We start from the raw sequence: 54856 nt of genomic DNA on the forward strand, positions 1-54856 counted from the left end.
GCGCCAAGGACGCCAAGGAGCAGACCCAGGCCGCCGCCGGTGCGGGGCCGGAGGCCGGCTGGGCCACCGCGCTGGTCCGGCGTACCGCGGATACGATGGCCGCCGCCACCTTCGCCGCGGTCGCCAACTCGAAGTGCCGGGTCTGCCCGGTCCGGTCGAGCTGCCCGGTCTCCGGGCAGGGACGCCAGGTGGTCGAGCCGCCGACCGTCCGTCGCCCGGAGCAGCCGTGACCCAGCCCACGCTCTTCACCAGCGCGACGCCGACGCCCCGGACGGCGGACGCCGGTCCCCGCTACACCCCGAAGGAGCTGGCGAAGCTGCTGGGGCTCCCGGTGATGCCCACCCGGGAGCAGGCGGCGATCATCGCCGCGCCGGTCGAGCCGCTGCTGGTGGTCGCCGGGGCCGGCTCCGGCAAGACCGAGACGATGGCCGCCCGGGTGGTCTGGCTGGTCGCCAACTCCTACGTGCGCCCCGAGCAGATCCTCGGCCTCACCTTCACCCGCAAGGCCGCCGGCGAGCTGGCGCACCGGGTGCGTACCCGGCTCGACCAGCTCATCCGCCGGCTCGGCCGCCCACGCCGGGACCCGCAGGACGACCCCCTGGCCGGCGAGCCGACCGTCTCCACCTACCACTCGTACGCCGGGCGGATCGTCACCGAGCACGGGCTGCGCGCCGGCTACGAGCCGACCACCCGGTTGCTCACCGAGGCCTCCCGCTGGCAGCTCGTCGACCTGCTCGTGCGCAACTACGACGGCGACATGTCCGAGGTGGACCGGATGCCCAGCACCGTCACCGACGCGGTGCTGGCGCTGGCCGGGGAGCTGGACGAGCACCTGGTCGAGCCGGACGAGCTGGCCGCCTGGACCGGCCGGTTCTTCGCCGACGTGCAGTCCCGCCCCGGCCGGGTCTACGCCGACGTCCGGAAGGCGTTGCAGCTCCAGCAGAAGCGGCTGAAGCTGCTGCCGCTGGTCCGGGCGTACGCCCGGCGCAAGGACGACTTCGAGGCGATGGACTTCGCCGACCAGCTCGCCCGCGCCGCCCGGGTGGCCCGGGACCACCCCGGCGTCGGGGTGATCGAGCGGGACCGGTTCCGGGTGGTGCTGCTCGACGAGTACCAGGACACCAGCCACGCCCAGGTGGTGCTGCTGAACGCGCTCTTCGGCGGTGGTCACCCGGTCACCGCGGTCGGCGACCCCTGCCAGTCGATCTACGGCTGGCGCGGTGCCAGCGCCGGCACGCTGGACCGGTTCCCCACCGATTTCGCCCGCGCCGACGGCACCCCGGCCCGGGCGCTCGGCCTCACCACGAGCTGGCGCAACCGGCCGGAGATCCTCGGCGTCGCCAACGCGCTCTCGGTGCCGCTGCGGGCGGCCGGTGCCCGGGTGCCGGAACTGCACGCGGCACTCAGCGTCAAGGACCCGATCCCACACCGCAGCCCCCGCGGGCAGGCCGCCGGCACCGTGCACTGCGCGCTCCTGGAGACGTACGCCGACGAGGCCGAGTGGATCGCCGACAGCGTGCTCGCCGCCTGGCGCGGGGCGGCCGGGCTGCCGGGCGCGCTGCCCGAGCACATCCCGGTGCCCCGGCGGCCCACCACCGCCGTGCTGGTCCGGCTGCGCAGCCAGATCCCCGCCATCGAGTCCGCGCTGCGCGCCCGGGGCCTGCCGGTCGAGGTGGTCGGGCTGGGCGGCCTGCTGGACACTCCCGAGGTCCGGGACGTGGTCTGCACCCTGCGGGTGCTCGCCGACCCCACCGACGGGGCGGCACTGCTGCGCCTGCTCACCGGGGCGCGCTGGCGGATCGGGCCGCGCGACCTGGTCGCCCTGCACCGGCGGGCGAAGGCCATCGCGCGGGCCCGTCGGGAGCTGGCCGGCGACGACGGGCCGGAGATCGCTGTGGACGCCCTCGACGAGGCCACCCTGGTCGAGGCGCTGGCCGACCTGGGGCCGGCGCAGGCGTACTCGGCGGAGGGGTACGCGCGGCTGCGGTCGTACGGGATGGAGCTGGCGCTGCTGCGCTACCGGCTGGACCAGTCCCTGCCGGAGCTGATCGCGGACATCGAGCGGACCATCGGCCTGGACGTGGAGGTGGCGGTCCGGGCCGGCCGGGACGGCACCGGCGACGCCGGTCTGGCCCGCGGGCACCTGGACGCGCTCGGCGACGTGGCGGCCCGGTTCAGCGGCGAGACGCCCGGCGCGACCCTGGCCGGTTTCCTCGCCTACCTGGCCGCCGCCGAGGACGAGGAGCGCGGCCTGACCCCCGGCGAGGTCGAGGTGGTGGAGGGCGCGGTGCAGATCCTCACCGCGCACGCCGCCAAGGGCCTGGAGTGGGACGTGGTGGCGGTGGCCGGGCTGACCCGAGGAGTCTGGCCGGGGCCGGTGCGTAACTCCGACCACTGGCTGGGCGGGTTGGGCGTGCTGCCGTTCCCGCTGCGCGGCGACGCCGACGGGCTGCCCGAGCTGGGCCTGGCCCGGGCGGAGGACCAGCGCGGGGTGGCTCGGGCGCTGGAGGACTTCACCGACGCCTGGCGAGCGCACGACGAGCGGGAGGAACGCCGGCTGGCGTACGTGGCGGTGACCCGGCCCCGGCGGCTGCTGCTCTGTTCCGGCTACTGGTGGGGGGAGGGCACGAAGAAGTTCCGCGGGCCCGCGGTGTTCCTGCGTGAGGTGCACGACGCCTGCCTGGCCGGCGCGGCCGGGCACCTGGTCGACGAGTGGGCGCCGGAGCCGGCCGGCGACGCGGCTAACCCGACCACCGAGGTGGTGCTCCGGGCGGAGTGGCCGGCCGACCCGCTCGGTGCCCGCCGGCCCGCGCTGGCCGAGGCCGGCGCGCTGGTCCGTCGCTACCTCGCCGAGCCAGAGGCAGCCCGCCGCGAGGCGACGGTCCCGACGACCGGCGGCGCGGCGGTGGGCGGCGAAGCGCCGCCGGCGGAGGACCCGGAGGTGGTCCGCTGGCGGCGGGAGGCCGATTTGCTGCTGGCCGAGCGGGCGGAGCTGGCCCACCGGGCGGAGGCGGTCGACGTCGAGCTGCCGGGGCACCTGTCCGTGACCCAGTTGGTGGCGCTGCGCCGCGACCCGGTGGCGCTGGCCCGGGCGCTGCGCCGACCGATGCCCGCCGAGCCCAACCCGTACGCCCGGCGCGGCACCGCCTTCCACGCCTGGCTGGAGCAGCGGTTCGGCGCCGACCGGCTGTTGGACGTGGACGAACTTCCCGGCGCGGCGGACGACGACGCGGCCCCGGACGAGGCGTTGACCGAGCTCCAGGAGCGTTTCCTGGCCAGCGAGTGGGCCGAGCGGATGCCGGTGGAGGTCGAGGTCCCGTTCGCCACCGTGATCGCCGGCGTGGTGGTCCGCGGCCGGATGGACGCCGTCTTCACCCGCCTCGGCGGCCGGTACGACGTGGTCGACTGGAAGACCGGCCGGCAACCCACCGGGCGGGAGGCCGAGGTGGCGGCGGTGCAGCTCGCGGTCTACCGGCTGGCCTGGGCCGAGCTGGCCGGCGTGCCGGTCGAGCGGGTGGGGGCCGCTTTCCACTACGTCCGGGACGGGGCCACCGTCCGTCCGGCTGACCTGCTCGACGCCGACGGGCTGACCGCGTTGATCGCCGGCTTGCCCGAGATTCCGAGCGGGGCGGACCCGGTCCGCCGGTCGTGATACCTTGGACGCGTTGCAGTTTTGGTTTCCAGAGACTCTGTGTGCGCCTGGCGGATTGTGGCCCCAGGCGCATTTTGTTGTGTCCGGAGTGCTCCGGGCGGGGCGACCAGCAGCGACAGGTGTGCCGGACGGCACACCACCCTCCGGCCCGCGACAGGCGTGGGCCGGACCGTTCCGCGAAGGAGACGCACCATGGCCATCGGCACTGTCAAGTGGTTCAACGCTGACAAGGGCTTCGGCTTCATCACCCCGGACGGCGGCGGCGCCGACGTCTTCGCCCACTTCTCGGCGATCCAGTCCTCCGGCTACCGGAGCCTGGACGAGAACCAGCGGGTCGAGTTCGACGTGACCCAGGGCCAGAAGGGCCCGCAGGCGGAGAACATCCGTCCGCTCTGACCCGACGCCCTTCCGGTGTCGTGATATCGGGGAAACCGCTGCCGAGGTTGAGCAGCGGTTTCCCCGAACTCGTTACGGCACCACGGTTTGAGTCGGGGATCTGCGCGGTCGCCGTCTGAAAGGTGACTGTTCCGCGCGTCCGTCCCGGGTGATGCTGACATCCGGGGGAAGAGGTCGGCCGTGCCGGCCGGGCGCGGGAGGGGTGACCATGGCAGGCGAGGCCCACTCGGGGGCGGCGCGCGAGCTGCTGCTGGTCCTCGCGGTCGCGGGACTGGGTCTGGCACTCGCCGTGGTGGCCGCGTTCGGGCCCTGGCAGCCGACCTCCGCCGGTTCCGCCCGGGCCGGGCTGGTCAAACTGCACAGCCCGGCCGGGCGGGCGGTCGACGCGGGCTGAGGCCCGCAGCCGTACCGCGTCAGTTGCCGGCCTGGTCCAGCACGCCCCACCGGCGGCGGATCGCCTTGTCGGCCGCGCCGAAGGCGACGTCCACGCCGAGCCCCACCACCAGAATGACAATCATGATCGCCATCAACCGGGGTGCCTCGTTGAGTTCCCGGGCGTAGGTGAGCTGCGCGCCGATCGACGTCCGGGTGGCGATGACCACCAGCAGTTCCCCGGCCATCAGGCTGCGCCAGGCGAACGCCCAGCCCTGCTTGAGCCCGGCCACGATCGCCGGCAGCGCGGCCGGTGCGATCACGTACCGGTAGAGGTTGAGGCCGCGGGCGCCGAGGTTGCGACCGGCCCGCACCAGCAGCGGCGGCACGTAGTCGACGCCGTGGATGACGCCGTTGGCGACCGACGGCGCCGCGCCGAGCACCACCACGAAGAAGATCGCCTGCTCGCTGAGCTGGAAGAGCAGGATGGCCAGCGGGAACCAGGCGATCGACGGCATGGTCTGCAGCGCGGTGATCATCGAGCCGAGCGCGGCGCGGAGCACCTTTACCCGGGCCACGGCCAGGCCGAGCACCAGCCCGACGGCGACCGCGACGGCGAAACCGACGACGGCCCGCCGGCCGGTGGTGGCCAGGCCGTCCCAGAGCGCCGAGCTGACCAGGTAGTCGCCGAGGTCCGCGAAGACCGTCGCCGGACCGGGCAGGACCCACGGGTCCTTCCAGCCGGTCCAAACCACCGCCTGCCAGCCGGCGATGGCCAGGGCCAGCGCGGCCAGCTTCGGCCACAGCGCCGACCAGGCCCGGCGCAGTCGGCTGGGGCCCTGCTCGCGGCCCGCGATCTCCAGAGCGTCCAGGCCGGTGATCTCCGCGTCGGTACGCGCGGACCCGGCGAACGTGTCACTGGCCATGACGGCTCACCTCCGTACGAAGCCGGGCGGTGACCTCGGCGGCGATGGTCGCGATCTCCGGGGAGTCGATCCGGCGGGGCCGGGGCACGTCGACCTGGGTGGACCAGATGATCCGGCCGGGCCGACTGGAGAGCAGGATGATCCGGTCGGCGAGTCGGGCCGCCTCGCGGACGTTGTGCGTCACGAAGAGCACGGTGAGCTTCCGCTCGGACCAGATCCGTTCCAGCTCGTCGTGGAGGATGTCCCGGGTCATCGCGTCGAGCGCGCCGAACGGCTCGTCCATCAGCAGCACCGGCGTGTCCAGCGCGAGGGTACGGGCCAGCGCGACGCGCTGCCGCATGCCGCCGGAGAGCTCGTGCGGGCGCTTGCGGCCGAAGTCGGCCAGGTGCACCGTGCGCAGCAGTTCGGCGACCCGCGCCCGGCGCTCGTCCCGGGGCAGCCCGCGCAGCTTGAGCGGCACCTCGACGTTCGCCTCGACGGTGAGCCACGGGAAGAGCGCCGGCTCCTGGAACATCAGGCCCGGCTTCGCATCTCCCAGCTCGACCTGCCCGCCGCTGGCCCGGTCCAGCCCGGCGACCAGGTTGAGCAGGGTGCTCTTGCCGCAGCCGGAGGCGCCGACCAGGCAGACGAACTCGCCGGGGGCGACGTCCAGCGACACCCCGTCCAGGGCCAGGACGGAGTGCTCGCCCTGGCCGTACACCTTGGTTACGCCGCGCAGCGCGACCGAGCCGGTCGCGCTGCGCGGGGTGGTCGTGGTCGCCGTCACGGCTGGGTTACCTCCGGTTTGCCCTGCGCCTTGAGCACGTCGTTGAGGTATTTCAGGTCATAGAGGCCGGTGAGGTCAACGGGCTGGGTCAACTCGACGGCGACCGCGTGGTCCAGGCCGGTCTTCAGCGAGGCCGGGATCGGGTCGTCGGTGAACTCCAGGCTGGGCCACGCCTGCTTGATCAGCTTGAGGTCCAGCGGCTTGCCGGTGATCTTGCCAATGTGGTCGGAGATGGCCTGCTGGGCCTCGTCCGGCTTGCTGTTGACGAACTCGTTCGCGGCGACCTGCCCCTCGACCAGCTTCTTGACCACGTCAGGGTGGGCCTTGAGGAACTTGGTGCTGACGATCAGGTTGGTGATGACGAACTTCCGGTCCGGCCACAGGTCGCGCTCGTCCACCAGCACCTTGCCGCCGGCGTTGACCAGCCGGGAGACGTACGGCTCGGGCACCCAGGCGCCGTCGATCGCGCCGCTGGCGAAGGTGTCCACCGTCTGCGCGTTCTCCTGCGGGACGACCTTGACGTCGCCGCCACCCTCCTTGGTGGTGGTCAGGCCCTTCTCCTTGAGCCAGTAACGCAGCGCCACGTCCTGGGTGTTGCCCAGCTGTGGCGTGGCGATCTTCTTGCCGCGTAGCTGTTCGACCGAGGTGATCTCGGGCTTGACCACCAGGGCGACGCCGCCGGAGGCGGCACCGGAGACGACCCGGACCGCCGCTCCCTTGGACTTGGAGAAGGCGTTCACGGTCGGGTTCGGACCGATGTACGTGGCGTCGATCGCGCCGGAGAAGAGCGCCTCGATGGCAGCCGGGCCGGCGTTGAAGGTGTTCGTCTCAAGCTTGACCCCGCTGCCGAGCTTCTCGGCGAAGATCCCCTTCTCCACTCCGACCACCGCTGGCGCGTGGGTGATGTTCGGAAAGTAGCCGAGGCGCAGGGTCACCGGACCGCTGGCGGCGTCGCTGTCGTCGCCGCAGGCCGCCGTGCTGCCCAGGGCGACCGTGCCGAGCACGGCGAGGGTGGCCAGCGAGGCCAGTCGACGCAAGGGGAGCCGTCTCATCGCGCGTCCAATCCGTATTCCTACTTAGTTGGTAGGAAGAGTGGGGCAAGCGTGGGGCGGCGTCAAGACCCATTCACGATCCGGGATGGGTGGACTCGTGATTCACGTCGATTCCCGCCTGTTCGGAGGAGTGAGCGGAGCCGGACGGCCCATCGCCGTGACCGCCGTCCGGAGCGCCGAGGCACAGTGCGGGTACGACCGGCGCGGACGGGTTAGGGTCATTCCGTGCCGCCGAGAGCGAAAATTCCAGCGACGAAGTACCCGGTCGAGCGGTTCAACCTCGACAACGGCCTGCGGGTGGTGCTCACCCCCGATCGCAGCGCCCCGGTGATCGGGGTGGCGGTGCTCTACGACGTCGGCATCCGGTCCGAGCCGGAAGGACGCACCGGCTTCGCCCACCTCTTCGAACACCTGATGTTCCAGGGCTCGGAGAACCTGGAGAAGCTGGCCCACTTCCGGCACGTCCAGGGCGCCGGCGGCACCTTCAACGGCTCCACCCACCTGGACTACACCGACTACTACGAGACCCTGCCGAGCAACGCGCTGGAACGGGCGCTCTTCCTGGAGGCCGACCGGATGCGCGGCCCCCGGCTGACCGAGGAGAACCTGCGCAATCAGGTCGACGTGGTCAAGGAGGAGATCCGGGTCAACGTGCTCAACCGGCCGTACGGCGGTTTTCCCTGGCTGACCCTGCCGCCGGTCATGTTCGACACCTTCCCCAACGCGCACGACGGCTACGGCTCCTTCGACGACCTGGAGTCCGCCACCGTCGCCGAGGCCGCCGACTTCTTCCAGCGCTACTACGCCAGTGGCAACGCGGTCCTCGCGGTGAGTGGCGACATCGACGTGGCCGAGGCGACCAAGCTGATCGAGCGGCACTTCGGCGACGTGCCGGCCCGGCCCGCCCCGGCGCGCCCCGACTTCGCCGAGCCCGACCTGACCGCCGAGCGGCGCACCTCGTACACCGACAAGCTGGCGCCGCTGCCGGCGGTGGCCGGGGCCTGGCGGGTGCCCGACCCGGTGACCGACTTCGCCGGCTACCTCCCGTACGTGGTGCTGGCCGAGGTGCTCACCGACGGGGAGGCGTCCCGGCTGGTCGAGCGGCTGGTCCAGCGGGACCGCACGGTCACCAGCGTCGGCGGCTACCTCGGCTTCATGGGCGACCCGTTCGACGTGCGCGACCCCACCGCGCTGCTGCTCCAGTCCCATCTGCCACCCGGCGGTGACGTCGACAAGGTGCTGCGCACCGTCGACGAGGAGTTGGACCGGCTCGCCACCGACGGGCTGACCGAGGGGGAGTTGGCGCGTACCCAGGCCCGGATGGCCACCCACCTGCTGCGGGACACCGACGCGGTGCTCGGCCGGGCGCTGCGGATGGCCGTGCTCGAACAGCAGCGCGGCGAGCCGGGCCTGCTCAACGAGCTGCCCCGGCTGGTCGGCGAGGTGACCGAGGAGCAGGTCCAGGCCGCCGCTGCCACCCTGCGGCCAGAACGCCGCGCGTCCATCGAGGTCATCGCCGGAGGTGCCCAATGACGGCAACCGTGGAGACCGGGATCCGGCTGTTGCCGCCGCTCGGCCCTACCCGCAAGCTCAAGCTGCCGACGCAGGGCGAACGCACGCTCGCCAACGGGCTCACCGTGATCGCCGTACGCCGCACGGCGGTCCCGCTGGTCGAGCTGCGGCTCTGGATGCCCGCCGGGCGCATCCACCTGGCGCGCGGCTCAGTCCTCGCGCAGACCATCCTCTCCGGCACGGCGACGCACAGCGCGACGCAGCTCGCGGCCGAGCTGCAGAAGGTCGGCGGCGCGCTCTCCGCCGGGATCGACCCGGACCGGCTCATGCTGTCCGGGGCCAGCCTGGTCACCGGCCTGAACCGGATGCTGGAGCTGCTCGCCGACGTGCTGACCGGGGCTGTCTATCCGGCCGACTGGGTGGAGATCGAGCGGGACCGGCTGGTCGACCGGATCCAGGTCGCCCGGAGCCAGCCCGCCCACCTGGCCCGGACCGCGCTGCTCAAGCGGATCTACGGCCGGCACCCGTACGCCGTGCAAACCCCCGAGCCGGACGAGGTGCGCACGGTCCGGCCGCCCGTCCTGCGCCGGCTGCACGCCGAGCGGGTGCACCCGGCCGGTGCGGTGCTGGTGCTGGTCGGCGACCTGCAGCCGGAACGGGCCCTGGACGCCGCCGAGCAGGCCCTCTCCGGCTGGAACGGGGTGGGGCACGTCGCCGAGCTGCCGCCCGGGCCGCCCCTGGAGCCCGGCCCGCTGCTGCTGGTCGACCGGCCCGGCTCGGTGCAGTCCTCGCTGCGGATCGCCCTGCCGGCGGTGCCCCGCACCCATCCCGACCACGCCGCGCTGCAACTGGCCAACCTGATCTTCGGTGGCTACTTCTCCTCCCGCTGGGTGGAGAACATCCGCGAGGACAAGGGCTACACGTACGGGCCGCACTCAGTGGTGGAGCATTCGGTGGCCGGCTCGGTGCTGGTCGCCGCCGCGGAGGTGGCCACCGAGGTCACCGCTCCCGCGCTGCTGGAGACCAGGTACGAGCTGGGTCGCCTCGCCGCGCTGCCGGCGAAGCCGGAGGAGCTGGAGCAGGCCCGCCAGTACGCTCTCGGCACGCTCCAGCTCGGGATGTCCACCCAGGCCGGGCTGGCCTCGCTGACCAGCGCGTACGCCGGCAACGGGCTGCGCCTGGACTTCCTCGCCGAGCACGCCGCCCGGCTGGCGAAGGCGACCGTGGACGACGTGGCGGAGGCGGCGGCCCGCTACCTCGCCCCGGCGAAGGCGGTCACCGTGGTCCTCGGCGACGCCGAGCGGATCGCCGGGCCACTGGCCGCGCTCACCGAGGTCCGGACGGAGCCGGCGTGAGCGAGCGGAGCGAGCGAACCATCAGGCTCAGTAGCGTGGCGACTCGCGTCGCCGGTGAGCGGAGCGAGGCGGCGGCGTGAGTGGCGAGGCCGCCCCGCCGCTGGCCCGGTCCACGCTGGACCGGGCGGCGCACCGGCGTACCGACCCGGACTGGCTCGCCGAGGCGTGGGAGCGGGCCCGGGTGCTGGTGCTGGACTCGACCGACGACGGCCGGGCCCTGGTGCGGGGCGAGACCGCCCCGCCGGAGCTGGTGCTGATCGGCCCGAACGAGTTGCCCGAGGTGCCCCGGTCGGTGCCGATGTTCCTCGGCGTCGAGTCGGACGGCGTACCGGTCTTCGCGGTGGACGCGCCGCTGCCGGCGCTGCCCGGCACCCGCCGGGCCGACCTGCGCGAGGTGGGCCACCTGCTGCTCGACCGGGACGCGGGGATCTTCACCGCCGGGCTCGCCCTGCTGAACTGGCACGTCCGACACGGCTACTCGTCGGTCACCGGATACTCCACCCAGGTCGACGAGGCCGGCTGGTCGCGGGTCGACGCGCTCGGCGAGCGGGTCTGGCCGCACACCGATCCGGCCATGATCGTGCTGGTCCACGACGCGGTGGACGGCCCGGAGGGGCGTTGCCTGCTCGGCAGCAACGCCGCGTGGACGCCCGCGCCGGGGGAGCGCCGCTACTCCTGCCTGGCCGGCTATGTCGAGCCGGGGGAGTCGGCCGAGGCCGCAGTGCTCCGCGAGGTCCGCGAGGAGGTCGGCGTCGAGGTTGGGGAGATCTCGTACGCGGGCAGCCAGTCCTGGCCGTTTCCCGGCTCGCTGATGCTCGGCTTCCTGGCCCGCGCCGACGTCGACGAGCCGATCCGGGTCGACCCCGCCGAGATCGTTGACGCCCGCTGGTTCACCCGGCGCGAGATCGGCGCCGCGCTGGGCGGCGAGCCGGTCGACGTCGACGGGGAGCGGCTGGTCCTTCCGCCGCCCACCTCGATCGCACTGTTTCTCGTTCACCGCTGGCTCGACGGGCACTGCTGACCGGCGGGCGCCGGATGCGGTCCCGGCCCGGAACCGTCGTTGCCGCGACGGTCCGGGCCGGGAACACGGGCCGTCGTGGCCGGGTAGGGCAGGAAACGCGGCGGGGGAGGCCGGTCCGGCAACGACGGACGTCGGACGGGATCAGCTGCCGCCCCAGCGGTAGGGGTCACCGGGGTCGTGGTTCTCGACCGGGAGCACCTTGACCCGCTGGCGGCCGGCGCGTACGGCCCCCACGCAGGACAGCGCCCGGGCCAGCAGCAGGGCGGCGTCCCGGTCCTCGGCGTGAACGACCTGGCGGCGCGGCTCCGGTGCGGTGGTCTCGTCGCGAAGCCGACCACCATCGGCCCACGCGGCAGCGATGTCGGTGTCGGCGGCGGTACGGATCTCGGTGCGGACGATCAGGAACCGCATGGTTGTCCCCCGGGTGCGGATGGACGGATACGCGCTGGAACTTCCACGTCACTCTTTCGACATGTTACGCCCGGCCGGCGTCCCAGCAAGTGAAACTCGACGATCGTTCTCGGGCGTCAACTGATCGGAGGAGCCCAGGTCAGCGTTGTTGTCGGTGGTGGACGCACGACGGGGCCGCCGGCGCGACGCCGACGGCCCCGAGGTGCTGGGTGGGTCACTTCAACGCGAACTGCCCGTTCTTCGCGCCGGTGATGAAGCCCAGCCATCCGGCCCGGTTGAACAGCAGCACCGGACCGCTCGGGTCCTTGCTGTCCCGGAGCGCCACCGCGGCCGGCCCGGTACGCAGTGGCGCGATCTCCACGCAGTTCGAGGTCTGGCTGCGGGTGCTCTTGCACCAGCCGGCGCCGGCGAGCTGCCGCGCGAGGTCGGACGAGTTGTTGCGGATCTCGTTCATGGTTCTGCTCCTGGTCTTGGAGTGCTCCGATGGGGACGAGTGACGCCGCGTGGGACGGCCAGGTCCGCGTGGATCACCGTTCCGTTGTCAGGCGCCCCGAGCCGTGGCGACGCTGGGTCGGCGCCGTTGCCGGCCTGAGCGCCGCGGTGGGCTCGACTGCCGTTTCGGTCAGCCGTCCCGTCGCCTCGATGAGCCAGGAGAGGGTGTCCGATGCGGAGAGCGCCGCCGAGCGTAGCCACTCGAACACCACTTTATAGCGATTTAGGGTGTTTGCCTCGGTCGACATGACGTCGGTGAACCCACCTTCGATGGCCAACGTCTCCGGGTCGAGCGGATCGGCGAACCGGTAGACCGAGAAGGCGGTCGGTGGGAGGTACCAGTCGCCGACCCGGGTGTCCCGCAGCAGCAGGTGCAGCGTCACGTTCGGCAGCATGGCCAGCTCGCAGAGGTGGCCGATCTGCTCGTGCAGCACCTCGCGCGGGCCGGCCCGCCGGCCGAGGGCTGCCTCCTCCAGCACCACCGTGTAGCGCGGCGCATCGGGGGATCGGGTCAGCAGCGCCTGGCGGGCCTGTCGGGCGCGTACCTCGGTCTCCGGATCCTCGGCATCCGGATCGCCGGCCTGCTCCGCGACCCGGGACGCGGAGCTGATCCGGTGCCGGGCGTAGCCGGGGGTCTGGAGCAGCCCGGGGACCAGCACCGGGTTGTACTCCGAGATCTCGGCGCAGCCCGCCTCCAGTTCGGCGAAGGCGCGCTGCTGCTGGGTCATCACCGGGAAGTTGCGCAGCCAGCCGCGCATGTCGCCGGCCTCCAGGGTGATCCCCAGCAGTTCCTCGCGTAGCTCGTCGGCCGCGCCGTAGAGGGTCAGCAGGACGGCGACATCGTCCGGGTCCGGGCGGCTGCGCCCATTCTCCAGTCGGGACAGCTTGGACGCGGAGGCCCAGCCGATCCGCTCGATGACCTGGTCGCCAGTGAAGCCGGTCAGCTCACGCAGCCGGCGCAACTCGGTACCGAGCCTGCGACGGCGCAGGATCGGGCCTGGTGCGGCAGGAGGCACGGGTGCCCTCTTTCCGTCGACCGCCGCGGGACGCGACGGTAACTGTATGAAGTTCGCCCCCCACGGTCAGTATGGACGGCGCGACCGGTGTCGGAGGTTCCGGCGAAGGCGTGTCTCGAAACTAAAAGAGGGCCCACCCAGTCCGGACGGAACGTCTGGCCGGGCATCTACCCTCGACACACCCCCGCCGGAGGGAACCTGATGCGCATCGTGCTGCGCCGCCCTGACTTCCGCCTGCTCTTCGTCGCCCTGCTGGCCAGTATGGCGGCCGAGTCGGTCCTGCTGCTGGCCCTCGCCGTGTGGGTGAAGGACCTGACCGGCTCGGACGGCATGGCCGGGGCGACCATCTTCGCGATCATCGCGCCGATGATGCTGGCGCCGCTGGTCGGCTGGATTGTCGACCGGTACCGCCGCCGGCCCTTCTTCGTGGCCGCCAACCTCGGCACGGCGGTGCTGCTCGCGCCGCTCTTCGCGGTCCACGACCGCGCCGATATCTGGATCATCTACGCGGTGGCCGCCTGCTACGGCCTGTCGTACATCGCGTTGAGCGCGGCCCTGAGCGGGCTGATCCGACAGCTGGTGCCGAGCGAGCTGCTGGCCGACGCGAACGGGGTGCTGCAGACCTTCCGGCAGGGTCTGCGGCTGATCGGTCCGCTCGCCGGGGCCGGGCTCTACGCCGCGGTCGGGGGGTGGCTGCTGGTCGCCCTCGCCATGACCGGCTTCCTCGCCGCCGCGGCCGTGGTCGGCCTGCTCCGGGTCGCCGAGTCCGGGCCGTCCGGTGCCGACCTGCGGTGGCCGGCCGAGCTGGGTGCCGGCCTGCGGCACCTGGCCGGCGAGCCCGCGCTGCGCCGCGCCCTGCTCGGCTACGGGCTCGGCTCGCTGGTGATGGGCTTCACCGAGTCGCTGATCTTCGCGTACGTCGACCTGGGACTGCGCCGGGAGGCCGCGTTCGTCGGCGTGCTCGTCACCGTGCAGGGCATCGGCGGGCTGCTCGGTGGGCTCGTCTCGGCCACCGTGGTACGCCGGGTCGGTGAGGTGGGGGCGCTCGCCGCCGGGGTGACCTTCTTCGGGCCGGCCGCGTTGGCGCTGGCGTATCCCCGGCTCTGGCTCGGCGTGGTGGCGCTGCTGCTGGCCGGGGTGTCCCTGCCGCTGACCATGGTGGGGCTCAACACGCTCGTCCAGCGGCGCACCCCGCCGGGGTTGCTGGGTCGGGTCGCCGCGGCCTCCGAGGCGTTGGTCAGCGGCCCGCAGGCGCTCTCCATCGGCACCGGCGCCCTGCTCGTCGGCGTCTTCGACTACCGCCTGCTCTTCGCCCTGGTCGGGATGGTCACCACCGCCGCCGGCGTCTACCTCTGGCACCACCGCCGCCTAACCCCACCCGCACCACCCCACCCCCCGCTACCCCCCCACCCCCACATCCCCGCCCCGCGCCGCCCGTCACCTCCCGGTGATCATGAGGTTGCCGTGGCGGCACGCCGGTCCCGAGGCCGCTAACCTCATGATCACCGGCGATCGGGACGGGGTGGGGGTCAGCTGGGGAGGGTGGAGAGGTGGTGCTTGACCTGGGTGATGGAGGGGTTGGTGAGGGCGCTGCCGTCGGTGAAGCGCAGGGTCGGGACGGTCTGGTTGCCGCCGTTGACGCTCATCACGAACTCCGCGGCCTGCGGGTCCTGCTCGATGTCGACCACCTCGTACGCGATGCCCTCCCGGTCGAGCTGCGACTTCAGCCGGTGGCAGTAGCCGCACCACGGGGTCGAATACATCGTCAACATGGTCAGATCCTCCAAGGGGGATGGCTCGCGCCCGGCCCGATCAGGCCAGGCTAACCGCTTCAACATCGTCGGCGGCTGGGATGATTCCTCGCTGTGGGGGTTCACTCAGCGGCGGAACGGGTGCTGGCCGGTCTGGATCCGGAGCAGCGGTCCGCGGTGACCGCACCGGCCGGCCCGGTCTGCATCCTGGCCGGCGCCGGCACCGGCAAGACCCGGGCGGTGACCGCGCGGATCGCCCACCGCGCGCTCACCGGTGAGATCTCCGCCCGGCACGTGCTGGCGGTCACCTTCACCGCCCGCGCCGCCGCCGAGATGCGACACCGAATCGCCCTGATCGGGGTGCAGGGTGTGCAGGCGCGGACTTTTCATGCGGCCGCGCTGCGCCAGGTGCGCTACTTCGCGCCCCGGCTGCTGGAGGGGCGCGCCATGCCGGAGCTGCTGGACAGCAAGGTCCGGATCGTCACCCTGGCCGCCGCCAAGGTGGGCCTGCGCGCCGACCGGGCCGCCGCCCGCGACCTCGCCGGTGAGATCGAGTGGGCCAAGTCGTCCCTGGTCGAGCCCGGGGAGTACGTGGTGGCCGCGACCAAGGCGCTGCGCGAGACCCCGCACGAGCCGGCGAAGGTGGCCGAGGTCTTCGCCGCGTACGAGCGGCTCAAGCGCGGCAACGGCGTGATCGACTTCGAGGACCTGCTGCGTGCCGCGGTCTGGGGCATCGAGGAGCACGCCGACGTGGCCGAGCAGGTACGCGGCCAGTACCGGCACTTCGTCGTCGACGAGTACCAGGACGTCAACCCGCTCCAGCAGCGGCTGCTGGACGCCTGGCTCGGCGGCCGGGACGACCTCACCGTGGTCGGCGACGCCAGTCAGACGATCTACTCGTTCACCGGGGCGACCTCGTCGTACCTGGTCGATTTTCCGCGCCGGCACCGCGCCGCCACGGTGGTCCGGCTGTTCCGCGACTACCGCTCGACGCCGCAGGTCGTCGGGCTGGCAAACGCGGTGATCTCGCAGGCCCGGGGCGCCGAGGCCCGGCTACGGCTGGAGCTGCACGGCCAGCGCCCGCCGGGCCCGGAACCCGAGCTGCGGATCTTCACCGACGAGCCGGCCGAGGCCAACGCGGTGGCCGCCCGCTGCCGGGCGCTGATAGACAGCGGGACCCCGGCCCGGGAGATCGCGGTGCTGTTCCGCACCAACGCGCAGTCCGAGGCGTACGAGAAGGCGCTCACCGAGGCGCGGGTGCCGTATCAGGTGCAGGGGGCGGAACGCTTCTTCGAGCGGCCCGAGGTGCGGCAGGCGATGGTGGCGCTGCGCGCCGCCACCCGCTCGATCGACGGCTCGATCCCGCTGCCGGCCGCCGTGGTCGAGGGGCTCGCCGCCGTCGGCTGGGCGCCCGATGCGCCCCCGCCCGGCGGCGCCGCCCGCGAGCGGTGGGAGGCGCTCGCCGCTCTGGTCCAGCTCGCCGAGGAGTACGCCGCCACGCCCGAGGTGGTGCCGATCGGGGAGGCCGCCGCGATCGAGCGCCCGGTGACCCTGGCCGACTTCAACGAGGAGTTGGCCCGGCGGGCGGCCCAGCAGCACGTACCCACGGTGGAGGGGGTGACGCTCGCCTCGCTGCACTCCGCCAAGGGCCTGGAGTGGGATGCGGTCTTCCTGGTCGGGCTCGTCGAGGGCACCCTGCCCACCTCCTACGCGAAGACCACCGAGCAGGTTGAGGAGGAGCGGCGGCTGCTCTACGTCGGGATCACCCGGGCGCGGGAGTGGCTCTGGCTGTCGTACGCCGTTTCCCGCTCGCCGGGCGGACGGGCCCGGCGGCCCTCCCGGTTCCTGCCGCAGCTGGACCGCTCGGGCGGCGGCGAGCGGGCCGGTGCCGGCGCGGCCCGGCGGACCGAGCGGCGCCGGATCCAGGTGGTCTCCTGCCGGATCTGCGGCGCCACCCTGCTCGCCGGGGCGGATCGCAAGCTGGGGCGCTGCCCGACGTGCCCGTCCGACCTGGACGAGGAGCTGTACGAGCGGCTGCGCGAGTGGCGGCAGCGGGTGGCCGAGGCGCAGCGGGTGCCGGCGTACGTGGTCTTCACCGATGCGACGCTCACCGCACTGGCCGAGCGGAGGCCCGGACGCAGCGAGGAGCTCATCGCGATCGCGGGAATCGGCCCCCGCAAACTGGGACTTTACGGTGATACCGTGCTGGCCCTGGTGGCGGGCGCGGCGGTGGACGATGTCTGCCCACAGAAAAGTTTCGAGATCTAGCCGTAAATCGTTTGCCCTCGCCCTGAGGCGAGGAATAGCCTCAGGACACACCTCGCGAGCGGCGTCATTCTGGCTGCTCACGAGGGACGAGTCCACGGTCGGCACGAGGAAAGTCAGGGAGGTGGCACCAATGGAGATCTTCATCTACGAGCGTCCGGCGGCGATGCCAGCTGCCTACGTTCCGCTGTCGGCCGTCCGGGTGGCCCTTGCCGCTCGACCGTCGGTCTCGCAGCCGCACCAGGCCCAGGTTCAGGCCGAGCTGAACCTTGCCGTGGCGCCGCTGGCGGGGATCGAGGGGACCAGTGGCTTCACGGGCATGGGCATCGGCGCCAAGAAGCGCACGGATGTCCGCGGTGTTCCACCTCGAGGTAGACCGGTCTGATCCATCAGACCACCGGCTCACCTCGAGGCCGCGGAACCCGCAACCGGGATCCGCGGCCTCAGTTTTTTTGCACCGCCGTAATGCCGAAGTACGTCGGAGATGCGATCCACGAGATCGAAGTGAGAGAGAGGTGACCGGAGGATGAGTCTGGCGTTGGCCCCGCTCGACGTGAGCGTCGAGTTGGAGGCGAACCTGCCCTGCCGGAAGTTCGACCCCGACCTGTGGTTCTCTGACTCGCCCACCGAGCTTGAGCTGGCCAAGTCGCTCTGCGGGGACTGCCCGCTGCGCGTCGAGTGCCTCGCCGGTGCGGTGGAGCGGGCCGAGCCGTGGGGAGTCTGGGGCGGCGAGATCTTCGAGCGTGGCGCGGTCGTCCCGCGCAAGCGGCCCCGTGGCCGTCCGCGCAAGGAGGACCTCGCCCGCGACGCCCAGCTCCGGGTCGAGGCCGAGGCGCGACTGGTGGCCAATGGGCTGTCCGAGTCGCGCAACGCGGTCCGGCTGGCAGCCTGACACACCCCGTTCCACACGTTCCCGCCGGTGATCCACCGGCCGAGAGAAAGTCGAAACCGATGATGCACCTGCCGAATGGAACCGAGATGCAACTACTTCACGAAGCGTTGTCCCGGGCTCGAATGCCCCGGCCTCAGGCCGGTCGCACCACCACGAGCACTGAGGCAACCCGTTCCGCCCGTACCGTCGCCATGAAGAGCCACACCCGATCGGCTCGCGACCTGGGCGTTCTCTAGGTCCTACCAGTACGACGGGGGCGGTGGCCGGATGGCCACCGCCCCCGTGGCGTAAGGCGACGCCCCGTGCGGGACGGCCGCCGCGCCCAGCCCACCAGTGGGGGCGTTCAGCTCACCGGGGCGAAGCCGGGCAGCCAGCGTTCCAGGATCGCCCGGTAGGGCGCCTTCGCCTCCAACTGGCAGAGCACCCCGATCGAGCCCAGCGTCACCCGGTGGATCAGCAGGTAGGACGGGGGCAGATTGAGCTTGCGGCTCAGCTGGAACGAGGGCGACCGAGGACTGGCCAGGCGGGTGGCCTCGGCACGCAGCCAGGCCCGGGTGAACCGGAACTCCTCCTCGGCGACCGGGGTCAGCATCGGCTGGAGCCACTCCAGTAGCGCCTGCGCGTCGATCGGCTCGGTCTGGCTGACGAAGCCCTCCTCGCGCAGCCCGGCCACCACCGCGTCCGCCTCACCGCGCAGCGCCATCCCGGCGAGCCGGCCGATCGGCTCGGGGGTGCCCTCCGGCATCCGCGCCACCGCGCCGAAGTCGATCACGCCGAGCCGGCCGTCGGGGAGCAGTCGGAAATTGCCCGGATGCGGGTCGGCGTGCAGCAGCCCAACGCGCATCGGGGCGGACAGGTGCAGCTCGGCCATCAGCCGCCCGGCCTGGTCGCGCTGCTCCTCGGTCCCGTTGCGGATGATCTCCGCGAGCGGGATGCCCGCCACCCACTCGGTGATCAGCACTCGGGGCGCGGCGTCCAGCACGGCCGGAATGAAGATCTGCGGGTCGTCGGCGTACGCCGCGGCGAAGGCGCGCTGTGACTCGGCCTCCAGCTCGTAGTCCAGCTCCTCGGTGATCCGTTCGCGCAGCTCGACCAGGAGCGGCTTGACGTCCAGCCCGGGCTGGATCGCGCGGAACATCCCGCCCAGCCGGGAGAGCTGCTTCAGATCGGCGAGCAGGGCGTCTCCGGCACCCGGGTACTGGATCTTCACGGCGACGTCCCGGTGTTGCGGTGCGCCGCTCGGGCCGTACCCCGGGTCCCGCCAGACCGCGTGGTGCACCTGGCCGATGCTGGCGGCGGCGGCCGGGGTGTCGTCGAACTCCACGAAGCGGTCCCGCCAGCCCGACCCGAGCTGCTCGGCCAGCACCTTGTGCACGGTCGCCGCGGGCAGCGGCGGGGCGGCCTCCTGGAGCTTGGTGAGCGCCTGACGGTAGGGGCCGGCGATCTCCTCGGGCAGGGCCGCCTCGAAGACCGACAGCGCCTGGCCGAACTTCATCGCCCCGCCCTTGAGCTGCCCCAGCACGCTGAACAGTTGCTCGGCGGTGCGCTGCTGGATCTCGGCGGAGATGACGTCGGACGCGAGCCCGGTGACCCGCTTGCCCATGCCGAGGACGGTCCGGCCGGCGAAGCCGAGCGGCAGAGCGGCGAGCTTGGCGGTCCGGGACACGGCCCGGCGCGGGATGTCGGTCACCCGGTCATTGTTACCGACTTGACGGGCCCGCTGCTGGTGCGAGCCGGGAGCGGGTGGTGCCGATTCGGCTCGAACGACGCCCCGAGCACTCGCAGGACGGGTGGGGCGGCCATCGGCGGCGGCGGAGCCGACCGGCCCCGGCGATCTCGACGGCGCAGCCGAGGGTCTCCGGGGTGCCGCCGTCGAGGTGGGCCAGCACCTCCGCCGCCGCGTACGCCACCGCCGCCAGACGGGTGGTGGCGGCGCACGGGCGATCGGACCCGTCGGCCGCGAGCTGGGCGGCGAGCGCCGGCCAGTCCGGGTCACGGTCCACCCGGTGCAGGTCGAGACAGTTCAGGCAGGGACCGGCCGGTGGCCGTACCAGCGGGCCGACCACCGGCACGCCACCGCGCAGGTCGACCAGGAGGTGGGGCTGGCGGCGCTGCGCGTACCGGGCGGCCAGCAGGGCAGCGGGCCGGTCCGTGCCGAGCTGGACCACCAGGTCGACGCAGCCCCGTCGGAGCGGCAGCGGGCCGGTCTCCGTCCCTGGCGTGCACCGGCCGAGCGCGCCACGGATGGCCGGGGCCAGCGGTCGGCCCAGCTCCGCAGCGGTCAGGCCGGACCCGACCAGGTCACTCGGGCGGACCGGGCCGGCCAGGTCGGGTGCCACGTGGCCGACACCCGCCTGGGCCAGCGCGACGGCGATCGCTCCGCCGAGCCGGCCGGCGCCGGTGATCAGCACCCGGGCCGTCCGGCGACGGCGCAGCACCTGGGCCGGCGTGCCGGCCAGCCCGGCGGTGGTCAGGGACAGGGCCTCGGCCTCACCGGCCAGCCGGGCCCGGACCGGCCCGGCGAGGTCGCGGGGAAGCAGGCTGTGCGCTGGTACGACGAGACCCGCGGCCCGCAGCGTGTCCAGCAGGATCCGGGCCTCGTCCGGCGCCACCTGGGTCGTGGCCGCGTACGTGAGGACGGCCCGCTCGCTGCGGGTGCCGTCCAACAGGTCGAGCAGGCGGGCGGCCCGGGGATTGGCCACCTCCAGCAGGACGGCCCGCCCGGGCTCGAGCCCGAGCTGCAGGGTGTGTCGGTCCCGCCAGAGCCGGGTCAGGCCCGGCAGGAGGGTGGGACGGGCGAGGGGAGTGCGGCCGGTCATGCCACGAATCGTGGCCGTGTCCACGCGGTCCGTCGATCGTTGTCCACAGGTGCGCCTGGCCGCATCCAGGGCTGTCCACAGATAGAACCGGCTTATCCACAACCGGGCGGTAACCAGTGTCGGTCAGCCGACAGTCCGGGCCCCGAACGTGACGTGGGGGAGGGCGGCCACCGGCCACCCTCCCCCGCGTGGCGAGGGCGTCGGCGGACTCATGCCCTGCCGGCACCCTCGCAAATCAGACCTTGGCCTTGCCGAGGATGCGGTTCACTGTTGTGCCGCACACCGGGCACTTGCCCTTGGCCATGTTCATGCCGGTCTTCGAGACCTCCACGCGCCCCTCGAAGTCCCGCTTCTCCTTGCACTTCACGCAGTAACCGTTGTAGGTCTGGGCCTGGTCGGCCACGCTAGCCCTCCTCATCTCGTCCGCCGAGCACGGCCGGCGGGTTTCCCTGCGGCGGGCCACGCGTGGCTCCGGCGCCGGGGGGTTCTCCGCGGTCACGCGCGTGACCGCTGGTTGGCGGACCCTACCCAGCTCTGGGTGGTTCCATGTCAGCTGTGCGTCGACTCTGTGAGCTAGCCGACGACGAGAGTGTGCATGCCGAGTTAGGTCGGATAAGTCAGTTTGGCGGGGACACGCCGGGTGAATGCCCTCAGATTCCCCTTCGGGTGGCCCCGCGTGCGGCCCCTTCCGTAGATCACCTAACGTGTGCGGGCGTCGGCGGGTGGCGGCCGTAAAGAAAATTTTCGGGACCTTTGGTAACCAACCGTCACTTTCTGGGCGCATGTCGTCGTGTTGGCTCTTGCGGATCCCTGGTCAGTGCGCATTAGCTTGCCTTCGTGACAGTCATCCGAGGCTGCGCGGACCAGTGATGGCCGGGACGCGGAAGCCGGTCGTCGAGGTGCGGCGCAGTCAGCGCCGGCGACGCACGGTGTCTGCGTACCGGGACGGGGAACGGGTCGTGGTGCTCATCCCTGACCAGTTCTCCCGCGCCGAGGAGAGCGAGTGGGTCGACCGGATGCTGGCCCGGCTGGCCGCCCGCGAGGGCCGGCTCGCCCGCTCCGACGCGGAGCTGCTCGCCCGGGCCACCCGCCTGATCAACCTCTACCTGCCCGAGCACGGTGCCACGGTCGTCCCGGCCAGCGTCCGCTGGGTCACCAACCAGAACGGCCGCTGGGGCTCCTGCACCCCCGCCGATCGCACCATCCGGATCTCCCACCGCATCCAGGAAATGCCCGACTGGGTGATCGACTACGTGCTCCTGCACGAGTTGACGCACCTGATCGTGCCCAGCCACAACGACCAGTTCTGGGACCTCGTCGGCCGATATCCGAAGACCGAGCGGGCCCGTGGCTACCTGGAGGGCGTCGCCTCCGTCGCCCTCGCCGGTTGAGGACCGTTAGGGTCGGAGCGTGGCTCGACGCGTGGTGGTGGCGTTGCTCGCTCCGGTGGGCTGGACGCCGCCGGGGATCGATTCGACGCGGTGGCGTACCGCGCTCGCCGAGGATGTCGTGGACCTGCTCGCCACGCTCAACGAGGTGGAGACCGCGGTGGCGGTGACGCCGGCGGACCGCTGGCTGGCCGAGGCCGTGGTCTGGCCGGGCACCGCCGTGTACGAGGTGCCGGAACCGACCGTCAACGCGGTCTTCGCCGCCCTGCCCGGCGCCGACCGGGGCGCCGCGCCGACACCCGATGCCGTGGCAGCGCGGGACGGTGCCGCGCCGACGCGGGACGGCGCCGCGCCGGCCGGGTACGACCAGGCGGCCGTGGTGGTCGCCGATGCGCCCGACCTGCCCGGGCTCACCCTCGGCAAGCTGCTGCGACCGCTGTCCAGCCGCCCGGTGGCGGTCGCCCCGCTGGAGGGCAGCGGTCCCGGCCTGCTCGGGGTGGCGGCCCGGCTGCCCGTACCGGAATGGTTGCCGGCGGTGGATCTGGACACGGCCGCGCCGGCCGACGTGCGCTCGGCCGCCCCGCGCCCCGGCGACGTGGCCGTCACCGCAGGCTGGCGTCGGCTGCGCGGCCCGGCCGACCTGGCCACCCTCGACCCGGCCCTCGACGGCTGGGACGCCACCCGCGCCGTCCTCTCCGGTCGCGCGGGCTGAGACCCGCCAAGATCCGCACAACTTCTGGGAAATAGTGGCCTCGGCTCGCTGCTGAGACCACTACTTCCGTGATGTTGTGCGGATCTTGGCGTGCGGGGTGGGGATCAGGAGGACTCGGGTGGGGGCTGCTCCTCCGGGGCGCCGGGGGCGGTGAAGTCGAAGTTGGCCAGTTCCTCATCCAGGTCGCTGCTCATCGCGGCGAACGCCGCCGGGTTGGCGAAGTCGTCGTCCGAGGGGAGCAGGTCGGGGTGGCCCCAGATCGCGTCCCGGCCGGCGATGCCGCGGTGCTCGGTCAGCGCCGACCAGAGCGCGGCCGCCTCGCGCAGCCGGCGGGGCCGCAGCTCCAGGCCGACCAGGGCGGCGAAGGTCTGTTCGGCCGGCCCGCCCGCAGCCCGACGCCGGCGGAACGCCTCGCCGAGGCGTACGACGTTGGGCAGCCGCTCACCGGCGGCGCTGTCGACGACGTGGCACACCCAACCCTCGACCAGGGCGAGCACGGTCTCCAACCGGGCCAGACTGGCCTTCTGCGCGGGCGTGTCCTCCGGGGTGAAGATGCCCTCCAGGGCGATCGCCTGCATCGACTCCGGGTCGGTCGGATCGACCCGGCCCAGTGCCTCCTCGATCGCCTCCCGGTTGACCCGGATGCCGGCGGCGTAGTTCTCCACCGCGGTGAACACGTGCCCACGCAGCCACGGCACGTGCTGGAAGAGCCGCTGGTGGGCGGCCTCGCGCAGGGCCACGTAGAGGCGCACCTCGTCCTCGGGCAGCTCCAGGCCCTCACCGTACGCCCGGATGTTGGCCGGGACGAGCGCGGCGGTGCCGGCCGGGCCGAGCGGCAGGCCGATGTCGCCGGCGGAGAGCACCTCGGCGGCGAGCGAGCCGAGCGCCTGGCCGAGTTGGCCGCCGAAGAGCGCGCCGCCCAGCGTGGCGACCATCGACTGCATCGGGCCGAGCTGGGCCCGGGCCTCCGGCGGCACCAGATCCCCCATCGCGCCGACCATTCGGCTGGCCACCGGGTCGCAGAGCTTGCGCCAGACGTCGAGGGTCTTGTAGATCCACTCGTTGCGGTTCCAGGCGACGGACGTCCGGATGCCGGAGGGCCACGAGGTGGCCGGCTCCAGCCAGAGATCGGCGATGCGCAGCGCCTCTTCGACCGCGTTGCGTTCGAACGGCGACACCGCCGGGTCGCCGGCGGCGGCGAGCTGACTCGCGGCCACCTGCCGGGCGAGGTCCCAGTTGACCGGCCCGCTGCCCGGCGCGGAGAGCAGGTGCTGCAACTGCGCCATGAACTGCTGCATCTGCGCGGGATCGTTGGGGTCTGGTGGTTGCCCACCCGGGAGCGCGAAGCCGAACGGAATATCAGGCACGTCGTCTACGGTACGCGCGCTGCGCCGCAGGTCGCGCCCGCCGGCGTTGCGCTGAGGGCGAAGTCCGCCGGATCGTCGCGCCGGGCGGCCGTGCCCGGCTCGGTACGCTCTGCCGCATGAGACGTCGCGGCGTGACCGTACTCCTCGGTGCACTGCTCACCGCCCTGCTCAGCGTCGGTGCGTTGAGCGTGCCCATCCCGTACGTGGTGCTCGGTCCCGGCCCGACGGTCAACACCCTCGGCACCTCGAACGGCAAGGAGATCATCGAGGTCACCGGCCGGGCGACCGCCACCCCCGCCGGGCAGTTGCGGCTCACCACGGTCGGGGTGCAGCCCACCGTCCGGCTCCGCTCGGCGCTGGCCGGCTGGTTCTCCTCCGACGAGGCGGTGGTGCCCCGCGAACTGGTCTACCCGCCCGGCGAGTCGCAGCAGCAGGTTGAGAAGCGCAACGCCGAGGACTTCCAGAACTCGCAGACCAGCGCGGAGACGGCTGCCTTGCGCCACCTGGGCTACCCGGTCCAGGTGCTGGTGAAGACGGTCACCCCGGGCGGGCCGTCGGTCAACGCGCTCAAGCCCGGCGACGTGCTCACCTCGGTCGACGGCCAGCAGGTGACCAGCGCCGCCCGGCTCACCGAGCTGATCCGGGCCAAGCCGGCCGGCAGCGCGCTGAAGATCGGATACACCCGGGACGGGCAGCCGGGCTCCGCCACGGTGACCAGCCGGGAGCAGGACGGCCGGCCGAGGATCGGCGTCGAGATCGACCAGCAGCAGCCGCACCCGTTCGAACTGAAGATCAATCTCGGTGACATCGGCGGGCCGAGTGCCGGGCTGATGTTCGCCCTGGGCGTCATCGACAAGCTGGAGTCGACCGACATCACCGGCGGAAAGATCATCGCCGGCACCGGCACCATCGACGACGAGGGTCGGGTCGGCCCCATCGGCGGCATCGCCCAGAAGCTGGTCGGCGCCAAGAAGGCCGGGGCGAAGGTTTTCCTGGTGCCCGCCGACAACTGCGCCGAGGCGGTCAGCAACGCGCAGCCCAACCTTCCGCTGCTCAAGGTGGCGTCGCTGGACGACGCGCTGAAGGCGCTGGAGACGTTGCGCGCCGGGGGACAGCCGACCCGCTGCTGAGCCGGTCCGGGGGGCCGTGCGGAGGATCGTGACGTGACCTTGACCCGACGTGTCCAGGAACACCCCGTACTCTGGGTGCCTGGTCGGAGCCGATCACATCAAACGTGCGGAGCCAACAGTGGTCATGCGTAGCAGCCCCCTGCCGAGGATGAGCCGACGCGGACGCGTCACGATCGGGGTCCTGATCGGGGTGTTCCTGCTCTTCACCCTGCTCGGGTGGGGAGTCAACGCGTGGACCGACTGGCTGTGGTTCGACGAGGTTCACTACACCGAGGTCTTCACCGGAGTCCTCCTCACCCGGCTGACGCTGTTCCTGCTGGTCGGTGCCGGCCTGGCGCTGATCATCGCGGGCAACCTCTGGCTGGCGTACCGACTGCGGCCCCGGCTGCGTCCGCACTCGCCCGAGCAGGCCACCCTGGAGCGCTACCGGATGCTGCTGAGCCCCCGGCTCGGCACCTGGATCGCCCTGGTCTCGGCCGTCATCGGCCTCTTCGCCGGGCTGTCGGCGCAGAGCCGGTGGGGTCAGTGGATGCTCTTCCGCAACGGCGGCAGCTTCGGCGTGACGGACCCGGAGTTCAAGGTCGACGTCGGCTTCTACGTCTTCCAGTTGCCGTTCCTGAGCTATCTGCTCGGCGTCGGCTTCACCGCGGTGGTGCTGGCCCTGCTGGGCGCGCTGGCCATGTACTACCTCTACGGCGGGGTGCGGTTGCAGGGCATCGGGGACCGGATGACCAACGCCGCCCGGGCTCACCTGAGCACGCTGGTCGCCGTCTTCGTCCTGCTCAAGGCGGTCGCGTACGTGCTGGACCAGCGGGCGATGCTGCTGGAGTACAACGAGGGCGCCAAGCTCTACGGCGCCGGCTACGCCGCGGTGAACGCCCTGCTCCCGGCGAAGGAGATCCTCGCCTGGATCGCCGTCGTGGTGGCCGTCGCGATCATCCTGTTCTCCAACGCGTGGATGCGGAACCTGGTCTGGCCCGGCATCTCGCTCGCCCTGCTCGGCGTCTCGGCGGTGGCGATCGGCGGCATCTACCCGTGGGCGGTGCAGACCTTCGAGGTGAAGCCGAGCGCCCGGGACAAGGAGGCCCCCTACATCCAGCGCAGCATCGTGGCGACCCGGGCCGCGTTCGGGCTGACCGACACGAAGAGCACGGCGTACCCGGCGAGCAACCTCGTCCCGCCGGCCAGCCTGGCCACCGACACCTCTGTGGTGTCGAACATCCGGCTGCTCGACCCGCAGTTGGTCTCCCAGACGTACACCCAGCTCCAGCAGGTCCGCGGCTTCTACGACTTCGGCGAGAAGCTGGACATCGACCGGTACACGGTGGACGGCAAGACCTCCGACTACGCGGTCGGCCTCCGGGAGATCAACTACGAGAAGCTGACCCCGCAGCAGAGCAACTGGATCAACCGGCACACCGTCTACACCCACGGGTACGGGCTGGTGGCCGCGCCGGCCAACCAGGTCTGCAACGGCGTGCCGTACTTCGTCTCGGGCTTCCTCGGCGAGCCGGCCAAGGAGACGCAGGGCTGCTCCTCGCCGACCGAGGAGATCCCGGCCGAGCAGCCGCGGATCTACTACGGCGAGCGGATGACTGACGACGACTACGCGATCGTCGGGCAGACCGGCGACCGCAACGTGGAGTTCGACCGCCCGACCTCGACCGGTGGCGAGCAGTACTACACCTACAGCGGTGAGGGCGGCGTCAAGATCGGCTCGTTCACCCGGCGGCTGCTCTTCTCGATCAAGGAGCAGGAGTCGAACTTCCTCCTCTCCGAGGCGATCAACAAGGACTCCAAGCTGCTCTACGTGCGTAACCCGCGGGACCGGGTGGAGAAGGTCGCGCCGTTCCTCACCCTGGACGGCGACCCGTACCCGGCGGTGGTGAACGGCCGGGTCCTGTGGATCATCGACGGCTACACCACGGCCGCGACCTACCCGTACGCCGACCGGGTCAACCTCCAGGTGGAGACGGCCGACGAGCTGACCGGGCGGGGCACCTTCCAGCTCGCCCGGGAGAACGTCAACTACATCCGCAACTCCGTAAAGGCGACCGTCGACGCGTACGACGGCACGGTCCGGCTGTACGCGTTCGACGACACCGACCCGGTGCTCAAGGCGTGGAACAAGGCGTTCGGCGGTGACCTGGTGCTGCCCAAGGGCGACATCCCGCCGGAGCTGTCCGCGCACTTCCGTTACCCGGCGGACCTGTTCAAAGTGCAGCGCAACCTGCTCACCCGGTTCCACGTCACCTCTCCGGGCGACTTCTACTCCGGGCAGGACTTCTGGGAGGTGCCGAACGCCCCGGACACGCCCGACAGCGGGCAGAAGCAGCCGCCGTACTACCTCTTCACCCAGTTCCCCGGGCAGGAGGGACCGCGCTTGCAGCTCACCTCCGCGGTCACCCCGAACCGCAGGCAGAACCTTGCCGCGCTGATCTCCGGGTCGTACGTCGACGGGCAGCCGCAGTTGGAGGTGCTGGAACTGCCGGACCAGACCCGGACCGGCGGCCCGGTCCAGGTGCACCAGCAGATGACCAACGACGGCGACATCCGGCAGCAGCTCAACCTGCTCTCGTCCAACCAGGCGCAGGTGCAGTACGGCAACCTGCTCTCGCTGCCCTTCGCCGACGGCATGCTTTACGTCGAGCCGGTCTACGTGAAGAGCAACCAGCAGGACGCGTTCCCGTTGCTGCAGAAGGTGCTGGTCTCGTACGGCGACGGCAGCTCGTACGTGGTGCTGGCGAACAACATCAGTGACGGCATCAAGCAGCTCGTCGAGAAGGGCAAACGGGCGTCGACCGGCACCCCACCGGCCGACCCGGGCGGCACCCCGCCGGGCGGTGACACCCCGCCGACCACCACCGAACCGGTGTTCACCGGCGAGCTGGCCCAGGCCGCCGACCGGGTGCAGAGCGCCATCGCCGAGGTCAAGGCCGCCCAGACGTCCGGTGACTTCGAGCGGTACGGCCGGGCGTTGAAGACGCTGGACGAGGCGATGACCGCGTTCCAGCGGGCGCAGGAGGCGGCCAAGCCGTCGGCCAGCGGCAGCCCGGCCGCGTCAACCTCGCCCTCGCCGTCACCGAACGGCTGACGCCGGCCCGACCCCCGTGGCCCGTGAGACCCGATGCGGTCTCGCGGGCCACGGCCGTTTTGCGTCCGATGGGGTCCGTGCGCTACGGTTAACGAGTCGACGCGGGGTGGAGCAGCTCGGTAGCTCGCTGGGCTCATAACCCAGAGGTCGCAGGTTCAAATCCTGTCCCCGCTACTCATGACGAAGGGTCCCGGAGATTTCTCCGGGGCCCTTCGCCGTTGTGCGCCACGCGCCGCAGCGAAAGGCCGGACCCGGCTGATCTCCACGGCGTGGATGCGATAAGCTGTACAAGCCGACGCGGGGTGGAGCAGCTCGGTAGCTCGCTGGGCTCATAACCCAGAGGTCGCAGGTTCAAATCCTGTCCCCGCTACTCATGACGAAGGGCCCCGGAGATTTCTCCGGGGCCCTTCGCCGTTTCCTGAGAACTGTTCGCGAGGGGGCTTGCCGGGCAATTTCCGAGAGAATACTCTCGAAACATGTCTCTCAGAAGTCCGGCCGAGCAGGGCAACCCGTACGGCGATCTGGAGTTGACCGACCCGAAGGCGATGCGGGCGCTGTCCCACCCGGTCCGGCTCGCCATCCTGTCGCGGCTCCAGCGGCACGGTGCGGCGACCGCCACCGAACTCTCCGAGCACGTCGGCGCGACGCCCTCGGTGACCAGCTGGCACCTGCGTCACCTGGCGGGGTTCGGGCTGGTCCAGGACAGCGGTACCGGCGGGGACGCGCGGAAGCGGTACTGGGAGGCGAGCACCCGAGGGTTCCGCTTCCAGTTCCCCGACGACGAGGAGGGGCGGGCTGCCAGCCAGGTGCTGAGCCGGGCGTTGTTCGCGCAGTACGCCGACGCTCCGCAGCGGTGGATGGCCGAGATCGAGCCGCGGCTCGCGCCGGAGTGGCGGCGGGAGGCGGGCGTGTCGAACACCGGCGTACGGCTGACCGTGGCCGAGTTGGCGGCCGTCAACGCCGCGATCGAGCAGGTGCTCGCGCCGTACGTCACCCGGGACGCGGCCGATCAGCCGCCGGACGGCCGGCACGTGCGCTTCATGCGTTACGTTATGCCCGAGGCGGAGGAGCGGTGACCGGCCCGGCCGCGCCGCGCCGATCGCTGCTCCGCGAGCCCGACTTCCGGTCGTTCTTCGTCGCGCACACCGTCTCGCAGTTCGGCGATCGGATCTCCGAGCTGGCCTTCCCGCTCCTCGCGGTGCTCGTGCTCGACGCCACCGCCGCCCAGGTGTCGGTGCTGACCGCCCTGGTGTGGCTGCCGAACCTCGCCGCGATCTTCCTCGGCGCCTGGGTGGACCGGCAGCCGAACAAGAAGCGGCTCCTGGTGGCGGCGGACCTGATCCGGGCCGCGCTGCTGGTGACGGTGCCGGTGGCGTTCGCGTTCGACGCCGGCACGCTGGCCCAGCTCTACGCCGTGGCGTTCCTGACCGGCGCCGCGGCGGTGCTGTTCAACACCACGTATCCGGCCTTCTTCGTGCTGCTCGTGGACCGGTCCCGCTACCTCGACGCCAACGGCGCCATCAGCGCCAGCCGGTCGGTCTCGTACATCGCCGGACCGGCCCTGGGCGGCGCGCTGGTCCAGGCGTTGACCGCGCCCGTGACGATCCTCGTCGACGCGGCGTCGTTCGTGGTCTCCGCACTGAGCATCGGCCGGGTCCGGCGGGACCGGCCGGCGCGGACGGTGGAGCCCGACGACCCACGGTCGGTGACGTTGTGGCGGCAGGCGCGGGACGGGTTGCGGTTCACGCTGCGGCACCCCGTGCTCCGCGCGAGCCTCGGCTGCACCACCACGGTCAACTTCTTCAGCTTCGTGTTCAACGCGCTGCTCGTGCTCTTCGCCAGCCGTACGCTCGGCCTGTCCGCCGGGCTGCTCGGCCTCGCGCTCGGCGCGGGCGCGGTCGGCAGCCTGCTGGGTGCGGTGGCCGCCCCCCGACTCTCCGGTGCCATCGGTGCGGGCCGCAGCATCATGCTCGGCGCCGTCGTGTTCCCGGCGTCGATCCTCCTGGTCGCCGTCGCCGGCGGGCCGCTCTGGGCGAAGGTGCTGCTGGTTGGCGGGGCGGAGTTCCTCTCCGGGATCGGCGTGATGCTGTTCGACGTCAACCTCAACGCGCTCAACGCCGCCGTCATCCCCGACGGCCTGCGCAGCCGGGTGGCCGGGGCGTACTCCGCGGTCAACTACGGGATCCGGCCGCTGGGCGCGCTGACCGGCGGCGTGCTCGGCAGTTGGCTCGGCCTCCGACCCACGCTGTGGATCGCGGCGATCGGCGGCACGCTGTGCGTACTGTGGCTGCTGCCCTCGCCGATCCCCGGGGTGCGTTCGCTGGATCACCTCGACGGGCTCGACAGCGACCGGGGCGATCTCACCATCGCCGGCCGGTGATGTGCGCCCCGCACCGCCCGGGGGCTCGGGCTTGCGCGGCTTGGGGAGGATGACGGCATGTCTGCTTGGCACAGGTGGTGGGGCCGGCTCGGTGCGGTCCTCGGTACGGTCGTGCTCTCGGCGTTCGTCCCGGTCGCGGCGTGGGCGTCCACGGCTCGCGGCGAGCTGGCGGTGGAGGCGGTCCGACGGCGGCCCCGAGGCGGCTTCGGCTTCCTCGGGACGTGCTGCTGCCTGGTGGTGGTCGGGGCGATCGTGCTGCTGGTGCTGCTGCTGATCCGGCTGACGCGGAAGCGGCAGGGCGGCCCGCCACGCTGACGGACCGGCCCGACCGCCGGCCGTGCCGATGGGACGGCCGGTGGCCGCACCAGGCGACCGTCCGGCCCCGTGGTGTACTAGGCACCGTGGAACTTCTGCACTCGGGAAAGGTTCGGGACGTCTACGCCGACGGCGACGACCTGATCCTGGTCGCCTCCGACCGCATCTCCATCTACGACGTGGCGCTGCCGACGCCGATCCCGGACAAGGGCCGCCTGCTCACCGCCCTGTCGCTGTGGTGGTTCGAGCAACTCGCCGACCTGGTGCCGAACCACGTGATCTCCGCCACCGACGTGCCCGAGGAGTTCGCCGGCCGGGCGATCCGCTGCCAGCGGCTGGAGATGGTCCCGGTCGAGTGCGTGGCCCGGGGCTACCTCACCGGCGGTGGGTTCGAGGAATACCGCCGTACCGGCACGGTCTCCGGCGTCGAGCTGCCCCGAGGCCTGGTGGAGGCGTCGATCCTGCCCGAGCCGATCTTCACCCCGTCGACCAAGGCCCCGAAGGGCGAGCACGACGAGCCGATCACCTACGCGCAGGTGGTCGACAAGCTCGGCGGGGAGACCGCCGAGCGGCTGCGGCAGATCACCATCGACGTCTACCGGCGCGGCGCGGAGATCGCCGCCGAGCGGGGCATCCTGATCGCCGACACCAAGATCGAGCTGGGCTGGACGCCGGACGGCAGCCTTATCCTCGCCGACGAACTACTCACCTCTGACTCGTCCCGGTTCTGGCCGGCCGAGTCGTACCAGCCGGGTCGGGCCCAGTTCTCCTACGACAAGCAGTACGTCCGGGACTGGGCCACCGACAGCGGCTGGGACCGGCAGTCGCCGGCGCCCGAGGTGCCCGCCGAGGTGGTCGAGGTGACCCGGGCGCGCTACGTCGACGTCTACGAGAAGCTCACCGGCAACCGCTGGGACTGACGGAGGTCAGTGGTTCCAGGCGTCCTCGCCGAAGAGCCCCTTCCAGAGGTTGTCCACCGCGCCGCCCGTACCGAAGGTCGGGTCCCCATCCTTGTCCGTACCGCTCGGGGCGTACTGGGTCATGCCGCCGTAGATCAGGGATCCCGGCCCGAAGGGCGAGCCGGCGACGTGCTTACCGCCGTTGTAGATGCCGTGGCCGGCGAAGTCCCGCTCCGCCTTGGAGAGGAACCCGGCGGCCACGTTGTCCAGCCCGTCGAAAGTGGCCTTCACGAGGTCCTTCAGCACGTCGGTGTTTCCGCTGCCCAGCTGCACCCCGACGTCGAAGGAGAGCGCGCCCCCGATGGCTGCCGCGCCCATGACGCCGAGAGAGTCGGCCGCCGCCACGATGGTTTCCAGCTCGACCAGCGCCGAGGTGGCGAACGAGGTGGCGGTCGCCTCGGCGGAGGCCGCCGCCGGCGCGCCGATCCCGGTGGCCGCCGACGCCGCGATGAAGGTGGCGAAGGCGAGCAGGATCGTGGAGACCACCGTGTACACCATGACCAGGATGAACAGCACCAGGCCGACGGCGATCAGGACCACGGACACCGTCACGGCGACGACCTGGCTGCCGACCACCTGCACGTCGTACGCCTGCACGTGGCCGCCGAAGGCGTCCCGGTCCGCGCCGCTCCACTGGGCCGCCGTCACCGTCGAGACCGCGTTGTCCAGGCCCTGTCGGGCACTGTCGAGCTGGTCGGAGAGAGCACTCCATTCCTTGGCGACCTCGAACAGCTGTTCCGGGTCGCACTGGTTGAAGTAGACGAGCTGGGCGATCGGCCAGGCCGCCGGAATGACCGCTGCGGCGATCGAGATCTCCAACATGGCCGCCTTGGCGGCCGCGGCCGAACTGCTTATCTGGGCCATACCGTCCTCACTCAGCGGGCCGTGATGGTGCTGGCCTGCTCCGCCGCTTCCCAGTTCTCAGCAGTGCGGTTGAGCCGGGAACGGATCTCGGTCAGGTGGGCGCGCTTGGTGCGCAGCTCCTCCTCCAGGAACTCCACCGCGCCGACGTACGCGACCGCGAGCGACGGCACCACCGTGGTGAAGTTGCTGTGTTCGATTTCCCGGGTGCCCTCCAGTAGTTTGGAAGCCCCTTCCAGCCCGGGTCCGGCCTGCTCTTCGATCGCCTCGCCCAAGGCGCGAATCGCCACCACGTCAACCTCGATCATCAGCCCTCCCGAGTGGCCCGCCGTTAGGGTGCGGTCGGCCGGGCCCGAGCCTAGCAAGATCGGAAATCGAGCGCTGTCCTGCCGCTGGTAGCCTCCGGAGCATGGCATCCCACCCCCCGGCGCCGGTCCCTGGTGGATACACCGAGCGGATGGCCGGCCGGCCTCGCTGGCAGCGGCTGCTCCTTCCGCTCCTGCTGCTCGGCGCCGTCCTGGTGATGCCCGTGGGGCTCGCTCGGCAGGCGATCAGGGCGGAACGGGTGACCATCCAGGTCGAGCACTGTGACCTGAGTGGACCGAAGGCCACCCAGGCCTGCCGGGGCACGTGGCGGTTGACCGACGGCCACACCGTGTCCGGGCCGATCGACAGCGTGCACTTGCGACCCGGCACCGAGGTCCCGGGCTGGGGCAACGGCGACCGGGCCACCACCGACCTGTTCACCTGGTTGGTCGCGCCGATCCTGATCGGCGCGGCGCTCCTGGTCGGGCTGGGGGCCTTCGTCGTGGTCTGGCTGCGGCTGACTCTGCGGGCGCGCCGGGCGGGCGCGGCACCCCGCTGACCCGGCCAGCCGGGGGCCGACGTCACCGCCCCGAAACGGCGTCAGATCTTCAACTGGCGGCGCAGCCGCTCCAGCATCTCGGTGCTCTGCCGCAGCGGGCCGCTGACCATCTCGTTGAGCTGCGCCAGCTTGGCCTGTGCCGCGGCCGGGTCGCCGATCAGGGACTGCGGCCCGGCCTGGTCGCCCGCTTCGCGTACCGCCTCGCTGGTCTGCCGCTGCAGATCCGCTCGGGCCGACCGGAGCAGCTCCTGCAGCTCCTCGGCCAGCTCGGCCGCGGAGCGGCGCATCGCCCGGGGGTCGAGGCGCAGCTCGTGGGCCGGGTCGTCGGCGGTGCAGACCACCTCGATCTGCCCGTCCTCGCTGGCGGCCCGGCCGGTCAACCCGGCCAGCCGGCCCCGCAGCTCCTCGCCCCGCGCCATCTGCTCACGCATCCGGGCAGCGATCAGCGCCATCGGGTCGTTGTTGTCCGCCGGCTCCCCCGTGGTAGCGGTCATCTGTGCGTCACCTCGCGTCGTTGGGCCATTCGCGTCGTGCAGACGGTAACCGGAGTCCCCGCCCCGCGCACCCGCGGGTTCAGAGCGCGTGGAAGACGTACGCCCCACTGATCATCACGACCGTGCCCACCATCAGCAGCACGGCCAACGGAACGACCATGGGCTCGTAGCCGGTGCCTCCACTGGGGGCGACCAGGATCCGCGCCGGGCGCGCAGGATCGTAGACCACGGTGACCAGGCTGGCGGGCGCGGTGAAGAAGGTCTGGTGCCACCGGCCCGGCGACGAGGTCATCGGCACCCCGTCGGCCGTGCAGTAGCGCACCACAGGCGTGTAGCTCGCGCTGCTCCTGCTCTGGTGGACCAACAGGTCCACCACCTCGCCGGGCACCCGGTGGCCCTCGCGCAGCAGGCGTCGGTCGCGCAGGAACCGAACGGTCGCGGAGACGATCAGGGCCAGCGCGAGGCCCAACAGGACGAGTAACACCATCAAGGGCAGGGGCAAGCTGCCTTTCCGTTCGCGCGTGCGGGGTGTTTCGCGTGCGGGTCACTCCACCCAGTCGAGGGTGCGCTGCACGGCCTTGCGCCACTGGCGCAGCTCCCGGTCGCGCAGCGTGGGATCCATCTCCGGGGTCCACTGCGCGTCGGCGCGCCAGTGCTCACGCAGGGTGGCCAGGTCCGGCCAGAAGCCGACCGCCAGCCCGGCCGCGTACGCGGCGCCGAGGCAGGTGGTCTCGGTGATCCGGGGCCGGACCACCGGCACGTCGACCACGTCGGCGAGGAACTGCATCAGCAGCTCGTTGCCGGTCATCCCGCCATCCACCCGCAGCCGGCGCAGCGCCACGTCGGAGTCCGCGTTCATCGCGTCGACCACCTCGCGGGTCTGCCAGGCGGACGCCTCCAGCACCGCCCGGGCCAGGTGCCCCTTGGTGATGTAGCCGGTCAGCCCGGCGATCACGCCGCGGGCGTCGCTGCGCCAGTGCGGTGCGAAGAGCCCGGAGAAGGCCGGCACCACGTAGCAGCCGCCGTTGTCGTCCACCGTGCGGGCCAGCTCCTCGACCTGCGGGGCGGTGGAGATCAGACCGAGGTTGTCGCGCAGCCACTGCACCAGCGCGCCGGTGACCGCGATCGCGCCCTCCAGGGCGTAGACGGCCGGCTGGCCGGCGATCCGGTACGCCACGGTGGTGAGCAGGCCGTGGCGGGAGACGACCGGACCGGTGCCGGTGTTGAGCAGCAGGAAGCTGCCGGTGCCGTAGGTGCACTTGGCCTCGCCGGGCTGGAAGCAGGTCTGTCCGAAGAGGGCGGCCTGCTGGTCGCCGAGCGCGCTCGCCACCGGCACCCCGGCGAGCACCCCGCCGGCGGTGCCGTAGACCTCCGCCGAGCCGCAGATTTCGGGCAGCATGGCGGCCGGCACCCGTAGCGCGTCGAGTAGTTCCGGGTCCCAGGCCAGGGTTTCCAGGTTCATCAGCATGGTCCGGCTGGCGTTGGTCACGTCGGTGACGTGCCGGCCGGTCAGCTTCCAGATCAGCCAGCTGTCGACCGTGCCGAAGAGGACCTCGCCCCGCTCGGCGCGCTCGCGCAGCCCGTCGACGTGGTCGAGCAGCCAGCGCAGCTTCGGCCCGGCGAAGTAGGTGGCCAGGGTCAGGCCGGTGCGGGCCCGCAGCCGTTCCTCGTCGTACGCCTCGGCCAGCTCGCGCAGCAGCGGGCCGGTGCGGGTGTCCTGCCAGACGATGGCGTTGGCGACGGGGCGGCCGGTGGCCCGGTCCCAGACCACGGTCGTCTCGCGCTGGTTGGTGATGCCGACGGCGGTCAGCCCGCTCGGGCCGATGCCGGCGGCGGCCAGGGCCTCCCGCACCACCTGCTGGACGTTCGCCCAGATCTCCTCGGCGTCGTGCTCGACCCAGCCGGGCTGCGGAAAGAGCTGCCGGTGTTCGCGCTGGGCGACGGAGACGACCTCCCCGGCCCGGTCGAAGACGATGCACCGCGACGAGGTGGTGCCCTGATCGATGGCGGCGACGAACTCTCCGGTCACGGCAGCACCGTACCCGCCGGGACCGTCCGCTGCCTGCCATGCCGGGCCCGTACGATCGGCAAACGTGCGTGACATTGCCGTGTTCAGCGGAACCGCTCATCCGGACCTCGCCGCCGAGATCTGCGCCCACCTCGACGTTCCGCTGCACCCGGTACGGGTGTCCCGGTTCGCCAACGACTGCCTGGAGGTGCAGTTGCAGGCGAACTGCCGGGAACGCGATGTCTTCCTCATCCAGCCGCTGGTGCCGCCGGTGCAGGAGAATCTGGTCGAGCTGCTGCTCATGATCGACGCGGCCCGGGGCGCGTCGGCCGGACGGATCACTGTGGTGCTGCCGCACTACGCGTACGCCCGTTCGGACAAGAAGGACGCGCCGCGCATCTCCATCGGTGGCCGGCTGGTGGCCGACCTGCTCACGTCGGCCGGGGCCCATCGGGTGCTGGCGATGACCCTGCACTCGCCGCAGGTGCACGGCTTCTTCAGCGTCCCCGTGGACCATCTGCACGCGCTGCGTGAGCTGGCCGGTCACTTCCAGGGGTACGACCTGAGCAACACGGTGGTGGTCTCGCCGGATCTCGGCAACGCCAAGGAGGCCGCCGCGTTCGCCCGGATGCTCGGCACGCCGGTCGCGGCCGGCGCGAAGCAGCGGTTCAGCGACGATCGCGTCAAGATCAGCACGGTGATCGGCGACGTGGCGGATCGGGACGTCATCGTCCTCGACGACGAGATCGCCAAGGGCAGCACGGTGATCGAGCTGATGGCCCACCTGCGCGAGTTGAAGGTCCGGTCGATCCGGCTGGCCTGCACCCACGGCCTGTTCTCCAGCGGCGCGCTGGAGCGGCTGGGCGAGCAGGAGGGGGTGCTGGAGATCGTCTGCACCAACACGGTGCCGATCCCGGCCGAGAAGCGGGCGCCGAAGCTGGCGGTGCTGTCCGTGGCGCCGGCCCTGGCCGAGGCGATGCGGCGGATCCACAACGGCGAGTCGGTGAGCGCCCTCTTCGGCTGACCGGCCCCTCCTTACTCGAGGGTGGCGGTGATCCGTACGGTCGTGCCCGTCTCGCCGGTGGCGACCACCATGGTGTCGCTCAGTTCCCGGGCGAGCCACAGGCCCCAGCCGCCGGCGGTGTCCGGGGCGGGCCGGCTGCGGTCGCTGAGCCGGCGGACGCTGATCCCCTGGCCGTGGTCGGCGACCTCGCAGACGAGTTCCCCGGCCTGGCGCCACACCCGTAGCCAGCCCTGGCCGCCGCCGTGCCGGACGGCGTTGGTGATCAGCTCGTTGACCGCCAGCACGAAGTCGTCCAGCCGCTGGCCGTGCAGCCCGGCGGCGTGCGCGCAGGAGGTGACCGCATGCCGCAGCTCGGTCACCTGGGCCCGGTCGAAGGCCTCGGCGATGAGGTGGGAAGGTTCGATGGGCACAACCGTACGGGGTGCGGGGGATTCTGCGTTCGTCATGGCCCCGTCCCGGCGGTGGGTCTCGGCGATTTTCGCGGCATTCTCACCTTACGTCGGGGTTTCTCGGGCCGCACCCACCGGCCTGTCTGTCACTGGCTGTGGCATGGTGTCGCGCATGTTGTCGTCTCCGGGTGGCCTGGAGGGGCCGCTCTGGCGGTCGATCGCGGTGTTCCGGTTCGCCTCGCTGGCGTACGTCGGGGTGCTGGTGCTCCGCGACGCCCACCGGTACGCGCACCCGCTCGCCGCCGGCGGCGTACTCCTGGTGATGCTGGCCTGGACCGGGGTGACCGCGGCCGGCTACGCCCGCCCGGCCAGGCGGCACTGGCCGTTGCTCCTGGCCGACCTCGGTGTGGTCATGGCGATCATGTTGGCCACCCCGTGGGTGGTTGGCCGCGCGGCGCTCGCCGCCGGCCTGCCCACGCTGACCGTCGCCTGGCTGGCCGGCCCGGTGCTGGCCTGGGCGGTCGCCGGTGGTCGGCGGTGGGGCGCGGTCGCCGCGCTGGTGCTCAGCGGGGTCGACCTGGCCACCCGGGAGCGGATCGGCCAGTCCTCGGTCACCGGGGTGATCCTGCTGCTGCTCGCCGGGGTGGTGGTCGGGCACGTCGCCCGGCTCGCGGTCACCGCCGAGCAGCGGCTGCAACGGGCGGTGGAGCTGGAAGCGGCCACCCGGGAACGGGAGCGGCTGGCCCGGGACATCCACGACTCGGTGCTCCAGGTGCTGGCGATGGTGCAGCGGCGCGGCGCGTACCTGGACGGCGAGGCGGGGGAGCTGGCCCGGCTGGCCGGCGAGCAGGAGGCGGCCCTGCGCGCCCTGATCGGCCGTGCCGGCGCCGTGCCGGGTGGGGAGGGGACCGAACGGGACCTGCGCGACCTGCTCGACAGGTATTCCTCGGCGACGGTCGAGGTCGCCGCGCCGGCCACCCCGGTGCGGTTGCCCGCGGAAGTGGCCGGCGAGCTGGCCGCCGCCGTCGGAGCGGCGTTGGACAACGTGGCCCGGCACGCCGGTGGGCGGGCCTGGGTGCTGATCGAGGACGAGGGGGAGACGGTGACCGTCTCGGTACGCGACGAGGGGCCGGGAATCCCGGAGGGGCGGCTGGCCGAGGCCGCGGCGCAGGGCCGGCTCGGGGTGGCGCAGTCGATCCGCGGCAGGGTCGCCGAGCTGGGCGGCGAGGTGCGGATCGTCTCCGCCACCGGCGCGGGCACGGAGATCGAGTTGAGCGTGCCGAGGAGCGGCCGATGAGCACCGGCGTGCGGGTGATGGTGGTCGACGACCACCCGATGTGGCGGGAGGGGGTGGCCCGCGACCTCACCGAGGCCGGGCACCTGGTGGTGGCGACCAGCGGGGAGGGGCGGCAGGCGGTCCGGGTGGCCGCGGCGGCCCGCCCGGACGTGGTCGTGCTCGACCTGCAACTGCCGGACGTCTCCGGTGTCGAGGTGATCCGCGGGCTGCGCGCCGTGCTGCCCGAGGTGCGGGTGCTGATGCTGTCGGCCAGCGGCGAGCCGCAGAGCGTGCTGGACGCGGTGAAGGCCGGCGCCACCGGTTACCTGGTCAAGTCGGCCGCGCCGGCCGAGTTCCTGGACGCGGTGCGCCGCACCGCTGCCGGCGAGCCGGTCTTCACGCCCGGGCTGGCCGGGCTGGTGCTGGGGGAGTACCGGCGGTTGGCCGCCGCACCGGCCAACACCCACGACGCGGCGCCCCAGCTCACCGAGCGGGAGACCGAGGTGCTGCGTCTGGTGGCCAAGGGTCTGTCCTACAAGCAGATCGCCGAGCGGCTCGGGCTCTCCCATCGGACGGTGCAGAACCATGTGCAGAACACGCTCGGCAAGCTCCAGCTCCACAACCGGGTCGAGCTGACCCGGTACGCCATCGAGCAGGGCCTGGACTGATTGGTCAGGGGGTCGCCTCGGGCGGCCGGGTCTCGTGGACGGCCAGTTCCTCGGCGGTCGCCCCGCCGCCGGCCGAGCCGGCGTCGTACCCGATGTTGTCGACCTCCTGGTCGGTGTGCGCGCCCTCGTCCGGCTCGACCAGCCGGCCCACCTGGTGGTCCGCGACGGCGCCGAGCTGGCCGTGGTCGTAGAGGGAGACCGCCGAGTGCGGATCGGAGGTCGGGCCCGGGTCGATCACGTCCGCGTCGAACTGGGCCTGCGCGGCGGCCTCCTCGCTGTCCGCCTCAGCGGCGATGTCCGGGTCGACCGGGCCGGCGAGCGGGTCGTCGACGGGCCGTTCGTACGTCTCCCGGTGGAGCTTGTAGTCCAGCGACTCGCCGTCGAGCTGCTCCTCGGCGGTGGTCCCGAACCGGTCCACCGCCACCGGGTCGCGGTCGGCGGGGAGCTGGGCCGGCTCGGGGCCGTCCGCCTCGCGTCCGGTCAGCACGTCGTCCTTGGCCGTGGAGTCGTCGTCGGCGGTGTCGGGCAGGCCCTCCGCCTCCGGGTCGGACACGGGGGTGGGGTAGTCGTCGTCGCGCATGACCGGTCACTACCCGCCGAGTTGCCCGCGTTAACCGGGTTCGGCGGAATGGATCGGGAGGAACGGGCGAAAACCGCCTGAAGCATGTGTCGCCCCGCAGCCGGTTCAGCCACGGCGGGCTCGCGCGGTTCACCGGTGCCCGGTCCGCGCTCGCCGACTGATCGCGGCCACGGTGCCGACGGCGGTGCCCGCCGCCAACCCGAACGCCGTCATCCGTACCAGTTGCCGGCGGCGGCCGTGCCAGCCGCCGGTCGGCTCGGCCGCCGCGTCCGGGGCGAACACGTTGCCGGCGGCGCCCAGCCGTCTCCCGGGGCCGAACTGGGTGCGGGCGGTGTACCAGCCGAGGACCCGCTCGACCAACGCCGGGGCCAGCCGCCACTGGAGCCCGACCAGCCGGGCCGCGCCGCCCGCGTACGCCTCCCGCCGGGGCCGGCGCAGCAGCCGGACGATCGTCTCGGCCACCACCTCCGGCGGATAGACCGGCGGGGGCGGGGTGAGTTCCCGGCGGCTGTGGTTGGCGGCGTGCCGGAAGAACGGGGTGTCGACGGTCGCCGGCAGCACGGTACAGAGGGAGATGTGGTTGCGACCGGTCACCCGCAACTCCTGCCGGACCGTGTCGGCCAGCCCCCGGATGCCGTGCTTGGTCGCGTTGTAGGCCGACTGGTAGGGCATGGCCACCTCGGCCAGCACCGAGGCGTTGTTGACCAGCACCCCGCCGCCGGCGGCGTCGAGCCAGCGCAGCGCCGCCTTGGTCCCGTAGGCCGTGCCGAGCAGGTTCACCGCCACCACCCGGCGGAACTCGGTCACCGGGATCTCGTCGAAGAGACCCACCGCGGTCACCGCGGCGTTGTTGATCCAGGCGTCGATTCGGCCGAACTCCGCCACCGCCTGTGCCGCGAGCCGCCGCACCGCCTCCGGGTCCGTCACATCGGTGGGTACGACCAGCGCCCGGCCGCCCAGCTTTCGGCAGTGTTCGGCGACCCGGTGCAGCGCCTCCTCGGTGCGGGCCGCCAGCACCACGTCGGCACCCCGGCGGGCCAGCGCGTACGCGGTCGCCGCCCCGATGCCGCTGGAGGCGCCGGTGATCACGACCGTGGCGTCGTCGAGGCTGCGGGTGAGAGGCATTTCTCGCCGGTACCCCTGGCCTGGGCCCGTCATGCGGCCGTGGCCTCCCGGATCTGCCAGGTTTCGGCGCAGCGGGGCCGGGTTAATGGGACCCTCTGACCGGAGGACCAACGCTGGATTGAACCGCGTGGAGGTGCACCATGCGCGTCGGCCTTGTGTGCGCGCACGCCGGCCCGTCCGTCGAAGGTTCCACCGTCGGTACTTACCAGCACGTCGCGCGGGTAGCGGCCGAACTGGCCGGGCGGGGTCACGACGTCCGGGTCCACGAGCGGCGCGACGAGCCCGGCCAGCCGGAGTCGATCGAGCTGGACGGGTATCGGTTGGAGCGGGTGCCGGTCGGCCCGCCGATCCCGCTGGGCACCGCCGAGCTGGTGCCGCACGTGGCCGAGTTCGGCCGTTGGCTGGCGCAGCGATGGTCCGGCGACTGGACGCCGGAGGTGGTGCACGGGCACTACTGGGTCGGTGGCCTGGCCGCCGCCCACGCCGTACGCGAGACCGACATCCCGGTCGTGCAGACCTTCCACTCGCTCGGCATCGAGCAGCTGCGCCATCTCGGTCAACGCTACGACGGGCCGGGGGAGCGGATCCCGCTGGAGCGGGCGCTGACCCGGGCGGTGGACATCGCGGTCGCGCAGTGCAACGACGAGGTCGACGAGCTGACCCGGATGGGGCTCCAGCGCACCGCGGTCGCGATGGTGCCGACCGGGGTGGACACCGCGCGTTTCCACCCGGACGGCGAGGCGGCGCCCCGGGACCAGCGGCCCCGCATCCTCTCCGTCGGAGGGCTCTCGCCCGGGCACGGCCAGGAGGACGTGATCCGGGCGATGCGGCTGGTCGGCGACGCCGAGCTGGTGATCGCCGGCGGTCCGCCCGCTGCACAGCTCGCCGAGCACGACGAGGCGCGCCGGCTGCGCGAGCTGGCCGACCGGACCGGGCTGGCCGACCAGGTGAAGCTTGTCGGCGCGGTCCCGCACGATCAGATGGCGACCTGGTACCGCTCCGCCGACGTGGTCGCCTGCACGCCGCACTACTCCTCCGCCGGCCGGGTGTCGCTGGAGGCGATGGCCTGCGGGGTGCCGGTGGTCGGCTACGCGATGGGTGGCCTCGCCGACGCGGTGGTCGACGAGGTCACCGGAAAGCTCGTCCCGCCCGGAGACGTCCGGGCCCTCGGGGTGACCCTGCGTCGACTGCTGGCCGACAACGCTGGGCGGTTCGCGTACGGGCACGCCGCGGTGGACCGGGTGCGGTGCAGCTACACCTGGGAACGGACGGCCGGCGCTCTGGAACGGCTCTATGAGCGGGTGGTCAGCCGGCGCCGGCCGGTCGAGGCGGCCTGAGGTCAGCGGCGGGGCCGGGCGGCCGTGCCGGCGGCGATCATCGGGTGTTTCCGGTCGCGGGCGGTCGTGTGCTGGTGCTGCGGCGCGGCGTACCGGGTCAGGCCGACCACCGAGACCAGCGTGGCCAGGAAACCGACGCCGGCCAGCCACTCCCGTCCGGGCCAGATCCGGTCGTTGAGCAGCAGCAGGCCGATGATCGCCGCGGGGACCGCCCCGGCGGCGTCCATCGCGGCCACCGCCGCCGTGGTGGAGCCGCGCTGCATGGCCAGGCCGAGCAGCAGCTGCCCGACCACCGAGTGGGCGATCAGCAGATAGAGCAGCGGGTCGCGGACGAACGCCTCCGCCGAGTCGGCCGAGGCGAGCGGGCGGGCAGCCACCGCCGCAGCGGAGAACGCCATCCCGGCCAGCGAGCCGAGCGCCACCGACCCGGGGGCGCCGCGCAGCCGGGCGCTGAAGAAGCCGAGCACGGCGATCACGACGAGCGCCGCCGCCAGGCCGGCCAGCCCCGCGGCGCCGAGCTGCCGGGACGGCGCGGGCTCGGCGGCGAGCACCAGCGCGGTGATCCCGGCGAAGAGCAGCACGAGCAGGAGGATCTCGGCGACCGGGAGCCGCCACTTGAGCACCAGCACGCCGAGCAGGGCGGTCACCCCGAGCCCGGCCGCCACGCTGGCCTGGACCAGGAACAGTGGCAGGTCGCGACGGGCCAGGAAGGCCAGTACGAAGCCGGTCATCTGGCAGATAAGCCCGACCAGATAGGTCCGGTGGCTGGCCAGCCGCAACAGCAGCCCCGGGTCGAAGGTGTGGTGCACGGTCGTGCGCGCCGCGGCCACCGACTGGAGCAGGTTGGCGAAGCCGTACGCGACGATCATCGCCGCCAGGAAACACCAACCGTAGGACGCCACCTGGCGAGGATAGAGGACCGCTGCCGGGTCAGCGCGCGGCTGGTGGGCCGAGCCGGGCCAGGACGTCATCGTGCAGCGGGCCGTTGGTGGCGATCGCGCTGATCTCGTTCGAGCTGGTCCCGGCCGGGGCGGGCCGGCCGGCCAGATCGGTGAAGGTGCCGCCCGCCTCGGTGACGATCGGGACCAGGGCGGCGATGTCCCAGAGCGACAGCTCCGGCTCCACCATCACGTCCAGCGCCCCCTCGGCCAGCAGCATGTAGCCGTAGAAGTCGCCGTACGCCCGGCTGCGCCAGGTGTCGCGCATGATCTGGAGCACGGCGTCCAGCCGGCCCGCCTCCTCCCAACCGGTCAGCGAGGAGTAGCAGAAGCTCGCGTCGGCCAGGTCCGTGACGCCGGAGACCCGGATCGGCGTGCCGGCGGTCAGGTCGGGGCCGGCGTACGCGCCCGCGCCCTGGGCGGCCCACCAGCGCCGGCCGAGCGCCGGCGCGGAGACCAGGCCGAGCACCGGACGGTCGGCCTCCAGCAGGGCGATCAGCGTGCCCCACACCGGTACGCCCCGGACGAAGTTCTTCGTGCCGTCGATCGGGTCGATCACCCAGCGCCGCCCGTCGGGGCCGGTGGCGGGCTGCTCGCCGTACTCCTCGCCGAGCAGGCCGTCGCCAGGTCGGTGCTCGGCCAGCAGCGCACGGATCGCCCGCTCGACGGCGGTGTCCGCGTCGGAGACCGGGGTCAGGTCCGGCTTGGCCTCGACCCGCAGGTCGAGGGCGCGGAACCGGGCCGTGGAGATGGCGTCGGCGGCGTCGGCGAGCAGGTGGGCGAGGGCGAGATCGTCGGCGTACCCGGTCATGCCGGACACGGTAGCCGTTTTCTTGAAATCAGGAACCGGCGAGCGGGTCGCCGGGGTTACGTTCTGGTTCGCGCGGGTCGCCCTCGCCGGACCGGGAGGCCAGCAGCCGGCGGTACGACGCGAGCCGGCGCGGGTCGGCCTTGCCGGCGGCCACCCAGGCGTCCAGCGCGCAGCTCGCCTCGTCGGCGGTGTGCTGGCAGTTCGCCGGGCAGTCGACCGTGGCCTCCACCAGGTCGGGGAAGCCGTGCAGCAGGCTCTCCGCCGAGACGTGCGCCAGCCCGAAGCTGCGCACCCCGGGGGTGTCGATGATCCAGCCTCCGGCGGCATCGGGCAGCCGCAGCGCCACCGCACTGGTCGAGGTGTGCCGGCCCCGGCCGATCGCGCTGACCGCGCCCACCGCCCGGTCGGCCTCCGGCACGAGGCGGTTGACCAGCGTCGACTTGCCCACCCCCGAGTGCCCGACCAGCACCGACACCCGCCCGGCGAGCAGCGCGCGCAGCGCGCCCAGCTCCGCGCCCGGCCGGATCAGCACGTACGGCAGCTCCAGCTCGGTGTAGTAGTCGAGGACCGCCTCCGGGCCGGCCAGGTCGGCCTTGGTGAGGCAGAGTAGCGGCTCGATGTCGGCGTCGAACGCGGCGACCAGGCAACGGTCGATGAACCCGGTGCGTGGTGGTGGATCGGCCAGCGCGCTGACGATCACCAATTGGTCGGCGTTGGCGACGACAACGCGTTCCAGCCGCCCCTCGGCGGTGGTCGCGTCGTCCTCGGCGGTACGCCGCAGCACGGAGGTGCGCTCGGCGATCCGGACGATCCGGGCCAGCGCGCCCGGCGCGCCTGACGTGTCGCCGACCAGCCCGACCCGGTCACCCACCACCACCGACTTACGGCCCAGCTCACGGGCGCGCATCGCGGTGACGGTCGGGGCGTCCGGCCCGGCGTCGGGCAGCACGCAGGTGTAGCGCCCCCGGTCGACGGCGACGACGAACCCGTCGACCGCGTCCTCGTGCCGGGGCCGGGTGCGCGTACGCGGGCGCGAGGACTTCCCGGGTCGGACCCGGACGTCGTCCTCGTCGTACTCCCGTCGCCTGGTTGCCAGGACGTCCCTCCGTCGCGTCAGCTCTTGCCGGTCACCATGCCCGACCATAGTGCCGGGAACTCCGGCATGGTCTTCGAGGTGCACGTCACGTCGTCCACCTCGATGCCGGGGACGGCCAGCCCGGCCACCGCCGCGGCGTGCGCCATCCGGTGGTCGGCGTACGTCCGGAAGGTCCCGCCGCGCAGCGGGCGGGGATGGATCTCCAGCCCGTCGGCGGACTCGGTGATGTCCGCGCCCAGCGCGGTGAACTCCCTGGCCAGCGCGGCGAGCCGGTCGGTCTCGTGCCCGCGGATGTGCCCGATCCCGGTCAGCCGGGACGGCGAGTCGGCGAGCATCGCCAGCGCGGTCAGCGCCGGGGTCAGCTCGCTGACGTCGGAGAGGTCGGCGGTCAGGCCGTGCACGCCGCCGGTGCCCCGGACGGTCAGCCCGGCAGTGGTCAGGGTCACCTCGCCGCCCATCCGGGTCAGCAGGGAACGGAGCTGCTCGACCGGCTGCATGCTGCTGCGCGGCCAGCCCTGCAGGGTCACCTCGCCGCCGGTGACCAGCGCGGCGGCGAAGAACGGCACGGCGCCGGAGAGGTCCGGCTCGATCTCCCAGCCGCGACCGGTCAACGGGCCGGGCTCCACCGCCCAGACGTCGGGGGTGCCGTCGTCGACCGCGGCCCCGGCGGCCCGGAGCATCTGCACGGTCATCCGCAGGTGCGGCGCGGACGGGACCGGCGGCCCCTCGTGCCGGACCACCACCCCCCGGTCGAAGCGGGGCGCGGCCAGCAGCAGCCCGGAGACGAGCTGGCTGGAGGCGGAGGCGTCGATCACCACCTCGCCACCGGCGACCCGGCCGGTGCCGAGGACCGCGAGCGGCAGGCTGCCGGTGGCGGGGGTGTCGATGCGTACGCCGAGGGAGCGCAGCGCCCCGATCAGCGGCCCGAGCGGGCGGACCCGGGCCTGCTGGTCGCCGTCGAAGGTGACCCGGCCCGCGGCGAGCCCGGCCACCGGCGGCAGGAAGCGCATCACCGTGCCGGCCAGGCCGACGTCGACGTGCGCGGGACCGACCAGCCGGTGCGGCCGGACCAGCCAGCGCTCGTCGTCGGAGATCGACACGTGCGCGCCAAGCCCGCGCAGCGCGCCGGCCATCAGCTCGGTGTCCCGGGCGCGCAGCGGCCGGTCGAGCGTCGAGGAACCGCTGGCCAGCGCGCTGAGCACCAGGGCCCGGGCGGTCATCGACTTGGACCCGGGCAGGCGCAGCGTGGCGGCGACCGGGTCGGTGGCGGTCGGTGCGGTCCACGGTTGCGGCGGTCGTGTTGCGGTCAGCTTCCCCACGCCCCCATTCTGCCAACTCGCGGGGCCGACGGAACCGCTCGTCGTGCCTGCTCCCGGCTGGCGGGACAGCCAAAACGTTCCAAGCGCGTTAGCGTGTGTGCCATGTGCGGGAGGTACGCGACGACCCGCAGCGCAGGCGACCTGAGCGCGCTGTTCGAGTCGTACGACGAGACCGGCGGGGCAGTCGGCCCGGATTTCAACGTCGCCCCGACCGACCCCGTGCCGTTGGTCCGGCTGGCCCCGGAGGGGCACCGGGTGCTCTCCGTCGGTCGCTGGGGCCTGGTGCCGCACTGGTCCCGCAGCGCCGCCGGCGCCGCCCGCATGATCAACGCGCGGGCGGAGACCGTCGCCACCAGTCGGGCGTACGCCCGGTCCTTCGTCCGTCGGCGCTGCCTGGTCCCCGCCGACGGCTGGTACGAGTGGGTCCGCGAGCCGGACGGGCGGCGGCAGCCCTACTACATGACGCCGGTGGACGGTTCGGTGCTGGCCTTCGCCGGGATCTGGTCGGTCTGGGAGTCGGCGGGCACCGCCCTGCTCAGCTTCAGCGTGTTGACCACCCCGGCGGTCGGCGAGTTGGCCGAGGTGCACGACCGGATGCCGCTGCTGTTGCCCCGACAGCGGTGGGCGTCCTGGCTCGGCCCGGCCGACGAGCCCGCCGCGCTGCTCGCTCCGCCCGCCGCGGACTGGCTCACCGGGCTGGAGATCCGCCCGGTCTCCCCGGCGGTCGGCGACGTCCGGAACGACGGCCCCGGGCTCACCGTCCGAGTGCCCCTGACCGGAGGGGGGAAGGCTGCGGAATTGACGCTGTTTTGATCATTCTCAGCGCATTGTCGTGTGCTGATTTGCCGAGGTTGCGCCCGAAACGTCGCTCGGCTGATTAGGAATGTTTACGGCAGAGTCTTGTCCCCGTGTCCATGAGTGCGATAGAACACAGCGCCGGCGTTGGGCGTCTGTTCGCACGGGGCGGATGGCACCCATCGATCATCCGTGATCATTTGCCGGTCCCACGGGGGAGGTGGGTGTATTGACACGGGCGCGCATGCCCCGCCCGCACGAGGTGGCCGCCGCACGACGAGACCCGCGACTGCTGCGGGCGTTGCGTGAGCGGCAGCAGGACGAGGCGTGGCGGACCAGAGGAACCTGCCAGAGCGTGGATCCGGAGACGTTCTTTCCGGCACCGAACGAGCCGGCCGACACGGCCGTAGCGCTCTGCCGCAGCTGTGACGTCCAGGGATCCTGCCTGGCCTGGGCGCTGGAGGTGGGCGACTGCCACGGCGTCTGGGGCGGCACCACGCCGCGCGAGCGGCGGGCGATGCTCGTCGCCTGGCGCAGCGAGGTGCAGCCGGATCCGGACGCGGCTGACGAGGCCGGTCCGCCGGTCCGTGGCAGCCTGCTCGCCCTGGTGCCGTCGCGCTGATCCGCACACCGTCGCCCGCGCCCCGCAGTGGCGCGGGCGACGGCCTTTTCCGGGCCGTGGAGTCGCGACTTCCGGGCCGTGGGGTCGCCACGTACGGCGCGGTCGGTACGGCGCGGCGATGCGCCGGACGCAGAATGGGCCGGTGCGGCACAGTGATCAGATCGAGACGCCCCGTGGCCCGGCCCGCGCCGACAGCGACCTGCCGATCGGGCCGATGGACATCCTGCTCGTGCTCGGGCACGGCGCGGGCGGCGACGTGGACGCGCCAGACCTGCTCGCGGTTCGGGACGCGGTGGTCGGCGCCGGGGTGGGCGTGATCCGGGTGACCCAGCCGTACCGGGTCGCCGGTCGGCGCGCGCCTGCTCCCGCCGGGCACCTCGACGAGGCCTGGCGGGCCGTGCTGGCCGCGCTCCGGGAGCGCCACCCGACGGTGTCCCGTTGGGTGGTGGGTGGCCGCTCCAGCGGCGCCCGGGTCGCCTGCCGGACCGCCGGCGTCGTCGGCGCGGCCGGCATCGTCGCGCTCGCCTTCCCGCTGCACCCTCCGGGGCGCCCGGAACGCTCGCGCGCCGACGAACTGGCCACCGGCCTGCCCACCCTGGTGGTCAACGGCGACCGGGACCCGTTCGGCGTGCCGGAGCCGGGCCCGGGCGTCGAGGTGGTGGTCCGCCGCGGTGAGCGGCACGACCTGCGGGTCGACCCGGCGGGCACCGCCGCCGTGGTCCGCGACTGGTTGCGCGCGCGGGGCTGGGCCCCCGCCTGACCAGGGTCGAGCGGGATCTTGCCAGGCGTGACCCCGGACGGCGGCGCGTCGTTGCATCGGATGGTGTCGGAAGCCCGGTTCAGGCCTCCGAGGCCACCTCCCAGGCCCTTCCTGGTCCCAGCACCGGTCGCGGCCGGGGCCGGGGCCAGGAACGGCGGGTGGTGGCGGAATGTGCCGTCGACGGCGGGCGTTACCACCCCCGGGACGACTATTCCAGCCGAGGGGGGTGGCCGGTGCCGATCGAGACACGGAGCCGGGAGCGGGACGAGCGGGACGCGCAGGCGCTGAGGCGACTGCTCGACGCGCCGGAGTGGGCCGCGGCGACGGTGAGTGCCAGCACACCCGCCGGAAGTGAATCTGCGGGCAGGTCAGTACGCGTATCCTCGGCGGGAAAGCATCCGACGCGAGGGGATGTGCGGTTGACCACCGAGAAGACGGACGAGCGCAGGGCCCGCTTCGAGCGGGACGCGATGCCCTTCGTCGATCAGCTCTACGCTGCCGGGCTGCGGATGACGCGGAACCCGGCGGATGCCGAGGACCTGGTCCAGGAGACCTACCTGAAGGCGTACTCCGCCTTCCACCAGTTCGAGCAGGGCACCAACCTGAAGGCCTGGCTCTACCGGATCCTGACCAACACCTACATCAACTCCTACCGGAAGCGGCAGCGCCAGCCCGTGCAGGCGCCCACCGACGAGATCACCGACTGGCAGCTCGCCGAGGCCGAGTCGCACACGTCCAGCGGGCTGCGCTCGGCGGAGACCGAGGCGCTCGACCGGCTGCCGGACAGCGACGTCAAGGAGGCCCTCCAGCAGTTGCCGGAGGAGTTCCGCCTCGCCGTCTACCTGACCGATGTCGAGGGCTTCTCCTACAAGGAGGTCGCCGAGATCATGGGCACGCCGATCGGCACCGTGATGTCCCGGCTGCACCGTGGTCGACGTAATCTGCGCAAGCTGCTCGAGCAGTACGCGGCCGAGCGGGGGTTCACCGCGGCGCCGTCGAAGGGTTCGACCGCCACCGCCAGCCGGGAGGTGTGACCGTGAGCTGTGGGAAGCCGCACGAGACGGATTGCCGTGAGGTGCTCGCGGAGGTCTACCTCTACCTGGACCTGGAGTGCGCCGAGCAGCGGCGTGTCCTGATCCGGCACCACCTGGACGAGTGCGGGCCCTGCCTGCGCGAGTACGGCATCGAGCAGGAGGTGCGGGCGCTGGTCGCCCGTTGCTGCGGCAACGAGACCGCGCCCGAGCAGTTGCGGGTGCGGCTGCGGGCCCGCCTGGCCGCACTGGTGGTCGTCGAGACCACCGAGTCGCGCGAACTCGCCGACTGAGCGCGAGCGCGACGAAACCGAAGACACCGGTGGCCCGGGTCCGAACGGACCCGGGCCACCGCTGTGTCCGGCCACTACGGCCGGTACGTCGCTGATCCGGCGCGTGCCGATGATCAGGAGTTGGGGCGCTTGCCGTGGTTCGCGCCGCTCTTCTTACGGGCCTTCTTCTTACGGGCCTTCTTCGCCATGCTCTGCCTCCTTGTGCTGGTCACGGTGTCCGGCCGCGGCGAGCGCGGCGCAGGTCGCGTACCGGTGCTCCGGGCGCCGGAGACCGACCCGCTGATGTTAGTGCCGTCGAGGTCGCCGGGGATCCGGTGGGGCCGGAACCGGTGCCACCCGCTCGCTGTTCGGGCGTGATCCCGGTCATGATTGGATACCGTTCGCAACGAGCCGGTGGAGAGGGAGGGCCTGGAGATGGCCGAGGAGATCCGCGCCGAGATGGTGGCGAACGTCTGGAAGGTTGTCGCGTCGGCCGGGGACAGCGTGTCCGAAGGGGACACGCTGGTCATTCTGGAGTCGATGAAGATGGAGATTCCGGTCGTCGCCGAGTCCGACGGCGTCGTGCAGCAGATCGCGGTCAACGAGGGCGACGTCGTGCAGGACGGTGACCTGATCGCGGTGATCGGTTGAGCGGCCTCGTCGTCCGCCGGGCGGAGCCGGCCGACCATCCGGCGGTGGCTCGCCTGACGGTCGCCGCGTACGAGGCGGACGGGCAGCTCAAGGGCGAGCACGGCTACGGCGCGGTGCTCGCCGACGTGGCCGGCCGGGCGGAGACCGGCGAGGTGCTGATCGCCGTCGACGAGGCCACCGGTGAGATGCTGGGCGCGGTCACGTTTGTGCTGCCCGGCACCCCGTACGCCGAGTTGTCCGGCCCGGGGGAGGCCGAGTTCCGGATGCTCGCGGTCGATCCGGCCGCGCAGGGGCGCGGCGCGGGCGGGACCCTGGTCCGGGCCTGCGTGGCGCGGGCGACCGAGCTCGGCTGCTCGGCCGTGGTGATCTGCGTACGCGCCGGCATGGCCGCCACGGCGCACCGGCTCTACGCGGGGCTCGGCTTCGTCCGGGTGCCGGAGAAGGACTGGTCGCCGCTGCCCGGCGTGGAGCTGTTGGGCCTGCGGCTGGACCTCACCGACCGTCCCTGACGGCGGCCCACCCAGGCCGCGCTGGCGGGCGGCCCGGACCGCGCCGAGCGCCACTGGCGACGGCGCCGCCCGCCCATGCGGAGCCGCCGGTAGGCGGGTGGCTCAGTCGCCGGTGCCGATCTTCGCCAGCAGCTCGTCGGCCACCTCGAGGGAGATCCTCTTGCGCTCGTCGTCGGTGAGGTTCGGGGTGCGGACCGCGAACCAGCTGCTGTGCACGGCGAAGAGGGTCAGCGCGGCCCGTAGCTGGGCGGCCGGCGAGTCGTCGCCCCGGCACAGCTCGTTGGCGAGGCGCATCATCCGCTCCCGCATCTGCTGGCCGGCGACGAGGCTCTTCAGCACGGTCTGGTTCTGCTCGAAGAAGCGCATCACGGCGGGCCGCTCGCCGGCGAACATCGCGTCCGCGTACCGGGTGATCAGCGCGCGGCGGGTGGCCAGCGTGGCGGGCTGGGACCGGGCCCAGGCGATCAGCTCGTCCATCCGGCGGAGCCGGTCCTCGGCGAAGCTGCTGACGATCTCGTCCTTGCTCTTGAAGTGGTAGTAGAGCGCGGCCTTGGTCACCTCCAGCCGTTCGGCGATCTCCCGGAGCGAGGTCTTCTCGTACCCTTGCTCGGTGAAGAGCTCCAGCGCGACGGCCTGGATGCGTTCCCGCGTGCCGCCTGTGCTCTCCCTCACGTCCACCACCCAATCTGCTTGACGGTTTTCTGACCACCAACTTACCGTGCGGCTAGTAAGCTAACTAGCCGGACGGCAAGTAAGTCGGTCACAGATGTTCGGGGGAGCCTACCCATGAGTCAACCAGCCCAGGTGATCGCGCGACCCAATGTCCGGGTCGTGCTGTTCGGCCTGATGATCGCGATGATGCTCGCGATGCTCGACAACATGATCGTCAGCACCGCGCTGCCGCGGATCGTCCTGGAGTTCGGCCAGGCCGGCCACTTCACCTGGGTGTTCACCGCGTACGTGCTGGGCACGACGGTCTCCACCCCGATCTGGGGCAAGCTCGGCGACCTCTACGGCCGCAAGGCCGTCTTCCTCATCTCGGTGGTCATCTTCCTGATCGGCTCCGCGCTCTGCGGCATGTCCGGCTCCAGCCTCTTCGGCGGCGTCGACAACGGCATGCTCGAGCTGATCGCGTTCCGGGCCGTACAGGGCCTCGGCGCCGGCGGCCTGATGGTCGGCGTGATGGCGATCATCGGTGACCTGGTGCCGCCGCGCGAGCGGGGCCGCTATCAGGGCATGATCGCCGGCATCATGGCCATCGCCATGGTGGCCGGCCCGCTGGTCGGCGGCTTCATCACCGACCACCTCTCCTGGCGCTGGGCGTTCTACGTCAACCTGCCGCTCGGCGGTGCCGCGCTGCTCGTGCTGGCCACCACCATGCGCCTGCCGAAGTACCGCACCGAACACAAGATCGACTGGCTGGGTGCCGCGCTGCTCTCCGTCGGCATCACCGCGATCGTGCTGGTCACCACCTGGGGCGGCAAGGAGTACGACTGGGTCTCGCCGCAGATCCTCGGGCTTTCCGCCCTCGGCGTGGCCGCCCTGGTGGCCTTCGGCTTCGTCGAGCGGCGGGCCGCCGAGCCGATCCTGCCGCTGAAGCTGTTCGCCAACCGGAACTTCGCCCTCATCTCGGTGATCGGCTTCCTGCTCGGCTTCGGGATGTTCGGTGCGATGAGCTTCCTGCCGCTCTACCAGCAGACCGTGCAGGGTGCCTCGGCCACCAACAGCGGCCTGCTGCTGCTCCCGCTGATGTTCGGCATGCTGGTGGTCTCGCTGGTGGTGGGTCGCACCATCACCAAGACCGGCCGCTACCGGATCTTCCCGATCGTCGGTGGCGTGGTGATGACCGTCGGCATGGGCCTGCTGACCCGGCTCGACCTGGGCACCAGCAAGACCGAGTCCTCGCTCTACATGATCGTGCTCGGCGTCGGCATGGGCTTCCTCATGCAGACCTCCATGCTGATCGCGCAGAACAGCGTGGAGCAGAAGGACCTGGGCGCGGCCAGCGGCGCGGCCACCTTCTTCCGCTCGATCGGCGGTTCGTTCGGCGTCTCGCTCGCTGGTGCGATCTTCGCCGCCCGGCTCGCCAGCTCGCCCGCCGGTGCCGCGTTCGGCGGTTCCCGGGGCGGCGAGGGCGGCGCCATGGACCTGGACAAGCTCAAGCAGCTCACCGGGCCGATGCGCGAGGCCGTGCTCGGCACGCTCTCCGACGCCATCTCGCACGTGTTCTTCTGGGCGGTCTTCTTCGTCGTCGCGGTGCCGGTGCTCGCCTGGTTCATCAAGGAGGTCCCGCTCCGTTCGACCAACGACGGCCCACCGGCCGGTGCCTCTCCCGACGACGCGGCCGAGGCCGCCCTCGGCAAGGCCCCCGTCGCCTGATCCACACGCTCCGCGGCCACGCCGACCCTTCAGTGGTACGGCGTGGCCGCGGGCGTCAGGGGCGGTGGAAGAGGGCGCCCAGGCGGCGCCGGAATCGGCGCCAGGGTGAGGCCGGGGCATCGGCCGGAGGGCTGCCGATCAGCTTGCGGGCCAGGTCTCGGGTGGCGGGAGCGAGGTCCGGGGTGGCCAGCGCCAGGTGTGCCAGCGACACCACCATCGGCACCGGACGCTCCCGGGCCACGGCCGCCGCGTCGGCGAGCCGCCCGGCCACCACCGTGGCCACGTCGGCGCGTACGGCGGGGTCGACCCAGGCGGCGGTGACCAGTGCGAACAGTGCCGCCTCGGTAATTCGGTCCGCCACGACCAGCTCCAGCAGCACCCGGCGACGAGTGGACTCCGCCCACGGCTCGTCGGTGCGGTGGTGCAGCAGGCCGAGGCAGGCCCAGACCTGCACGCAGCGCACCCAGAGCGACGGGTCCTGACCGGCGAGTACCCGGCCCAGCGCGGTGGCCGGGGCCTCGGGCGGGTGCGCCAGCAGGCCGAGCAGGTCGTCGAGGTCCAGCGTGGCCAGCCCGACCGCGGCGTCGTACGCGGCCGGCGGGTCCGGCCAGGCCGGGTGGGCGAGCTGCTGGATCCGCTCCGCTGCCTCGGCCGACGGCGCCGGCGGGGTGGGCGCGCCGGCGCGCCGCCCGTCCGGCACCGGTCCACTGGCCGGGGTCACCTGCCCGAGCCAGGGGCGGCCGCGACAGCACTCGGCCAGGTCGCCGTGCTCATGGCTGTCGTCCGGGTGGTCCCGCGTGAAGTCGGCCAGGGCAACCAGGTGGGTGACGTCCTCGTCGCGCTGGAAGCGCAGCCGGTACGCGGTGTGCACCGCGCAGTCGAACGTGGGGTCCTTGGCAAGGGCCCGGTCGATCCACTCCAGCGCCTCGTCGAGCCGCCCGTGGTCGGCGAGCGTGCCGGCGATGTCGGCGTAGACGGCGAGGTCGTCGGGGTCGTGCGCGAC

The 54856-nt window shown here is 72.5% G+C and carries 57 protein-coding genes and 2 tRNA genes (2 of these 59 cut by a window edge); 34 read left to right on the forward strand and 25 right to left on the reverse strand.

Annotated features, from left to right (window positions below; translation table 11 throughout):
- From AB0C02_RS05670 to AB0C02_RS05685, 4 genes are all read left to right on the forward strand, one after another.
- Positions 1-230 carry the end of an ATP-dependent DNA helicase gene (locus AB0C02_RS05670; protein WP_357541515.1) on the forward strand. It extends 3301 nt beyond the left edge of the window, so only the last 230 of its 3531 coding nucleotides appear in the window; its start codon lies beyond the left edge, outside the window; its stop codon occupies positions 228-230.
- The gene (locus AB0C02_RS05675; RefSeq protein ID WP_357541517.1) at positions 227-3652 is read left to right on the forward strand and encodes an ATP-dependent DNA helicase; all 3426 of its coding nucleotides are present in this window, start codon (positions 227-229) and stop codon (positions 3650-3652) included. The genes AB0C02_RS05670 and AB0C02_RS05675 overlap by 4 nt, the downstream gene beginning before the upstream one ends.
- Before the next feature lie 192 nt (positions 3653-3844).
- Complete coding sequence (locus AB0C02_RS05680) at positions 3845-4048, forward strand: cold-shock protein (RefSeq protein WP_091595283.1); 204 nt, start codon at positions 3845-3847, stop codon at positions 4046-4048.
- 208 nt (positions 4049-4256) lie between these two features.
- Positions 4257-4442 carry a hypothetical protein gene (locus AB0C02_RS05685; RefSeq protein WP_357541520.1) on the forward strand — a complete coding sequence of 62 codons (186 nt, stop codon included), beginning with the start codon at positions 4257-4259 and terminating at the stop codon, positions 4440-4442.
- A 19-nt stretch (positions 4443-4461) separates the two neighbouring features.
- Here AB0C02_RS05685 and AB0C02_RS05690 read toward each other — a convergent pair whose 3' ends face one another.
- Genes AB0C02_RS05690 through AB0C02_RS05700 form a run of 3 tightly spaced genes read right to left on the reverse strand, consistent with a single transcriptional unit; the run spans position 4462 to position 7164 of the window.
- Positions 4462-5346: an ABC transporter permease gene (locus AB0C02_RS05690; RefSeq protein WP_357541522.1), complete on the reverse strand. Its 885-nt coding sequence runs from the start codon at positions 5344-5346 to the stop codon at positions 4462-4464.
- Positions 5336-6112: an ABC transporter ATP-binding protein gene (locus tag AB0C02_RS05695; RefSeq protein WP_357541524.1), complete on the reverse strand. Its 777-nt coding sequence runs from the start codon at positions 6110-6112 to the stop codon at positions 5336-5338. The genes AB0C02_RS05690 and AB0C02_RS05695 overlap by 11 nt, the downstream gene beginning before the upstream one ends.
- Positions 6109-7164, reverse strand: coding sequence for an ABC transporter substrate-binding protein (locus tag AB0C02_RS05700; RefSeq protein WP_357541526.1), 1056 nt, complete (start codon positions 7162-7164; stop codon positions 6109-6111). Before AB0C02_RS05700 ends, AB0C02_RS05695 begins: the two co-directional genes overlap by 4 nt.
- Positions 7165-7389: 225 nt before the next feature.
- Here AB0C02_RS05700 and AB0C02_RS05705 point away from each other — a divergent pair, with 225 nt between their 5' ends.
- From AB0C02_RS05705 to nudC, 3 genes are all read left to right on the forward strand, one after another.
- Positions 7390-8697, forward strand: coding sequence for a pitrilysin family protein (locus AB0C02_RS05705; RefSeq protein ID WP_357541528.1), 1308 nt, complete (start codon positions 7390-7392; stop codon positions 8695-8697).
- Positions 8694-10031, forward strand: coding sequence for a pitrilysin family protein (locus AB0C02_RS05710; RefSeq protein WP_357541530.1), 1338 nt, complete (start codon positions 8694-8696; stop codon positions 10029-10031). The genes AB0C02_RS05705 and AB0C02_RS05710 overlap by 4 nt, the downstream gene beginning before the upstream one ends.
- Before the next feature lie 76 nt (positions 10032-10107).
- Complete coding sequence (gene nudC, locus AB0C02_RS05715; protein WP_357541532.1) at positions 10108-11052, forward strand: NAD(+) diphosphatase; 945 nt, start codon at positions 10108-10110, stop codon at positions 11050-11052.
- A gap of 141 nt (positions 11053-11193) precedes the next feature.
- On the opposite strand, the gene AB0C02_RS05720 is transcribed toward nudC, so the two are convergent.
- From AB0C02_RS05720 to AB0C02_RS05730, 3 genes are all read right to left on the reverse strand, one after another.
- Positions 11194-11463 (reverse strand): hypothetical protein, encoded by a 270-nt coding sequence (locus tag AB0C02_RS05720; RefSeq protein WP_357541534.1) that lies wholly within the window; start codon positions 11461-11463, stop codon positions 11194-11196.
- A gap of 214 nt (positions 11464-11677) precedes the next feature.
- Positions 11678-11917 (reverse strand): DUF397 domain-containing protein, encoded by a 240-nt coding sequence (locus AB0C02_RS05725; protein WP_357541536.1) that lies wholly within the window; start codon positions 11915-11917, stop codon positions 11678-11680.
- Between the two features lie 73 nt (positions 11918-11990).
- Positions 11991-12971 (reverse strand): helix-turn-helix transcriptional regulator, encoded by a 981-nt coding sequence (locus tag AB0C02_RS05730; protein WP_357541538.1) that lies wholly within the window; start codon positions 12969-12971, stop codon positions 11991-11993.
- A gap of 201 nt (positions 12972-13172) precedes the next feature.
- On the opposite strand from AB0C02_RS05730, the gene AB0C02_RS05735 reads away from it, so the two are divergent.
- Positions 13173-14465, forward strand: a complete 1293-nt coding sequence (locus tag AB0C02_RS05735) for an MFS transporter (protein ID WP_357541540.1) — start codon at positions 13173-13175, stop codon at positions 14463-14465.
- 35 nt (positions 14466-14500) lie between these two features.
- On the opposite strand, the gene AB0C02_RS05740 is transcribed toward AB0C02_RS05735, so the two are convergent.
- Entirely contained in the window at positions 14501-14743 is a 243-nt protein-coding gene (locus AB0C02_RS05740) for a mycoredoxin (protein ID WP_357541542.1), read from the reverse strand.
- Positions 14744-14836: 93 nt separating this feature from the next.
- Between AB0C02_RS05740 and AB0C02_RS05745 the strand changes: the two genes are divergently transcribed.
- The 3 genes from AB0C02_RS05745 to AB0C02_RS05755 all read left to right on the forward strand — a co-directional run bounded on the left by AB0C02_RS05745 (position 14837) and on the right by AB0C02_RS05755 (position 17879).
- Complete coding sequence (locus AB0C02_RS05745; protein WP_357541544.1) at positions 14837-16990, forward strand: ATP-dependent DNA helicase UvrD2; 2154 nt, start codon at positions 14837-14839, stop codon at positions 16988-16990.
- Between the two features lie 130 nt (positions 16991-17120).
- Positions 17121-17372, forward strand: coding sequence for a hypothetical protein (locus AB0C02_RS05750; protein ID WP_357541546.1), 252 nt, complete (start codon positions 17121-17123; stop codon positions 17370-17372).
- A gap of 141 nt (positions 17373-17513) precedes the next feature.
- A complete protein-coding gene (locus tag AB0C02_RS05755; RefSeq protein WP_357541548.1) occupies positions 17514-17879 on the forward strand; it encodes a WhiB family transcriptional regulator in 366 nt (121 codons plus the stop codon).
- A 343-nt stretch (positions 17880-18222) separates the two neighbouring features.
- On the opposite strand, the gene AB0C02_RS05760 is transcribed toward AB0C02_RS05755, so the two are convergent.
- The 3 genes from AB0C02_RS05760 to AB0C02_RS05770 all read right to left on the reverse strand — a co-directional run bounded on the left by AB0C02_RS05760 (position 18223) and on the right by AB0C02_RS05770 (position 21101).
- Positions 18223-19569 carry an AarF/ABC1/UbiB kinase family protein gene (locus tag AB0C02_RS05760; protein ID WP_357541550.1) on the reverse strand — a complete coding sequence of 449 codons (1347 nt, stop codon included), beginning with the start codon at positions 19567-19569 and terminating at the stop codon, positions 18223-18225.
- Positions 19570-19579: 10 nt separating this feature from the next.
- Complete coding sequence (locus AB0C02_RS05765) at positions 19580-20698, reverse strand: TOMM precursor leader peptide-binding protein (RefSeq protein ID WP_357541552.1); 1119 nt, start codon at positions 20696-20698, stop codon at positions 19580-19582.
- Positions 20699-20933: 235 nt separating this feature from the next.
- The gene (locus AB0C02_RS05770; RefSeq protein ID WP_012014940.1) at positions 20934-21101 is read right to left on the reverse strand and encodes a DUF5679 domain-containing protein; all 168 of its coding nucleotides are present in this window, start codon (positions 21099-21101) and stop codon (positions 20934-20936) included.
- Positions 21102-21567: 466 nt separating this feature from the next.
- On the opposite strand from AB0C02_RS05770, the gene AB0C02_RS05775 reads away from it, so the two are divergent.
- A complete protein-coding gene (locus AB0C02_RS05775) occupies positions 21568-22089 on the forward strand; it encodes a M48 family metallopeptidase (RefSeq protein ID WP_357541554.1) in 522 nt (173 codons plus the stop codon).
- Between the two features lie 19 nt (positions 22090-22108).
- Complete coding sequence (locus tag AB0C02_RS05780) at positions 22109-22798, forward strand: hypothetical protein (protein ID WP_357541556.1); 690 nt, start codon at positions 22109-22111, stop codon at positions 22796-22798.
- A 104-nt stretch (positions 22799-22902) separates the two neighbouring features.
- On the opposite strand, the gene AB0C02_RS05785 is transcribed toward AB0C02_RS05780, so the two are convergent.
- The gene (locus tag AB0C02_RS05785) at positions 22903-24096 is read right to left on the reverse strand and encodes a zinc-dependent metalloprotease (protein WP_357541814.1); all 1194 of its coding nucleotides are present in this window, start codon (positions 24094-24096) and stop codon (positions 22903-22905) included.
- A gap of 185 nt (positions 24097-24281) precedes the next feature.
- Here AB0C02_RS05785 and AB0C02_RS05790 point away from each other — a divergent pair, with 185 nt between their 5' ends.
- The 8 genes from AB0C02_RS05790 to AB0C02_RS05825 all read left to right on the forward strand — a co-directional run bounded on the left by AB0C02_RS05790 (position 24282) and on the right by AB0C02_RS05825 (position 32004).
- Positions 24282-25295 (forward strand): PDZ domain-containing protein, encoded by a 1014-nt coding sequence (locus AB0C02_RS05790; protein WP_357541558.1) that lies wholly within the window; start codon positions 24282-24284, stop codon positions 25293-25295.
- A gap of 124 nt (positions 25296-25419) precedes the next feature.
- Positions 25420-28389 (forward strand): UPF0182 family protein, encoded by a 2970-nt coding sequence (locus AB0C02_RS05795; protein WP_357541560.1) that lies wholly within the window; start codon positions 25420-25422, stop codon positions 28387-28389.
- Positions 28390-28489: 100 nt separating this feature from the next.
- A tRNA-Met gene (locus AB0C02_RS05800) sits at positions 28490-28563 on the forward strand.
- A gap of 122 nt (positions 28564-28685) precedes the next feature.
- Positions 28686-28759, forward strand: a tRNA-Met gene (locus tag AB0C02_RS05805).
- Between the two features lie 106 nt (positions 28760-28865).
- Positions 28866-29465 (forward strand): helix-turn-helix domain-containing protein, encoded by a 600-nt coding sequence (locus tag AB0C02_RS05810; RefSeq protein WP_357541562.1) that lies wholly within the window; start codon positions 28866-28868, stop codon positions 29463-29465.
- Positions 29462-30769, forward strand: a complete 1308-nt coding sequence (locus AB0C02_RS05815) for an MFS transporter (RefSeq protein ID WP_357541564.1) — start codon at positions 29462-29464, stop codon at positions 30767-30769. The genes AB0C02_RS05810 and AB0C02_RS05815 overlap by 4 nt, the downstream gene beginning before the upstream one ends.
- Before the next feature lie 57 nt (positions 30770-30826).
- On the forward strand, positions 30827-31084 hold the full coding sequence (locus tag AB0C02_RS05820; RefSeq protein ID WP_357541566.1) for a hypothetical protein: 258 nt from the start codon (positions 30827-30829) through the stop codon (positions 31082-31084).
- Between the two features lie 86 nt (positions 31085-31170).
- A complete protein-coding gene (locus tag AB0C02_RS05825; RefSeq protein ID WP_357541568.1) occupies positions 31171-32004 on the forward strand; it encodes a phosphoribosylaminoimidazolesuccinocarboxamide synthase in 834 nt (277 codons plus the stop codon).
- A 6-nt stretch (positions 32005-32010) separates the two neighbouring features.
- On the opposite strand, the gene AB0C02_RS05830 is transcribed toward AB0C02_RS05825, so the two are convergent.
- Together AB0C02_RS05830 and AB0C02_RS05835 are read right to left on the reverse strand one after the other, a co-directional pair.
- Positions 32011-32907 (reverse strand): hypothetical protein, encoded by an 897-nt coding sequence (locus AB0C02_RS05830; protein ID WP_357541570.1) that lies wholly within the window; start codon positions 32905-32907, stop codon positions 32011-32013.
- Positions 32908-32918: 11 nt separating this feature from the next.
- The gene (locus tag AB0C02_RS05835) at positions 32919-33212 is read right to left on the reverse strand and encodes a hypothetical protein (RefSeq protein ID WP_357541572.1); all 294 of its coding nucleotides are present in this window, start codon (positions 33210-33212) and stop codon (positions 32919-32921) included.
- A 101-nt stretch (positions 33213-33313) separates the two neighbouring features.
- Between AB0C02_RS05835 and AB0C02_RS05840 the strand changes: the two genes are divergently transcribed.
- Positions 33314-33769, forward strand: coding sequence for a hypothetical protein (locus tag AB0C02_RS05840; RefSeq protein WP_357541574.1), 456 nt, complete (start codon positions 33314-33316; stop codon positions 33767-33769).
- Positions 33770-33810: 41 nt separating this feature from the next.
- Here the strand turns inward: AB0C02_RS05840 and AB0C02_RS05845 are convergent, their stop codons facing one another.
- The 3 genes from AB0C02_RS05845 to glpK all read right to left on the reverse strand — a co-directional run bounded on the left by AB0C02_RS05845 (position 33811) and on the right by glpK (position 36292).
- The gene (locus AB0C02_RS05845) at positions 33811-34263 is read right to left on the reverse strand and encodes a YbaB/EbfC family nucleoid-associated protein (protein ID WP_357541576.1); all 453 of its coding nucleotides are present in this window, start codon (positions 34261-34263) and stop codon (positions 33811-33813) included.
- 79 nt (positions 34264-34342) lie between these two features.
- On the reverse strand, positions 34343-34750 hold the full coding sequence (locus tag AB0C02_RS05850) for a DUF3592 domain-containing protein (protein ID WP_357541578.1): 408 nt from the start codon (positions 34748-34750) through the stop codon (positions 34343-34345).
- A 57-nt stretch (positions 34751-34807) separates the two neighbouring features.
- Positions 34808-36292 (reverse strand): glycerol kinase GlpK, encoded by a 1485-nt coding sequence (glpK, locus tag AB0C02_RS05855; protein WP_357541580.1) that lies wholly within the window; start codon positions 36290-36292, stop codon positions 34808-34810.
- 64 nt (positions 36293-36356) lie between these two features.
- Here glpK and AB0C02_RS05860 point away from each other — a divergent pair, with 64 nt between their 5' ends.
- Complete coding sequence (locus AB0C02_RS05860; protein WP_357541582.1) at positions 36357-37295, forward strand: ribose-phosphate pyrophosphokinase; 939 nt, start codon at positions 36357-36359, stop codon at positions 37293-37295.
- An 11-nt stretch (positions 37296-37306) separates the two neighbouring features.
- On the opposite strand, the gene AB0C02_RS05865 is transcribed toward AB0C02_RS05860, so the two are convergent.
- Positions 37307-37741: an ATP-binding protein gene (locus tag AB0C02_RS05865; RefSeq protein ID WP_357541584.1), complete on the reverse strand. Its 435-nt coding sequence runs from the start codon at positions 37739-37741 to the stop codon at positions 37307-37309.
- Positions 37742-37856: 115 nt separating this feature from the next.
- Here AB0C02_RS05865 and AB0C02_RS05870 point away from each other — a divergent pair, with 115 nt between their 5' ends.
- Both AB0C02_RS05870 and AB0C02_RS05875 read left to right on the forward strand, forming a co-directional pair.
- Positions 37857-38981 (forward strand): DUF5931 domain-containing protein, encoded by a 1125-nt coding sequence (locus AB0C02_RS05870; RefSeq protein WP_357541586.1) that lies wholly within the window; start codon positions 37857-37859, stop codon positions 38979-38981.
- Entirely contained in the window at positions 38978-39628 is a 651-nt protein-coding gene (locus tag AB0C02_RS05875; protein ID WP_357541588.1) for a response regulator transcription factor, read from the forward strand. The genes AB0C02_RS05870 and AB0C02_RS05875 overlap by 4 nt, the downstream gene beginning before the upstream one ends.
- Before the next feature lie 4 nt (positions 39629-39632).
- Here the strand turns inward: AB0C02_RS05875 and AB0C02_RS05880 are convergent, their stop codons facing one another.
- Together AB0C02_RS05880 and AB0C02_RS05885 are read right to left on the reverse strand one after the other, a co-directional pair.
- The gene (locus AB0C02_RS05880; protein WP_357541590.1) at positions 39633-40208 is read right to left on the reverse strand and encodes a DUF5709 domain-containing protein; all 576 of its coding nucleotides are present in this window, start codon (positions 40206-40208) and stop codon (positions 39633-39635) included.
- Between the two features lie 129 nt (positions 40209-40337).
- Positions 40338-41333: an SDR family oxidoreductase gene (locus AB0C02_RS05885; RefSeq protein ID WP_357541592.1), complete on the reverse strand. Its 996-nt coding sequence runs from the start codon at positions 41331-41333 to the stop codon at positions 40338-40340.
- A gap of 140 nt (positions 41334-41473) precedes the next feature.
- Between AB0C02_RS05885 and AB0C02_RS05890 the strand changes: the two genes are divergently transcribed.
- Complete coding sequence (locus tag AB0C02_RS05890) at positions 41474-42670, forward strand: glycosyltransferase (RefSeq protein WP_357541594.1); 1197 nt, start codon at positions 41474-41476, stop codon at positions 42668-42670.
- 2 nt (positions 42671-42672) lie between these two features.
- On the opposite strand, the gene AB0C02_RS05895 is transcribed toward AB0C02_RS05890, so the two are convergent.
- The 4 genes from AB0C02_RS05895 to aroA form a co-directional block, all read right to left on the reverse strand.
- Positions 42673-43539 carry a hypothetical protein gene (locus AB0C02_RS05895; RefSeq protein WP_357541816.1) on the reverse strand — a complete coding sequence of 289 codons (867 nt, stop codon included), beginning with the start codon at positions 43537-43539 and terminating at the stop codon, positions 42673-42675.
- Between the two features lie 61 nt (positions 43540-43600).
- Positions 43601-44419, reverse strand: a complete 819-nt coding sequence (gene hisN, locus AB0C02_RS05900; protein ID WP_357541596.1) for a histidinol-phosphatase — start codon at positions 44417-44419, stop codon at positions 43601-43603.
- Between the two features lie 28 nt (positions 44420-44447).
- Positions 44448-45563 (reverse strand): ribosome small subunit-dependent GTPase A, encoded by a 1116-nt coding sequence (rsgA, locus tag AB0C02_RS05905; RefSeq protein WP_357541598.1) that lies wholly within the window; start codon positions 45561-45563, stop codon positions 44448-44450.
- Positions 45533-46834 (reverse strand): 3-phosphoshikimate 1-carboxyvinyltransferase, encoded by a 1302-nt coding sequence (gene aroA / locus AB0C02_RS05910; protein WP_357541600.1) that lies wholly within the window; start codon positions 46832-46834, stop codon positions 45533-45535. The genes rsgA and aroA overlap by 31 nt, the downstream gene beginning before the upstream one ends.
- 102 nt (positions 46835-46936) lie before the next feature.
- On the opposite strand from aroA, the gene AB0C02_RS05915 reads away from it, so the two are divergent.
- From AB0C02_RS05915 to AB0C02_RS05945, 7 genes are all read left to right on the forward strand, one after another.
- Positions 46937-47647 carry an SOS response-associated peptidase gene (locus AB0C02_RS05915; RefSeq protein ID WP_357541602.1) on the forward strand — a complete coding sequence of 237 codons (711 nt, stop codon included), beginning with the start codon at positions 46937-46939 and terminating at the stop codon, positions 47645-47647.
- 211 nt (positions 47648-47858) lie between these two features.
- Entirely contained in the window at positions 47859-48251 is a 393-nt protein-coding gene (locus AB0C02_RS05920; RefSeq protein ID WP_357541604.1) for a WhiB family transcriptional regulator, read from the forward strand.
- Positions 48252-48393: 142 nt separating this feature from the next.
- Positions 48394-49011 (forward strand): alpha/beta family hydrolase, encoded by a 618-nt coding sequence (locus tag AB0C02_RS05925; protein ID WP_357541606.1) that lies wholly within the window; start codon positions 48394-48396, stop codon positions 49009-49011.
- A gap of 233 nt (positions 49012-49244) precedes the next feature.
- Positions 49245-50045: a sigma-70 family RNA polymerase sigma factor gene (locus AB0C02_RS05930; RefSeq protein ID WP_357541608.1), complete on the forward strand. Its 801-nt coding sequence runs from the start codon at positions 49245-49247 to the stop codon at positions 50043-50045.
- 2 nt (positions 50046-50047) lie between these two features.
- Positions 50048-50335, forward strand: coding sequence for a mycothiol system anti-sigma-R factor (gene rsrA / locus AB0C02_RS05935; protein ID WP_357541610.1), 288 nt, complete (start codon positions 50048-50050; stop codon positions 50333-50335).
- Between the two features lie 408 nt (positions 50336-50743).
- Positions 50744-50965 carry a biotin/lipoyl-binding carrier protein gene (locus AB0C02_RS05940; RefSeq protein ID WP_357541818.1) on the forward strand — a complete coding sequence of 74 codons (222 nt, stop codon included), beginning with the start codon at positions 50744-50746 and terminating at the stop codon, positions 50963-50965.
- Complete coding sequence (locus AB0C02_RS05945; RefSeq protein WP_357541612.1) at positions 50962-51474, forward strand: GNAT family N-acetyltransferase; 513 nt, start codon at positions 50962-50964, stop codon at positions 51472-51474. The genes AB0C02_RS05940 and AB0C02_RS05945 overlap by 4 nt, the downstream gene beginning before the upstream one ends.
- Positions 51475-51576: 102 nt before the next feature.
- On the opposite strand, the gene AB0C02_RS05950 is transcribed toward AB0C02_RS05945, so the two are convergent.
- Positions 51577-52152, reverse strand: a complete 576-nt coding sequence (locus tag AB0C02_RS05950) for a helix-turn-helix domain-containing protein (RefSeq protein WP_357541820.1) — start codon at positions 52150-52152, stop codon at positions 51577-51579.
- A gap of 108 nt (positions 52153-52260) precedes the next feature.
- On the opposite strand from AB0C02_RS05950, the gene AB0C02_RS05955 reads away from it, so the two are divergent.
- Positions 52261-53853 (forward strand): MDR family MFS transporter, encoded by a 1593-nt coding sequence (locus tag AB0C02_RS05955; RefSeq protein ID WP_357541614.1) that lies wholly within the window; start codon positions 52261-52263, stop codon positions 53851-53853.
- Positions 53854-53908: 55 nt separating this feature from the next.
- Here the strand turns inward: AB0C02_RS05955 and AB0C02_RS05960 are convergent, their stop codons facing one another.
- On the reverse strand, positions 53909-54856 hold the 3' portion of the coding sequence (locus AB0C02_RS05960; RefSeq protein WP_357541616.1) for a tetratricopeptide repeat protein. It continues 681 nt past the right edge of the window; the window shows 948 of its 1629 coding nt (coding positions 682-1629); its start codon lies off the right edge, out of view; its stop codon occupies positions 53909-53911.

Source organism: Micromonospora sp. NPDC048999 (genome assembly GCF_040649295.1).
In the GTDB taxonomy this organism is placed as follows: domain Bacteria; phylum Actinomycetota; class Actinomycetes; order Mycobacteriales; family Micromonosporaceae; genus Micromonospora.

Coding starts and splice junctions, on each gene's coding strand:
- AB0C02_RS05700 (WP_357541526.1), bottom strand. CDS start 7,164: ATGAGACGGCTCCCCTTGCGTCGACTGGCCTCGCTGGCCACCCTCGCC.
- AB0C02_RS05845 (WP_357541576.1), bottom strand. CDS start 34,263: ATGACCGCTACCACGGGGGAGCCGGCGGACAACAACGACCCGATGGCG.
- hisN (WP_357541596.1), bottom strand. CDS start 44,419: ATGACCGGGTACGCCGACGATCTCGCCCTCGCCCACCTGCTCGCCGAC.
- AB0C02_RS05725 (WP_357541536.1), bottom strand. CDS start 11,917: ATGAACGAGATCCGCAACAACTCGTCCGACCTCGCGCGGCAGCTCGCC.
- AB0C02_RS05835 (WP_357541572.1), bottom strand. CDS start 33,212: ATGATCGAGGTTGACGTGGTGGCGATTCGCGCCTTGGGCGAGGCGATC.
- AB0C02_RS05790 (WP_357541558.1), top strand. CDS start 24,282: ATGAGACGTCGCGGCGTGACCGTACTCCTCGGTGCACTGCTCACCGCC.
- AB0C02_RS05795 (WP_357541560.1), top strand. CDS start 25,420: ATGCGTAGCAGCCCCCTGCCGAGGATGAGCCGACGCGGACGCGTCACG.
- AB0C02_RS05850 (WP_357541578.1), bottom strand. CDS start 34,750: ATGGTGTTACTCGTCCTGTTGGGCCTCGCGCTGGCCCTGATCGTCTCC.
- AB0C02_RS05740 (WP_357541542.1), bottom strand. CDS start 14,743: ATGTTGACGATGTATTCGACCCCGTGGTGCGGCTACTGCCACCGGCTG.
- AB0C02_RS05865 (WP_357541584.1), bottom strand. CDS start 37,741: ATGACGAACGCAGAATCCCCCGCACCCCGTACGGTTGTGCCCATCGAA.
- AB0C02_RS05915 (WP_357541602.1), top strand. CDS start 46,937: ATGTGCGGGAGGTACGCGACGACCCGCAGCGCAGGCGACCTGAGCGCG.
- AB0C02_RS05890 (WP_357541594.1), top strand. CDS start 41,474: ATGCGCGTCGGCCTTGTGTGCGCGCACGCCGGCCCGTCCGTCGAAGGT.
- AB0C02_RS05870 (WP_357541586.1), top strand. CDS start 37,857: ATGTTGTCGTCTCCGGGTGGCCTGGAGGGGCCGCTCTGGCGGTCGATC.
- AB0C02_RS05955 (WP_357541614.1), top strand. CDS start 52,261: ATGAGTCAACCAGCCCAGGTGATCGCGCGACCCAATGTCCGGGTCGTG.
- AB0C02_RS05880 (WP_357541590.1), bottom strand. CDS start 40,208: ATGCGCGACGACGACTACCCCACCCCCGTGTCCGACCCGGAGGCGGAG.
- rsgA (WP_357541598.1), bottom strand. CDS start 45,563: ATGGTCGGGCATGGTGACCGGCAAGAGCTGACGCGACGGAGGGACGTC.
- AB0C02_RS05875 (WP_357541588.1), top strand. CDS start 38,978: ATGAGCACCGGCGTGCGGGTGATGGTGGTCGACGACCACCCGATGTGG.
- AB0C02_RS05710 (WP_357541530.1), top strand. CDS start 8,694: ATGACGGCAACCGTGGAGACCGGGATCCGGCTGTTGCCGCCGCTCGGC.
- AB0C02_RS05735 (WP_357541540.1), top strand. CDS start 13,173: ATGCGCATCGTGCTGCGCCGCCCTGACTTCCGCCTGCTCTTCGTCGCC.
- AB0C02_RS05895 (WP_357541816.1), bottom strand. CDS start 43,539: ATGATCGTCGCGTACGGCTTCGCCAACCTGCTCCAGTCGGTGGCCGCG.
- AB0C02_RS05750 (WP_357541546.1), top strand. CDS start 17,121: ATGGAGATCTTCATCTACGAGCGTCCGGCGGCGATGCCAGCTGCCTAC.
- AB0C02_RS05830 (WP_357541570.1), bottom strand. CDS start 32,907: ATGGCCCAGATAAGCAGTTCGGCCGCGGCCGCCAAGGCGGCCATGTTG.
- AB0C02_RS05785 (WP_357541814.1), bottom strand. CDS start 24,096: ATGCAGCAGTTCATGGCGCAGTTGCAGCACCTGCTCTCCGCGCCGGGC.
- AB0C02_RS05685 (WP_357541520.1), top strand. CDS start 4,257: ATGGCAGGCGAGGCCCACTCGGGGGCGGCGCGCGAGCTGCTGCTGGTC.
- AB0C02_RS05885 (WP_357541592.1), bottom strand. CDS start 41,333: ATGCCTCTCACCCGCAGCCTCGACGACGCCACGGTCGTGATCACCGGC.
- AB0C02_RS05840 (WP_357541574.1), top strand. CDS start 33,314: ATGGCATCCCACCCCCCGGCGCCGGTCCCTGGTGGATACACCGAGCGG.
- AB0C02_RS05690 (WP_357541522.1), bottom strand. CDS start 5,346: ATGGCCAGTGACACGTTCGCCGGGTCCGCGCGTACCGACGCGGAGATC.
- AB0C02_RS05755 (WP_357541548.1), top strand. CDS start 17,514: ATGAGTCTGGCGTTGGCCCCGCTCGACGTGAGCGTCGAGTTGGAGGCG.
- AB0C02_RS05775 (WP_357541554.1), top strand. CDS start 21,568: ATGGCCGGGACGCGGAAGCCGGTCGTCGAGGTGCGGCGCAGTCAGCGC.
- AB0C02_RS05765 (WP_357541552.1), bottom strand. CDS start 20,698: ATGACCGGCCGCACTCCCCTCGCCCGTCCCACCCTCCTGCCGGGCCTG.
- AB0C02_RS05720 (WP_357541534.1), bottom strand. CDS start 11,463: ATGCGGTTCCTGATCGTCCGCACCGAGATCCGTACCGCCGCCGACACC.
- AB0C02_RS05680 (WP_091595283.1), top strand. CDS start 3,845: ATGGCCATCGGCACTGTCAAGTGGTTCAACGCTGACAAGGGCTTCGGC.
- AB0C02_RS05820 (WP_357541566.1), top strand. CDS start 30,827: ATGTCTGCTTGGCACAGGTGGTGGGGCCGGCTCGGTGCGGTCCTCGGT.
- AB0C02_RS05810 (WP_357541562.1), top strand. CDS start 28,866: ATGTCTCTCAGAAGTCCGGCCGAGCAGGGCAACCCGTACGGCGATCTG.